At 71.9% G+C, this 57671-nt stretch carries 47 protein-coding genes and 1 other RNA gene (2 of these 48 running past the window's edge); 14 read left to right on the top strand and 34 right to left on the bottom strand.

Annotated features, from left to right (window positions below):
* The 9 genes from murJ to ftsE all read right to left on the bottom strand — a co-directional run.
* Positions 1–971: the 5' portion of a murein biosynthesis integral membrane protein MurJ gene (gene murJ, locus P696_RS49780; protein WP_051468464.1), read on the bottom strand. It extends 703 nt beyond the left edge of the window; the window shows 971 of its 1674 coding nt (coding positions 1–971); its start codon is at positions 969–971; the stop codon falls past the left edge of the window.
* On the bottom strand, positions 968–2350 hold the full coding sequence (locus P696_RS49775; protein ID WP_051468463.1) for an O-antigen ligase family protein: 1383 nt from the start codon (positions 2348–2350) through the stop codon (positions 968–970). Before P696_RS49775 ends, murJ begins: the two co-directional genes overlap by 4 nt.
* A gap of 55 nt (positions 2351–2405) precedes the next feature.
* Complete coding sequence (locus tag P696_RS49770; RefSeq protein ID WP_051468462.1) at positions 2406–3884, bottom strand: exopolysaccharide biosynthesis polyprenyl glycosylphosphotransferase; 1479 nt, start codon at positions 3882–3884, stop codon at positions 2406–2408.
* Between the two features lie 394 nt (positions 3885–4278).
* On the bottom strand, positions 4279–4596 hold the full coding sequence (locus P696_RS0133465) for a hypothetical protein (protein ID WP_084338604.1): 318 nt from the start codon (positions 4594–4596) through the stop codon (positions 4279–4281).
* Between the two features lie 707 nt (positions 4597–5303).
* Positions 5304–5676: a transfer-messenger RNA gene (gene ssrA / locus P696_RS53745) on the bottom strand.
* Between the two features lie 337 nt (positions 5677–6013).
* Entirely contained in the window at positions 6014–8062 is a 2049-nt protein-coding gene (locus P696_RS49765; RefSeq protein WP_064744177.1) for a penicillin-binding transpeptidase domain-containing protein, read from the bottom strand.
* Between the two features lie 9 nt (positions 8063–8071).
* A complete protein-coding gene (smpB, locus tag P696_RS0133455; protein ID WP_026415746.1) occupies positions 8072–8545 on the bottom strand; it encodes an SsrA-binding protein SmpB in 474 nt (157 codons plus the stop codon).
* A 153-nt stretch (positions 8546–8698) separates the two neighbouring features.
* The gene (gene ftsX, locus P696_RS0133450; RefSeq protein ID WP_026415745.1) at positions 8699–9604 is read right to left on the bottom strand and encodes a permease-like cell division protein FtsX; all 906 of its coding nucleotides are present in this window, start codon (positions 9602–9604) and stop codon (positions 8699–8701) included.
* Positions 9605–9760: 156 nt separating this feature from the next.
* The gene (gene ftsE / locus P696_RS0133445) at positions 9761–10450 is read right to left on the bottom strand and encodes a cell division ATP-binding protein FtsE (RefSeq protein WP_026415744.1); all 690 of its coding nucleotides are present in this window, start codon (positions 10448–10450) and stop codon (positions 9761–9763) included.
* Between the two features lie 374 nt (positions 10451–10824).
* Between ftsE and P696_RS0133440 the strand changes: the two genes are divergently transcribed.
* Complete coding sequence (locus P696_RS0133440) at positions 10825–11010, top strand: hypothetical protein (RefSeq protein ID WP_026415743.1); 186 nt, start codon at positions 10825–10827, stop codon at positions 11008–11010.
* A gap of 58 nt (positions 11011–11068) precedes the next feature.
* Here P696_RS0133440 and P696_RS49760 read toward each other — a convergent pair whose 3' ends face one another.
* Positions 11069–12142 carry a DUF8094 domain-containing protein gene (locus tag P696_RS49760; RefSeq protein ID WP_051468461.1) on the bottom strand — a complete coding sequence of 358 codons (1074 nt, stop codon included), beginning with the start codon at positions 12140–12142 and terminating at the stop codon, positions 11069–11071.
* 117 nt (positions 12143–12259) lie between these two features.
* Here P696_RS49760 and prfB point away from each other — a divergent pair, with 117 nt between their 5' ends.
* Positions 12260–13381, top strand: a complete 1122-nt coding sequence (gene prfB, locus P696_RS0133430; protein ID WP_026415742.1) for a peptide chain release factor 2 — start codon at positions 12260–12262, stop codon at positions 13379–13381.
* Positions 13382–13564: 183 nt separating this feature from the next.
* Positions 13565–14641, top strand: a complete 1077-nt coding sequence (locus P696_RS0133425; protein ID WP_245627910.1) for a DUF8094 domain-containing protein — start codon at positions 13565–13567, stop codon at positions 14639–14641.
* A gap of 70 nt (positions 14642–14711) precedes the next feature.
* On the opposite strand, the gene P696_RS0133420 is transcribed toward P696_RS0133425, so the two are convergent.
* Positions 14712–15389, bottom strand: a complete 678-nt coding sequence (locus P696_RS0133420) for a hypothetical protein (RefSeq protein ID WP_026415740.1) — start codon at positions 15387–15389, stop codon at positions 14712–14714.
* A 51-nt stretch (positions 15390–15440) separates the two neighbouring features.
* Positions 15441–16115: a hypothetical protein gene (locus P696_RS0133415; protein WP_157430078.1), complete on the bottom strand. Its 675-nt coding sequence runs from the start codon at positions 16113–16115 to the stop codon at positions 15441–15443.
* A gap of 89 nt (positions 16116–16204) precedes the next feature.
* On the opposite strand from P696_RS0133415, the gene P696_RS0133410 reads away from it, so the two are divergent.
* Positions 16205–16723, top strand: coding sequence for a GNAT family N-acetyltransferase (locus P696_RS0133410; RefSeq protein ID WP_034488256.1), 519 nt, complete (start codon positions 16205–16207; stop codon positions 16721–16723).
* Between the two features lie 9 nt (positions 16724–16732).
* Here the strand turns inward: P696_RS0133410 and P696_RS0133405 are convergent, their stop codons facing one another.
* From P696_RS0133405 to P696_RS57115, 3 genes are all read right to left on the bottom strand, one after another.
* On the bottom strand, positions 16733–17602 hold the full coding sequence (locus tag P696_RS0133405) for a methyltransferase domain-containing protein (RefSeq protein WP_245627909.1): 870 nt from the start codon (positions 17600–17602) through the stop codon (positions 16733–16735).
* Positions 17603–17742: 140 nt separating this feature from the next.
* Entirely contained in the window at positions 17743–18192 is a 450-nt protein-coding gene (locus tag P696_RS0133400) for an ATP-binding protein (RefSeq protein ID WP_051468460.1), read from the bottom strand.
* Positions 18189–18488: a hypothetical protein gene (locus P696_RS57115; RefSeq protein ID WP_026415735.1), complete on the bottom strand. Its 300-nt coding sequence runs from the start codon at positions 18486–18488 to the stop codon at positions 18189–18191. The genes P696_RS0133400 and P696_RS57115 overlap by 4 nt, the downstream gene beginning before the upstream one ends.
* A gap of 191 nt (positions 18489–18679) precedes the next feature.
* Between P696_RS57115 and P696_RS0133390 the strand changes: the two genes are divergently transcribed.
* Positions 18680–19543, top strand: coding sequence for a helix-turn-helix domain-containing protein (locus tag P696_RS0133390; RefSeq protein WP_034488254.1), 864 nt, complete (start codon positions 18680–18682; stop codon positions 19541–19543).
* Positions 19544–19552: 9 nt separating this feature from the next.
* The gene (locus tag P696_RS0133385) at positions 19553–19747 is read left to right on the top strand and encodes a DUF397 domain-containing protein (protein WP_026415733.1); all 195 of its coding nucleotides are present in this window, start codon (positions 19553–19555) and stop codon (positions 19745–19747) included.
* Positions 19748–19804: 57 nt separating this feature from the next.
* Here P696_RS0133385 and P696_RS0133380 read toward each other — a convergent pair whose 3' ends face one another.
* Both P696_RS0133380 and P696_RS53225 read right to left on the bottom strand, forming a co-directional pair.
* Positions 19805–24640, bottom strand: coding sequence for an NAD-glutamate dehydrogenase (locus P696_RS0133380; protein WP_026415732.1), 4836 nt, complete (start codon positions 24638–24640; stop codon positions 19805–19807).
* A 592-nt stretch (positions 24641–25232) separates the two neighbouring features.
* Positions 25233–26834 (bottom strand): serine/threonine-protein kinase, encoded by a 1602-nt coding sequence (locus P696_RS53225; protein WP_064744175.1) that lies wholly within the window; start codon positions 26832–26834, stop codon positions 25233–25235.
* Between the two features lie 397 nt (positions 26835–27231).
* On the opposite strand from P696_RS53225, the gene P696_RS58930 reads away from it, so the two are divergent.
* Positions 27232–28452 (top strand): C40 family peptidase, encoded by a 1221-nt coding sequence (locus P696_RS58930; RefSeq protein WP_051468459.1) that lies wholly within the window; start codon positions 27232–27234, stop codon positions 28450–28452.
* 96 nt (positions 28453–28548) lie between these two features.
* Complete coding sequence (locus tag P696_RS0133365) at positions 28549–29151, top strand: hypothetical protein (protein WP_026415731.1); 603 nt, start codon at positions 28549–28551, stop codon at positions 29149–29151.
* A 7-nt stretch (positions 29152–29158) separates the two neighbouring features.
* Here the strand turns inward: P696_RS0133365 and P696_RS0133360 are convergent, their stop codons facing one another.
* From P696_RS0133360 to P696_RS0133320, 9 genes are all read right to left on the bottom strand, one after another.
* Positions 29159–31117, bottom strand: coding sequence for an acetoacetate--CoA ligase (locus tag P696_RS0133360; protein WP_026415730.1), 1959 nt, complete (start codon positions 31115–31117; stop codon positions 29159–29161).
* Positions 31118–31331: 214 nt separating this feature from the next.
* The gene (locus tag P696_RS0133355) at positions 31332–32045 is read right to left on the bottom strand and encodes an HAD family hydrolase (protein WP_026415729.1); all 714 of its coding nucleotides are present in this window, start codon (positions 32043–32045) and stop codon (positions 31332–31334) included.
* Positions 32046–32055: 10 nt separating this feature from the next.
* Positions 32056–32589: a hypothetical protein gene (locus P696_RS0133350; protein WP_026415728.1), complete on the bottom strand. Its 534-nt coding sequence runs from the start codon at positions 32587–32589 to the stop codon at positions 32056–32058.
* Positions 32590–32639: 50 nt separating this feature from the next.
* Positions 32640–34268 carry an L-glutamate gamma-semialdehyde dehydrogenase gene (gene pruA, locus P696_RS0133345; protein ID WP_026415727.1) on the bottom strand — a complete coding sequence of 543 codons (1629 nt, stop codon included), beginning with the start codon at positions 34266–34268 and terminating at the stop codon, positions 32640–32642.
* A gap of 107 nt (positions 34269–34375) precedes the next feature.
* Positions 34376–34867, bottom strand: a complete 492-nt coding sequence (locus tag P696_RS0133340) for a DUF6912 family protein (RefSeq protein ID WP_026415726.1) — start codon at positions 34865–34867, stop codon at positions 34376–34378.
* Positions 34868–34894: 27 nt separating this feature from the next.
* The gene (locus P696_RS0133335) at positions 34895–35530 is read right to left on the bottom strand and encodes an HAD family hydrolase (protein ID WP_425394172.1); all 636 of its coding nucleotides are present in this window, start codon (positions 35528–35530) and stop codon (positions 34895–34897) included.
* The gene (locus P696_RS49745) at positions 35527–37002 is read right to left on the bottom strand and encodes a hypothetical protein (RefSeq protein ID WP_051468458.1); all 1476 of its coding nucleotides are present in this window, start codon (positions 37000–37002) and stop codon (positions 35527–35529) included. Before P696_RS49745 ends, P696_RS0133335 begins: the two co-directional genes overlap by 4 nt.
* A gap of 258 nt (positions 37003–37260) precedes the next feature.
* Positions 37261–38157, bottom strand: coding sequence for an N-acetylmuramic acid 6-phosphate etherase (locus P696_RS0133325; protein ID WP_026415724.1), 897 nt, complete (start codon positions 38155–38157; stop codon positions 37261–37263).
* Positions 38154–39119: a MurR/RpiR family transcriptional regulator gene (locus tag P696_RS0133320; RefSeq protein WP_084338600.1), complete on the bottom strand. Its 966-nt coding sequence runs from the start codon at positions 39117–39119 to the stop codon at positions 38154–38156. Before P696_RS0133320 ends, P696_RS0133325 begins: the two co-directional genes overlap by 4 nt.
* A gap of 61 nt (positions 39120–39180) precedes the next feature.
* Between P696_RS0133320 and P696_RS0133310 the strand changes: the two genes are divergently transcribed.
* The 3 genes from P696_RS0133310 (at position 39181) to P696_RS0133300 (ending at position 44714) form a co-directional block, all read left to right on the top strand.
* A complete protein-coding gene (locus P696_RS0133310; RefSeq protein WP_342669049.1) occupies positions 39181–40293 on the top strand; it encodes an N-acetylglucosamine kinase in 1113 nt (370 codons plus the stop codon).
* A gap of 613 nt (positions 40294–40906) precedes the next feature.
* On the top strand, positions 40907–42946 hold the full coding sequence (locus P696_RS49740) for a transglycosylase domain-containing protein (protein WP_157430076.1): 2040 nt from the start codon (positions 40907–40909) through the stop codon (positions 42944–42946).
* Positions 42947–43073: 127 nt separating this feature from the next.
* Positions 43074–44714 (top strand): glycoside hydrolase family 3 protein, encoded by a 1641-nt coding sequence (locus tag P696_RS0133300; protein WP_051468456.1) that lies wholly within the window; start codon positions 43074–43076, stop codon positions 44712–44714.
* A 76-nt stretch (positions 44715–44790) separates the two neighbouring features.
* Here P696_RS0133300 and ptsP read toward each other — a convergent pair whose 3' ends face one another.
* From ptsP to nagA, 7 genes are read right to left on the bottom strand one after another with little or no spacing between them, the layout of a single operon-like run.
* A complete protein-coding gene (gene ptsP, locus P696_RS0133295; protein ID WP_051468455.1) occupies positions 44791–46521 on the bottom strand; it encodes a phosphoenolpyruvate--protein phosphotransferase in 1731 nt (576 codons plus the stop codon).
* Positions 46514–46786 carry an HPr family phosphocarrier protein gene (locus tag P696_RS0133290; protein ID WP_026415720.1) on the bottom strand — a complete coding sequence of 91 codons (273 nt, stop codon included), beginning with the start codon at positions 46784–46786 and terminating at the stop codon, positions 46514–46516. The genes ptsP and P696_RS0133290 overlap by 8 nt, the downstream gene beginning before the upstream one ends.
* The gene (locus P696_RS49735; RefSeq protein ID WP_034488248.1) at positions 46783–47475 is read right to left on the bottom strand and encodes an HAD family hydrolase; all 693 of its coding nucleotides are present in this window, start codon (positions 47473–47475) and stop codon (positions 46783–46785) included. Before P696_RS49735 ends, P696_RS0133290 begins: the two co-directional genes overlap by 4 nt.
* Complete coding sequence (locus tag P696_RS0133280; RefSeq protein WP_026415719.1) at positions 47466–47915, bottom strand: PTS sugar transporter subunit IIA; 450 nt, start codon at positions 47913–47915, stop codon at positions 47466–47468. Before P696_RS0133280 ends, P696_RS49735 begins: the two co-directional genes overlap by 10 nt.
* A 17-nt stretch (positions 47916–47932) precedes the next feature.
* Complete coding sequence (locus tag P696_RS58925; protein ID WP_281175026.1) at positions 47933–48307, bottom strand: PTS sugar transporter subunit IIB; 375 nt, start codon at positions 48305–48307, stop codon at positions 47933–47935.
* A gap of 12 nt (positions 48308–48319) precedes the next feature.
* The gene (locus P696_RS0133270; protein WP_034488244.1) at positions 48320–49363 is read right to left on the bottom strand and encodes an SIS domain-containing protein; all 1044 of its coding nucleotides are present in this window, start codon (positions 49361–49363) and stop codon (positions 48320–48322) included.
* Positions 49360–50520, bottom strand: a complete 1161-nt coding sequence (gene nagA, locus P696_RS0133265) for an N-acetylglucosamine-6-phosphate deacetylase (RefSeq protein ID WP_026415716.1) — start codon at positions 50518–50520, stop codon at positions 49360–49362. The genes P696_RS0133270 and nagA overlap by 4 nt, the downstream gene beginning before the upstream one ends.
* A 144-nt stretch (positions 50521–50664) precedes the next feature.
* Between nagA and P696_RS49730 the strand changes: the two genes are divergently transcribed.
* The 3 genes from P696_RS49730 to P696_RS0133250 all read left to right on the top strand — a co-directional run bounded on the left by P696_RS49730 (position 50665) and on the right by P696_RS0133250 (position 54435).
* Positions 50665–51957 carry a PTS transporter subunit EIIC gene (locus P696_RS49730; RefSeq protein WP_034488242.1) on the top strand — a complete coding sequence of 431 codons (1293 nt, stop codon included), beginning with the start codon at positions 50665–50667 and terminating at the stop codon, positions 51955–51957.
* A gap of 325 nt (positions 51958–52282) precedes the next feature.
* A complete protein-coding gene (locus tag P696_RS0133255) occupies positions 52283–53023 on the top strand; it encodes a GntR family transcriptional regulator (RefSeq protein ID WP_026415715.1) in 741 nt (246 codons plus the stop codon).
* A 74-nt stretch (positions 53024–53097) separates the two neighbouring features.
* Complete coding sequence (locus tag P696_RS0133250) at positions 53098–54435, top strand: PTS transporter subunit EIIC (protein WP_034488239.1); 1338 nt, start codon at positions 53098–53100, stop codon at positions 54433–54435.
* A gap of 398 nt (positions 54436–54833) precedes the next feature.
* Here the strand turns inward: P696_RS0133250 and secA are convergent, their stop codons facing one another.
* A protein-coding gene (gene secA / locus P696_RS0133245; RefSeq protein ID WP_026415714.1) for a preprotein translocase subunit SecA crosses the window boundary here: on the bottom strand, positions 54834–57671 show its 3' portion. It continues 9 nt past the right edge of the window; only the last 2838 of its 2847 coding nucleotides appear in the window; its start codon lies beyond the right edge, outside the window; it ends in the stop codon at positions 54834–54836.

The following is a 57671-nucleotide window of genomic DNA, read 5'->3' as shown; positions in this document are numbered from 1 at the left end:
CGCCGCCGCAGCAGTCCGGCGTCGTCGTCCAGATGGGCCCGGACGAGCCGGGGGAAGGTGACGGTCGCGACCAGCAGCGCCAGCACCATCGGCACCTGGGCGACCTTCTGCGCGTAGTTCAGATGGGAGATCGTCCCCTCGGGCAGGCTCGAACCGAAGAACCGCTCGATCAGCACCTGCGCCTGCCGCGCGACCGTGTACACGATGACGGGCGCCGCCGCCGCGAGCCGCACCTGCCGCGTCGAGAGCCCCGGATCCAGGCCGCGCGCTCCGTCGAGATCGGCCGTGCCGGAAAGGCGTCCACGCCCGCGCAGCACCCGCACGAACGCGGGCATCTGGACGAGGACCATGAACAGGCTGCCGCACGCGACCCCGAGCGCCGCGCTGGTGATCCCCCACGCGTCCGCCAGCATGACCAGCATCGCGAGGATGCCGACGTTGTACGCCAGGTAGATCGCGGCGGGCGGCCCGAACCGGTGGTGCGGACGCAGGATCGCGCTCATGAGTCCCGCGACGCCGAACGTCAGGACGGTCACGGCCGTGAGCCGCAGGCACACGACCGCCTCGGACCGGTTCGCGACGCCGGGCGCGGCGATCCGCACCAGCCACGGCGCGAGCAGGGTCACGGCCACCGACAACACCGTCAGGACGAGGACCAGCCGCGGCGCGACCCTCCGCACCAGCCGCGGCACCCCGTCCGGCCGGACCATCGCGCGCGTGACGACCGGGACCATGACCAGCGCCATGGCGTCCTCGATGAGCAGCGGCGACACCGTCTCCGGAACCGTCCAGGACACCAGGAACGCGTCCGTGCTCGGCCCCGCCCCGAAGCGGTCGGCGAGCAGCAGGTCCCGGACGAACCCCATCCCCGTCCCGGCGCACACCAGCACCGCCGACAGCGCCGCCGCCCGTCCGACGGAAAGCGCGCGGACGCCCTTCGCGTCGGTCACGGGGACGTCGGCGGCGGTCACCGCGCGTCCTCCGCCCGGACGGTCCCGTCCGGCGAAGCCACAGGCCAGGTGTGCCGGGCGGCGAGCCCGAGCACGATCCCCACGAGGACGGTCGTGGGCCCGCCCACGTCCGAGTACAGGAAGTTGACCAGGATCAGGGTCGCGACGCCCACGGACAGCAGCCAGTGCCCGTCCGAGGCCTCGCCCCTCCGCCACAAACCGACCTGCAACGCGCCGAGGGCCAGCACGAACGCCGCGGCCCCGAGCATCCCCTGCTCCGACAGCACCAGCAGGTACTGGTTGTGCGGCGACAGCAGGGGCTCCCGGACGAACCCGGTCACCGAATCGGCCGTGTCACTGCCCCCGGACAGCCTCGGCGGCGCGTACGCGTCCCGGAAGGCCGGGAAGTTCTTGAGGCCGACGCCGGTCACGGGATGGTCCCGCCACATCCCCCCGGCGGTGCTCCACAGGCTGTACCGGTCCCCGACCGAGCGATCCGGGTCGCGGACGGACGCGAGGATCGACCGGGTGCGCGTCCCGAAGGTCCCCGCGCCGATCCCGAGGCCGCCCACGACCACGGTCAGCAGCGCCAGCGCGCACAGCCCGAGGCGGACGGCGAGCTTCACGTCGAACCGCACGAGGACGACCAGCACGCCGATCCCCGCCGCGATCCAGCTGCCGCGGCTCAGCGAGCACGCCAGCCCGGCGGCGAGGACGGCCGCGACGCCGAGGAACGCGGCGCGCCGCCACCCGTCCGGCGCGGTGAGCGCCAGCGAGACGGCCATGACCAGCGCCATCCCGCAGACGGCCGACATCGCCATCACGTCCAGCGCGCCGAACGTCCCGACCGCCCGGATCAGCTGCCCCGCGTACGAGGCGCCGTTGTGGGTGGCCGTCTGCCAGACGCCCACCAGCGCCTCGACCACACCGAGGGTCACGACCGAGCCCACGACGATCGACACGTCCAGGCGGTCGCGCAGCGAGACGATGACCGCCAGCGGCACCAGGACGAAGATCTGCGCCTGCCGCACCCAGCCCACCAGGCTGGTCGCGGGGTCGGGCGAGAACTCCGCCGAGAGCGCGGCCCCGAGGACGACCCCCGCGAACACGAGCGCGACGACCACCGGAACACGAACACACGAGCCCGCGCCGACACACCCACGCACCCACAGCGCGCCCGCCAGAACGACCATGACCAGACTGACCACGTCGCCCGGCGACACATGCGCCGTCCCGGACCCGACCGCGCCGCCCCCTCCGGGGATCGCCAAGCTCAGCACCGTCGCCGCGACCAGCCAGGACGGCCGCGCCCACAGGACCCGGTCCTGCCCCCACCGAGGCGGGCCGTCGATCCACGGGAGCCGGGGCCGCCCCGCGAGAGCCGACCGCGCGCCGGTCATGCGCTGCCGGGCCGGGAGTCGAAGCCGGAACGGACCCGCCGGTCCATGGCCCCCGTCACCGGCCCTCCCGGACGAGCACGGCCCGGACGGTCATCAGCAGGATCCGCAGGTCCGCGGCGAACGACCAGTGATCGATGTAGTAGTTGTCGTAGCGCACCCGGTCCTCGATCGAGGTGTCGCCGCGCAGCCCGTTGACCTGCGCCCATCCCGTCATCCCCACCGGCATGCGGTGCCGCAGCCCGTAGTTCGGGACGGACGCGCCGAACCTCCCGACGAAGTGCGGGCGCTCCGGACGCGGCCCGACCAGGCTCATGTCGCCGCGGACGACGTTCCACAGCTGGGGCAGCTCGTCCAGCGAGGTCTTCCGCAGGAACCGTCCCACCGGCCCCACGAGCCGCTCGTCGTCGACCGACCAGCTCGTGTCGGCGTGGTGCTCGCTGCTGGGGCGGACCGTCCGGAACTTCACCAGCGTGAACTCGCGTCCGAGCAGCCCCACCCGGCGCTGCCGGAAGATCACGCCCGGCCCGCCCTCGAGCCGCACCGCGACCGCGCACAGCACCATCAGCCAGCCCAGCAGCACCGCCGTCGCCGACGCCACGACGAAGTCGAACATCCGCTTGCCGCGCCGTCCGAGCGTGACCCGCGCGGCGTCCAGGACACGGACGACCGGGATCCCGTCCAGGTACTCGCGGCCCCGCGCCCCGGCGGGCAGCAGGCCCGGCGTGGTCACGACCGCCCAGACCTCCCCTGTCGTCCGCGCGGCGGCCCGCATCGCGGCGTCCAGCTGGCCGGGTTGGACGTCCTCGCAGGCCACCAGGGCGACCCGGGCCCGCATCGCGCGGAGCGTCCGCGTGAGGTGCGGCCAGTCCTCCGCCGCGGACGCCGGAAGCGGCCCCTCGAGATGCCGCAGGTCCAGCCGCGCCGTCACGGTCAGGCCCAGATCGGAACACCGGTCGAGGTGCTGGGCGACGCGGTCCGCGACCGTGCCGGACCCGATGACGACCGTCGCCCGAAGCCGCGACGGCCTGCGCCGGAATCGCCGCGCCGCCCTGAACACCGGCAGCCGTCCCACCAGTGCCAGCACCGACGCCGACAGGACGAACTCCAGCATCTGAAGCGCCGCGTGCGGCAGCGTCGCGGGCGTGGGCGGGAGCAGAACACGGTTGACGGCCAGGTCCGCCAGCAGCACGCGGGCCACGGTCGGCATGACCTCGTCGACGAGGCTGAGGCTCCGGCGCGGCCGGTATCCCCCGGCCACGGCCTGCAACGACGCGAGCACCGCCCCCGTGAGGACGGCCCGCGCCGGGACACCGGCCTGCACGAGGGAGAGCCCCGCGGCGGCGGTGAAGTCCAGCAGAGTGAGCGTCAGGCGGTACCCGGCCACGGGCAGCCGCGACGCGTACCGGCGGCGGGGAGTGCGCCGGTGGGACGGGCGCCGGCGGTCCGTCCCGGGCGCGCGGTCCTGGTCGACCGGCCGGAAAGGCGCGGTCTCCTCGGCCGTCGTGCCGAGGGCCGCGAGTCCCTGAGCTCCCAAATCGACGTCCTTCCGGGAACAGAAAGGCCAAGCCCGGCGATCCACCCGGAATCACCGTCGCGCCACCTGCGGATATCGACGGGAATGGGGCGTTCCCACGAAGTGCCGTCAAGCGGACTCGCGACGTCCGCCCCTCCGGGGGTTTCTGCGGTTCGCTCGGATTCGCGATCTGTTCGCGAGCATCACACGCCCCGGGACCCAGCGGGCCGTGTCACGGCTCCTTTGACGAACATCGAGGGGGACGATGGAACGTCTTTGACCCACGGGAGCCGAGGACAAAGGAACAAGAAAAGGGTCCCGACCAGACATCCGGACAATCCTCAGAAAAAGATCCCGGACAGAACGAACGGGCCGGGAGCAAGAGAACTCGCTCCCGGCCCGGCCAGAACTTGGATCAGTGGTGGTACCCGTAGTGACCCTCGTAGCCATAGCCACGGCCGTTCCGGCCCTCGACGGAACCGTTGTCGCAGTTGCCCGACTCGTCGTCCTGAGCGAGCACGTTGTGGAGGATGATGCCGATGACGGCACCGACCTCGACGGCGCGGCAGGTCTCGACACCGATGCCCTGCTGGTTGGACACCTTGTGGGAGTGGTAGGAGTGGTGCGAGCCAGCGCTCGGGTACGGCTCGTCCCAGGCCATAGCCGGGGAAGCGCTCGCCAGAACACCACCCGCCGTGAGGGCCATGAGCCCTGTCGCCACCAGTCGCTTCATTCCGAAGCCCCTTCTGTGCACAGTGGAATTTCGTCAAGTGCCTGCCCCTTGCGGGGCGGGCACCCACGGACACTCAACACGTTGAGCGCGCCAACTTCCACCTCTCCCCGAACGATTAGCGGGTAGCTCACCGATTCTTGACTTTCCAATGACGCACGACCCCGGCGCAAATATCCATTTCTCCCCATCAACCCACCCGACACGACAGTCCTCCGTTCCTGCCGCCGCCCGACACGCCACCCCAAGACAATCCCCCACAACTCATCCAAGGCACGAATTCACTCACCCACCCGGACACGTCTTCCATCGAGGACCGCACACGTGATCAATGCCGAGAAAGGCCACGTTCTCCCATTCACCCGGAAGACCGGAAAACGCGCGCTCCACCCCACACCCCCACCCGCCACACGACGTGCAGAGCACAGGACACAGGAGCGCAGAGCGCAGGGCCGCGGGCGCAGGAGGTCGGGCGCGGCGGTGTGAGGCACGGAGCACGACGGAGCGGGGCGGGGTGCGGGGTGCCCGAGGGCGGCGCAGAGCGCGGGGCTCAGAGCGGCGTAGAGCGCAGGGGCGCTGTGGAGCGCGGGGCAGGGCGCGCGGAGCGGGGTACAGGGTGCAGGTGCTGAGTGGGGCGGGGGGCTGGGGGTGCTGGAGACGCAAAAAGGCCCCGGGCGGTGGAAGCTTGCTTCCGACCGCACGGGGCCTGTTCGTGGAGGTGGCGGGAATCGAACCCGCGTCCTTCGGTGATGGGCCAGGGCTTCTCCGGGCGCAGCCTGCTTGACGCTTTCTCAGCCCCGGCGCTCTCGCAGGCGAGTCGCCGACGGGCTCAGTCGCTGTTAGGTGTTCTCTACTGCCCCGCGACCGGGCGGCAGAGTGGAGTCTCCTGATGATGCCGGATCCCGGGGCGGAGACGTACCCGGGCCGGCAGAGTCGCTACTCGCCTCAGGCGGCGAGAGCGAACTCGGACTGCTTCTTGTTGGCAGTTATAGGTTTGCTGTCACAGGATTTACGAGGTCACGACAGCAACCCTCGACCCGCTTCCCCTGGCTCGACCTACCGAAGTCGAGACCGGTCACCCCCATGTTGACTTGTCAAGAAGTCGGACGCCTGGGCGTCCACCACCAGACACTAGTAGGTCAACGTCGCGGATGCCAACGAGATTCCCCGGGGCCTGGGAAAAGTGACGCCCCGGTGGGCCGCGAACGTGTCGCGCCCACCGGGGCCGACCGGCAGGGTCGGGCCGGTCCGGACGGCAGAGCCTCCCCCGAGACGAGGCTCTGGTCTCATCACGGCGACTGAGTCCGCAACCCCCCGAGCGGTGTCTCAGTCACCTGTGAAGACGTGCCGGACGGCCCGGATGGTTGCTTCCATCGGGTCAAGAGATCGCCAAAAGGTGACGGAAGTCTCACCGGACATGTCAGGGGTTGCGGGTGGGGGACATCGACGGGTTCGTGCCCGTGGTGGGCGACTGGCGGCCCGGTGTCTGGCCGCCGGTGCCCTGGTTCGTCCCCGGACGCTGGCCCTGGCCGCCGGTGCCGGGAGTCGTCCCCTGGGGCGGCTTGGTGGTGGACGGCGGGCTCACCGTGGTGCCGTTCAGGAAGGACGAGGCGATCTTCGCCGCGTTCGCCCTGCCCTCGACCGCGATCGCGAACGCGATGTCGTCGCGGAACCCGACGAACCAGGAGACGGTCTTGGCCTTGCCGCCCTCCTGGTAGTTCACCACCGCGCTCACGCCGGAGACCTGGCCTCCGCTGCCCACGTTGGCGTCCTTCGCCGCGCCGCTCTGGACGGAGCGGCGCACCATCCGCTTCAGGTCGCCGACCGCGATCGGGTTGATCACGTTCACCTGCGCGGACGGGGTGTCCACCGGGTCCTTGGTGATGAAGGGCGGGCGCCACACGCCGGACGACACGGCCGCGGCGGCGGCGGCCATCGCCAGCGGCGAGGTGGTGACGCCGCCCTGCCCGGTGGCGATCAGCGCCTTCTGGCCGTCGTTGGCGGGGGTCGGGACCGTCCCGGCGTAGGACGGGAAGAGGCCGCCCCACTCCTTGCCGAGGCCGAACCTGGCCGCCGACTGGACCAGCGCCTGCGGCGGGAGCTTGGTGGCGAGCTGCGCCAGGGACGTGGCGCAGTTCAGCGAGAGGGCGCGCTCGAACGTGCTGGTGCGGGCCGCCTTCCCGGACGGGTTGGACACCGTCTGCCCGCCCACGTTCGTCGTGGCCGGGCACTCGGTCTGCGTGGTCTTCGGGACGCCGTTCTGGAGTAGCGCGTCCGCCGTGACGAAGGAGTACGCCATGCCCGGCGGGTAGTGGCCCTCCATGGCCTCGTCACGGCCGCCGGTGCGGTGGTTGGACACGGCCAGCACGTCACCGGTGCCGGGCCGCACCGCGACCAGGGACGCCGGGTACTTCACCTGCGACAGGGCCTGGTCGGCGCGGGGCTGGATCCTGCGGTCGAGGGTGGTGACGACGGGGGCCGGGTCGTGGCCGCTCCACGAGCGCAGCGGCGTGACGTCGTTGCCCTCGGGGTCCTGGGCGACGACCTCGATCGAGGGGGTGCCCGCCAGACGGCGCTGGAGCAGCAGCTGGAGGCCGCTCACGCCGATCGTGTCGCCCGGCTGGTAGGGGGCGCCGACCTGCTGCAGCCGGTCGGCGGTGGCCGCGCCGAGCTCGCCGACGACCTCGGGCGCGAACTGCGGCTGGATCGGGGCGTTGACGATCTTGAACTGGAGGCCGTCCACCTGCCTGAGGCGCTCGATCAGCTTGTCGCCGCTGGAGCGCTGCAGGGTCAGCAGGGGGAGGAACTTCTGCGGGGGCGCGGACCGGACGCGGCCGAGCAGCCGCTCGCCGTCCAGCCGCCGTCCGCCCTCGATCTTGGTGGTCTTCACCATCCGGTCGATGGTGGCCTTCGGGTCCTTCAGGTGCCCGGGGACGACCCCGACGAGGTCGGCGGGGACGGCCTTCAGCACCGTCTTGGAGTTCTGGTCCTGGATCGGGGAGCGCGGCGGGACCTGGGTGACCACCGCGAGCCGCTGGCCCTGCTTGAGGCTCGGGTGGATGATCGACGGCTCCCACTTGATCTTCCAGCCGGACCCCGCGCGCTGCAGGTTCATCGAGCTGTTGTAGGTCCAGGGCTCGCCGTTCTCACCCAGGTCGATCTTGACGGAGAACTGCGCGGTGGCGGTGTCGCCGCTCTTGACGACCTTCAGCATGCCGAGCTTCAGCGCGGCGGCGTCGAGCTGGCTGCGGACCCCTCCGAGGGCCGCGGCCACCTCCGCCTTGTCCGCGCCCATGGTGTGCCCCGCGGCGGCCGGGTAGTTGCCGACCTCCCAGGCGACCAGGAAGTCCCGGACGGCGGGCATCGCCGACTGCTCGGCGAAGCACGCCGACGCCGAGCCGCCGACGAGGAGAACGGCGGCCCCCGCCGAGATCGTCCGGCGCGCCGTGCTGCGGCCTCGGAGGTTCATCGACACCCTTCACCGTCTCCTGAGCCGGGCCGCGGCCGCCTTCTGCATCTCGCGGTCGGCCTCGCGCTTGGCGATCGCCTGGCGCTTGTCGTACGCCTTCTTACCACGGCCCAGCCCGATCTCGATTTTCGCTCGGCCGTCCTTGAAGTAGAGCGCCAGCGGGACCAGCGTCCAGCCGGGCTCGTCGGTCTTCTGCTCGATCTTCGCGATCTCCCGGCGGTTCAGCAGCAGCTTGCGCCGGCGCCTCGGGGCGTGGTTGGTCCAGGTGCCCTCGGTGTACTCCGGGATGTGGACGTTCTCCAGCCAGACCTCGTGGTCCATGACGTGCGCGTAGCCGTCGGCCAGCGAGGCCCGTCCGGCGCGCAGGGCCTTGACCTCGGTGCCCATGAGCACCAGGCCGGCCTCCCAGGTGTCGACGATCTCGTAGTCGTACCGGGCGCGCTTGTTCTGGGCGATCATCTTTCGCCCCTGCTCACGTGGCACGGGAATCAGCCTCGGTTCTGGTCGGGTCACCCCGGCCCGGCGCCGGTCGGGGGCGCCGGAACGGGAACGTCGGCCCAACGCGGAGCCGCCCGCGTCCGGAGGTGGACGGGGCGGCATCGGCACGCCGGACCTCGGCCCAGTGTAGGCGGGTGATCAGATGCGCAGGTATCGGCGCAGGGTGAGGAAGGACGCCACCGCGCAGAGCAGCACGCCGAAACAGATCGCCACGATGATGACCAGCGACACCGAGCCCCAGCCCAGTTTGGACGCCATCTGGATGTTGCTCGCGAGCCGGTCGACCAGCAGCATCTTGGAGAACACCAGCAGCACCGCGGCGAGGATGCCGCCGATCAGGCCGGCGATCGCGCCCTCCAGGATGAACGGCAGCTGGATATAGGTGTTGGACGCGCCGACCAGCCGCATGATCCCGGTCTCACGGCGCCGGTTGAACGCCGACAGCCGGACCGTGTTGCCGACCAGCAGCACCGCCGCGATCACCTGGATGCCCGCGATGATCAGCGCGGCGCTCTGCAGGCCGCCGAGGATCCGGAAGAACTTCTTCAGGATCTCCTGCTCGTTGATCACCTGGTCCACGCCGGCCTGGCCGAGGACGGACTGCGAGACGGCCTTGTACTGCTTGGGGTCCTTCAGCCGGACGCGGAAGGAGTCCGGGATGTCGCCGGGCTTGGTGCTCTGGACGAAGCCGGGGGTGGACGCGAAGCGGTCCTTGAACCGCGCGTACGCGTCCTCCTTGCTCTCGTACTCGACCTTGGAGACCTGCGGAAGCCCCTGGAGCTTGGCCTTCAGCGCGTCCTTCTCGCCCTGCTGCGCGTCCTTGCCCGCGCACTGCGGGTTGGAGGAGGTCTTGGCGCACAGGAAGATCGAGACCTCGATCTTGTCGTACCAGTAGTTCTTCGAGGAGTTGGCCTGGTTGTGCAGCAGCAGACCGGTGCCGAAGAGCGCCATGGCGATGGCGACGGTGATGACGAGGGAGATCGTCATCGTCAGGTTCCGGCGGAGACCGATCCAGATCTCCTGGAGAACGAACTGTGCGCGCATGCCTCGCTGTCCTTGATCGCCTGTGCCCCGGTGGGAGCTTCGAGTGCCGGTGCAGGCTATCGCTCTGCGACCGCTGGGCCGCGCGGGCGACGGGCCCCGGGGAGTTCACCCCGGATCCGCGCCGTCCCGGCGTCGGGTTCGGTGGCCGTGGGGCGCCTAGTACGCCTGACCGTAGACGCCGCGCGACTGGTCGCGGACGACGCGGCCGTCCTCGAGTTCGACGACGCGCTTGCGGAAGGCGTCGACGATGGCGGCGTCGTGCGTCGCCATGACGACGGTGGTGCCCGTCCGGTTGATCCGGTCGAGCACCTTCATGATGCCGATGGACGTGGCGGGGTCGATGTTGCCGGTCGGCTCGTCCGCCAGCAGGATCATCGGCCGGTTCACGAACGCGCGGGCGATCGCGACACGCTGCTGCTCACCGCCGGACAGCTCGTCCGGCATGCGGTGGGCCTTGCCCTCCAGGCCGACGAGGTCGATGACCTCGGGGACGACCTTGTTGATGAACCGGCGGGGCTTGCCGATGACCTCGAGGGCGAACGCGACGTTCTCGAACACGTTCTTGTTGGGCAGGAGCCGGAAGTCCTGGAACACGCAGCCGATGCGGCGGCGCAGGTGCGGGACCTTCCAGTTGCTCAGCTTGTTCAGGTCCTTCCCGGCCACGTGGACGTGACCCTGGGACGGCCGCTCCTCCTTGAGGATCAACCGGAGGAAGGTCGACTTGCCGGAACCGGAGGGACCGACCAGGAACAGGAACTCGCCCTTCTCGATGGCGACGTTCACGTGCTGGAGGGCGGGCCGGTTCTGGTTCTTGTAGCCCTTGGTGACGTTGTCGAAGTGAATCACGGCTGCATCACGGCGGTTCAGCACCATTCTTGCGAAGGACCCGCGCGGTCCCAGGGGACGGACCACTCAGCGTAGCCCTCGGACTTACATCGGGCTCGGAACACTCGACCTTAGGGGCTGAGTCCGAGGAACCGGTAACCGGACGCCCTCAGACCCCGTCCCACCTGGGACGAGTCCGGCCGCACGCCCCGCGCGAACCGGACCGGCTCGACGGGCCGCGTGGCCCCGTGCAGTGTAGAGGCGGGACCGGGCCGGCTCGACCATGCGGACCCCCGGCAGGCACCAGGACTTTACAGCCGGGACGCGACGAATGCCGGGGAATCGCGCCTAAAGTTCTCAGTGACAGAAAGTTCCCGATCGAGAGGGGCAGCCGGATGAGCTGCGAACATCTGGTCTGCGCGAACTGCTCGGGGCCGGTCGTCGAGGGCCGGTGCCCGACCTGCCGGGCCGCCCGCGCCGAGGTGCACCGGCACGGCCCGTCCGTCCCGCCCGCCCTCGTCCTCGCCGGGCTCGTGGCGCTGCTGTTCGTCGCACTGCTGCTCCAGCGCCTCTACGGCTGACCGGGCCTGTACGGGCCGACCGGCTTCCGCGGCTGGAAGGGCCCGGCGGCCCCGCCTCTCAGTTGGCCTTCGGGAGGGGCGCGTCGGCCTTGCTGATCGTCCCGAAGAAGCCGATGACATCGGCCTTCGGCGGATTGGCGTCGCCCTTCCCGGGATTCGCCGGATCGGACGCGGCCAGCTGGAGCGTCTCGGTGTAATCGATCTCATAACCGGGCACGGTGCCGTCCAGCAGATGGGCGGTCTCCGGGGGGATCGGCGGCTTGCGCTTCGGCCGGTCCTTCCCCTTCACATAGAGATCGTTGTTGCGGAACAGGGAGTACAGCACCAGCGCGCCGCCATGCTCGGCGCGCAGGGCGAAGATCGGGTAGGGCGTGGCGACGACCACGCTGGAGAACCCGAGCCCCTGGTGGCGGGCCTTCTTGCGGGCCGCCTGGATGTCGGCGTTCATCCCCGTCGTGACCGGCCCGGACGCCATCACCTTGGACGCCACGCTGGACGGCCCCTCGGCGGCGATCGTCGCCTGGATGCCCGGCAGGTCACGCGGCCGGATCAGCACCGAGGTGTCACCGGTCGCCAGCGCGGTCGCGTAGCCCTGCGCGTCCAGGACGACCTTGGGCTGCTTGGCCTTCGGGTCGAGATCGGTCTCGACGCTCAGCTTCCACCGGTCGCCCGGCGAGCGCAGGATGAACGCCATGAGCGCCGTCCGGGTGCTCTTGGGCTTGCCCAGCTCGGTGCGCGGGACGGACGCGACGAACCATTGCGGGTACGTCTTGACCTCCTGGAACCGCGGCACGTAGAAGGTCGGCTTGCCGAAGGTGAAGCGTGGGACGGGATCGCCGTCGTGGGAGGCCTTGCGGAACTCGGCGGCGGTCAGCGAGTACTGACCGTCCACGACCCAGCTCAGGGCGAGCCGCTCGTCGCCGGACGCGCGCGCGACGTCGTCGTTGACCGTCCAGGAGCGGAACCGGTCGGCCGCCAGCTGCGGCGTCAGGGCCACGGGCGTCGCGGTCGGACGCGGCGGGGCCGGGGTCACCTTCGTGCCGGCCTTGGAGCCGCCACCGCACGCGGACACGGCCACCGACAGCGCGAGCAGCGCTGGGACGGCCGTCGCCCCCCGGTACTTCCTCGGCACCGCGCCCCCTTGCCACCGCACTCAGGCCCCCATGGCCGACCCCATCGTGATTGTGCCATTCACTAGGGTATTGGGCGATCGCTCGGGCACTGGCCGGACGGCGATAAGCTCTAATACGTGGCTGCCATCGATCCTCAGGATCAGCTCAAGGAGCTCGACGCGACACTGTCCGGCATCGAGCAGGTGCTGGACATCCCCGCCATGGAGCGGGACATCGCCGGGCTGCGCGAGCAGTCGGCCGATCCCGAGCTCTGGAACGACCAGGAACGGGCCCAGGTGGTGACGCGCAAGCTGTCCCACCTCGAGGCCGAGCACAACCGGGTCACCGCCCTGCGCCAGCGCCTCGAGGACGTCGTGACCCTCTACGAGCTGGCCGGCGAGATGGACGACGCCGACACCCGGGACGAGGCCGACACCGAGCTCGCCGCCGTGCACAAGGCGATCCAGCAGCTCGAGGTCCGCACCCTGATGTCCGGCGAGTACGACGCGCGTGAGGCCCTGGTCACCATCAACGCCCAGGCGGGCGGGGTGGACGCGGCCGACTGGGCGCAGCAGCTCCAGCGCATGTACATGCGCTGGGCCGAGCGCCACAACTACCCGACCGAGATCTACGAGACGTCCTTCGCCGAAGAGGCGGGCATCAAGTCCACCACCTTCGTGGTGAAGGCCCCCTACGCGTACGGCACCCTGCGCGGCGAGCACGGCACGCACCGGCTCGTCCGCATCTCCCCCTTCGACAACCAGGGCCGTCGCCAGACCTCGTTCGCGGGGCTGGACGTCGTCCCGGTCGTGGAGCAGAGCGACCACGTCGACATCGACGAGAGCGACCTGCGCATCGACGTGTACCGGTCGTCCGGGCCGGGCGGCCAGGGCGTGAACACCACCGACTCGGCGGTCCGGATCACCCACCTGCCGAGCGGCATCGTGGTGTCCTGCCAGAACGAGCGGTCGCAGCTGCAGAACAAGGCGACCGCGATGAACGTCCTGCAGGCCAAGCTGCTGGAGCGCAAGCGCCAGGAGGAGGCCGAGAAGATGGCCTCGCTGCGCGGCGAGGGCACCAGCTCGTGGGGCACCCAGATCCGCAACTACGTCCTGCACCCGTACCAGATCGTGAAGGACCTGCGCACCGGCGTCGAGGTCGGCAACCCGACGGCTGTGCTGGACGGCGACATCGACGAGTTCATCGAGGCCGAGATCCGCTGGATGCGGCAGCAGGAGTCCGAGGCCGCCGCCTCCTGACCCCTGCGCCGCCGCCTCCGGCGTGCCGCGCTGAGGCCTTTCGGCCCCGTCCCCTGAGGGGGCGGGGCCTTTTTTCACCCCACGAAGCGGGCATCCGTCTCATAGCGCATTCGGAGCGTGACGTTGTCGTGACTCTGCGATGATGTTGGGTAGAAGGTTTCTCCACTCCCCTCGGGGGCCGCCATGCTCGCTGGCCAGTACCGTCCCGTCGCCTCCCGGCGCCGCCACGCCGCGTCGTCTCCCGGCCAGGTGGCCGAAACCTCCGTAGCCGCCGGGGTTGTCGCCCGTGCCTTCGTCGCGCGTGGACGCGTCGGGGCGCTGGCGGTGTCGCTGCTGGTCGGAGTGCCTCTCGCGGCGGGATGCGGAGGTCCGGACGCCGGTGCGAGCGGAGCTCCCTCGCTGACGCGGGAGCAGGCCCGCGAGACCGTGGCGACCTACGCGACCACCGTTGGGCAGGCAGGGGACACGCTGGACGCGTCGCTCCTGCCGAAGGCGGAGGCCGACCCCCAGCTCGCCATGGACACGGCCGCCGTGAAGCTGCGCCGCGTCACGAAGGCCAGGACAGGGGTGCTGAAGCTGTCGCACGTCCGCGTCGCCGTTCCGCGCCTGGCCGCGTATCCGCACTGGTTCGCGGCCGAGGCGGTCAGCGGGTCCGGGAAGGACGCCCTGCGGCACGCCATGGTGTTCACCCAGGAGAAGGCGGGCGCGCCCTGGCTGCTGGCAGCCGATCCGTTCCCCACCGACACCCTGTTCTCCCGCGTCGCCCTGGACGGCCACGGCTACGCGAAGGCCGTCGCGGTGTCCGGCGGCGGGCTCGTGATCGCCCCGGACAGGATGGCCGAAGTCCACTCCGCCCTGCTCAACGACGGCCCGAGGGCCGCCGGGGCGGACCGGCTGGCCCCCGGCCCGAAGACCACCGAGGCGTTCACCGCGCTGCGGAAGGCCGAGGCGGGCCTCCGGCAGGACGGCATCACCCTGGAGTCGCGGTTCTCGCCCGCTCCCGCCCAGGTCTTCGCGCTGCGCACCCAGGACGGCGGGGCGCTGGTCTGGTACGTCCTCAAGCAGAACGAGGCGTATTCCGCGACGAAGAAGGGGAAGCTCACCGTTACGGGCGACCTTGTCGGGCTCGCCCCGCCGTCGTCCGTCTCGACCCGCATGACCACCACCGTGCTGATCCAGTACCTCGCGTCCGTCCCGGCCAAGGGCACGGCGAGCGTGACCGGGATGTACCGGAAGGCCGTGGCCGCAACCGGCCATTGAGACCCCGTCGGGGCCGGTGCGCTCCGCTCTTCCTGACCGCTGCAGCGGTCCCGCACCGGCCCCCGACGGTCTACGACTGGGGCGCGATCCTGGTCGTCGCGACGATCTCGCCGAGGCGTTCCAGCGTGGCGACGTGGCCGTCGAGGTACTCGGCGCGCGTCCTACCTGGCAGGACGGCCGTGATCTCGCCGTCGCGGACGCTCCAGGCCGGGATCTCGCTGTCCAGATGGGCCTGGACGGCCGTCTCCCGGAGCCGTCCGCGCGCCTCGGGCGGCTCCACCTCGAACCTCGCGTCGAAGGCGTCCGCGTCGGTGGCGTTGCGGGCGAGCGACCCCATCAGCTTCGCGCCGAGGCCCCGCTCCCGGACCTCCATGTCGGGCGTGCCGTCCTCGGCCTGGACGGTCAGCACGGTCAGGTGGTAGGTGGCGGTCTCGCCGCGTTCGGCCCCGTCGGCGGCGGCGACCGTCCTGCGGACGTCGTAGGAGCCGCAGGCGATCGTGGCGTCCCGCTCGCCGACCCGGCCCCCGAGCAGGAGGCCGAGTCTCAGGTTCTCGTGGGGAGGACGGCCCCGCCAGGGGGGCCGGAGGTTCTCGTCGGCGAACGCCCAGCCGTGCGCGTCCGCCCATTCCCGCACTCCGCGCAGCCGGGCCTTCTCGCCCCGGCTCTGCGCGTACGCCATGCCGCCCGCCGCCGCGAAGATCACGATCGCCGCCACGGCCGCCGCGAGGACCAGTTGGGTACCAGACACGCGTCCTCCCCTTTACCTTGTCGGACGAGGGGCGGCCGAATCCAGTTCCGGTCAGAACCGGTGCCCGAGCAACTCGGCGAGCCTGCGAACGGTGCCGAGATGTTCGTCCAGGTCGCAGGGGTGGAGCGCAGTGTGCCGGACGACCATCAGCTCCCCCTGCCGCAGGCTCCAGAGCGGCAGGTCGTCGTCGAGGTGGGCGCGGATGAGGTCGGACGAGAGGTAGTCGCGGGCGGTCTCCGGGGCGTCCGACTCGACCTGGAAGCGCGCGTCGAACCGTCCGTCGCCGCTCTCCACGGCCGTCCCGTGCCCGAACGCGCGCATCAGGCGTGATCCCACGCCGCGCGGCTTGACCTCCATGTCGGGCCGTCCGCCGTCCATCCGGACGACGAGGACGGTGAGGTGGTTCGTCATGGTCTCGGTGCGCTTGTCGCCGTTGGCGTCCGTGACGACGCGCCGGGTCGGGTACGTGCCGTGGCCGAGGGACACGGGCAGCCCGCCGACGTCCCCGGTGAGCAGCTCGCGGACGCGGAATCCGTCGCGTCCGACCTGCCCGCGCCAGGGAACCCTCAGATCACCCTCGGCGAAGTTCCAGCGGTGCTCGGCCGCCCAGTCGCGCAGGGCCCGGAGGCGCTCGTCCTCGTCGGCACGCTTCTCGCGGGAGGCGCCGACCGCGACCAGCACGATCGCGGCGACGAGCACGATCCCGAGTACCACCATCCCCGCCACGCGGCTCCTTCCCGTCCCCCGTCGGACGCGACGTCCGGGACGCCGGTTCCGCTTGACCAGTTTTGCCCCGATCCAGCACCCTCAACACCATGATCACCATTCGGCCCGGAGACTCCGGGGACATCACGGCCGTCCTCGGCCTGTTCGACCGCGCGGTGGAGTGGCTCGTCGCGCGCGGCCAGATCGGTCAGTGGGGGGACGAGCCCTGGACGGGAAACCCGCAGCGCGAGGGCCTTGTCGAACGGCTGGCCGCGTCCGGCGGCCTGCGTGTCGCCATGTTGGACGGGGCGGCCGTGGGCGCCGTCAATCTGGGCTCGGCACCGGGATACGTCTCCCCCGCGACCGTTTCCGAGCTCTATATCGAGGCCCTGGTCACCGACCGTCGCCACAAGGGCGCGGGCATCGGCACCGCCCTTCTGGAACGTGCCAGGGAGGAGGGCGTCGCCCAGGGCGTCACCCAGCTTCGCGTGGACTGCTGGGCGGGCGCCGATGGTGAACTCGTCCGTTATTACGAAAGCCAGGGATTCGTCCGGGACGCCGAATTCGTCGTCGCCGACCATCCCCGTGGGCCGTGGCATGGGCAGGTTCTCGTCCAGCCACTTCAATGACCGGGGGCCTCAGGGCCTTTCGGTACTGGCGATCACGTTGTCCGGGACGTCGAGCCAGATGGTCTGCTCCTCCGCGGTCACGGTGATGCCGTAACGGGTGAAGTCGGGAGCGCCGGATCTGATCCAGCGCTCCACGGCGTCGAACCCGGCGCGCGGGAGAACGCGCTGGTCGCGGAGGGGCATGAAGAACGCCTGGGCGATGAAGCGTCCCTCGGCGGTGCCGTCCGCCTTCACGACGAACCGGGCGAGCCGTCCGTCCGGGTGGACGGTCTCGGCCCACGGCACGAGGATCACACCGCCCGGACGCGTCTGCTCGACCCACGCGTACGGGACGGTGTGCGCCGCCGCCGTGACGATGACGGCGTCGTAGGGGGCCGCGGGCGCGTAGCCGTCCTTCCCGCTCCCGGTGATCACCCGGACCGGGTACCCGGCCCGCTCCAGGGCGGACCGGGCGTGGGCGGCGAGCTCCTCGTCGATCTCGACGCTGACGACGTTGTCGCTGCCCAGCAGGTACGCGAGCAGGGCGGCGTTGTAGCCGGTCCCCGTCCCGATCTCCAGCGCCCTCATCCCGCGCTCGAGGCCCAGCATCCCGATCATCTCGACCATGAGCGACGGCTGGCTGCTGGAGCTGGTGGACTCCATGCCCTGCCCGGTGGCCGGATCGCACAGGTCGGGCGGAAGCGTGGGGTCGGGCCGGACCTGGACGACGACCGGCTCGTCCAGCTGGACCTGCTCCTGCCACAGCTCGGGGGCGTCCTTCCTGTTCAGCGGCACCAGGTGGCCGTGCTCGCCGCGCACGAAGATCTCGTCGGGGATGAACTCCTCCCGCCGGACCGCCATGATCGCGTCGCCGGGATCCACCGTTCGCCCAGGACGCATGGCCTCCACATCCCGTCGCCGCCGTCCGGATTCCGGGCCGGTCCCGCCGATCGCCGCCAGGAACGGCCCCTTCTTTCTTCCTACCCATTCCCACCTCCTTTCGTGACCGAGCGTGAGCGGCGATCGGGCGGCCCTTTCCGCTATTCCTTCCGCAGGAGTTCGAACCAGACCGTCGTCCTGGAACGTTCCGCCGACCAGCCCCAGTCGGCGGCCAGCACGGCGACCATGAGAAGGCCCCGGCCGGACTCCTGCCAGTCGGACGACTCGACCAGATGTGGGACGGTCCGCGCTCCCCCGTCGTCGGTCACCTCGACCCGCAGGCAGTCGTCCCGGACGAGCAGGCGCACGTCGACGCCCCCGCCGCGACGCCCCGACGCGGTGTACCGGACGGCGTTCGTCAGCACCTCGGACGCGAGCAGTTCGAGATCGTCCAGGTCGACGCCCCAGTCATGCGACTCCGCGACCCCCCGTAGAGCGCGCCTGGCCTCGCCGATGTCCAGCCGCCGGCCCGTCCCGCCGACCAGCCGGAGCGCCGGGCAGCCACCGTCCGGACCGCCCACCGGTCCGGGCGCGAGGTGGCCGCCGGTCACCGCCGCACCGCCGCGATTCGCTCCGCAGCGCAGGACGCGTCGCCCTCGATGGCCGCGGCCTGCTGATCGCCATCCCATCGAAACAGCCACTGCCCCGCTCCGTCCTCCATGGCGAGCACCGCCACCCGCCGTCCACTCACCCTCGCCCGGACGAACAGGACGGGCTCACCGTCCCCGGGAAACGCCAGCCACGACCCGCATCCGAGGCCCCGCAGATCCACCATGAGCCCGCTCAGCAGCACCCACCGCTGCATCGTCCGGGAACGCTCCCGAATCGCATGCACCCCGTCGGCCATCCCCGATCACGCCTTTCCCCCCGACATTCGGACTCTTCGCGTTCGCCTGCGCACCATCGGTGACCAATGGCACGCTATGCAAAGACTGCTTATACGGAGCGCAACATGCAAGTAATGCAAAGGCATTGACCGCACTCGGTGATCAGAGTGTCACCGGCAGGTCACCCTCCGTGCGGCCGGAAGGAGCGAACATGCCGAGTCGCAAACCCGTCCTCACCATCCGCCTCCGCCGCCTCGCCGCCGAGTTGCGCCGGCTGCGGAAGGACGCCGGCCTCACCAGGGACGAGGTCACCCGGCACACGGCGCTGAACCCGGCCACGCTCTGGCGCATCGAGACCGCCAAGACCCGTCCTCAGGCACGTACCCTCAAAACCCTGCTCGATCTCTACGGCGCCCCCGAGGACCAGCGTGACGAGCTGACCGTCCTGCTCAGGGAGTCGGCCCAACGCGGCTGGGCCCATACCATCGGCTCCGAACTCCCCGAGCGTTACGCCGCCTACATCGAGTTCGAGTGCTCGGCCAGCCGGATCTCCAACTTCGAGTGCGCCTTCGTCCCCGGACTCCTCCAGACCGAGGAGTACGCCCGCGCGACGATCGGGGGCTGCCGTCCGGGGATGACGGAGGACGAGGTCGATCACCGGGTCGAGGCGCGGATCCGGCGTCAGGAGCTCCTCACGGCGGACGGCCCGCTGGAGCTGCGGGCCATCCTCGACGAGGCCGCCCTCCGCCGCCGGGTCGGCGGAACCGGGACGATGGCCCGGCAGGCGGAACACCTCCTCCTGGCCGCCGAACTACACAACGTCACCCTTCAAGTCGTGCCGTTCGACGCCGGGGCGCACCCGGGCATGATGGGCTCCTTCGTCGTCATGGACTTCCCCGCGGACGTCGGCGTGCGCGTCGCCTACCTCGACGGCCAGGTCGGCGACTTCTTCCTCGAGGAGGAGGCCGACGTCCAACGCTATAGCCTGGCGTTCGAGCACCTCCGCACGGCGGCGCTCAGCCCTCGCGCGTCGACCGCGCTGATCGCGGAGGTCGCCAGGGATTCCCGAGTCTGAAGGGAAGTCATGGACACCCCCCACCCCCCGTCCGCCCTCCACTGGCGAAAGTCCCGCCACAGCAGCCCGGAGGGCCAGTGCGTCGAGGTCGCCGGGACGATCCGGGGACTCGCGATCCGCGACAGCAAGGACCCGAACGGCCCCCGCCTCGTTCTCGCGCGTGAGTTCTGGGACGCCCTGAGCATGGCGATCAAGTCCCGATAGCCGCAAAACGCCGAGGCCCCCGTCCGAAGAGGGACGGGGGCCTCGGTGGGCGCCTGGTTAGAGGGCGCTGGTGCTGGCCAGGGTGCGGATGGCGCCCAGGGCGACCGACAGGGTCGCCAGGTCGAAGCTGTCGCTCTCCCAGATCTCGGTCAGCGTCTGCTGGGCCCGGGTGACGGCCGTGCGGTTCTTCTCGGCCCAGGCGGCGAGGCGCTCCTCCGGACGGGTGCCGGAGGCCGAGGTGACCAGGACGTCACGGGTGAGCGCGGCGTGCGCGGAGTACAGGTCGTCCCGCAGGGCGGACCGGGCCATGGAGCGCCAGCGGTCGTCGCGCGGGAGGGCGATGATGCGCTCGCGCAGCCGGGTGATGTCGAGGCGGTCGGCCAGGTCGAAGTAGACCTCGGCGACCTCCTCGACCTGACGGCCGGTGTCCTTGGCGATCGTGACCAGGTCGAACGTGGAGAAGGCCGGGACGAACATGGCGGCCTTCTCGGCGAGCTCGTCCGGGACGCCGCGCTCGGCGAACGAGTCGCGGCGCTGCTCGAAGGCGGTGAGGTCGGGGCCCGCGAGCAGCTTGGGGAACTGCGCCGACAGGGCGACCGCGCCGCCGCCGAAGTAGTCGATCGTCTCCTGGATGTCGAACGGGGGACGCCGGTTGTGCAGCAGCCAGCGGGCGCCGCGCTCGGTGAGCTTGCGCGCCTCCAGCAGCATCGCGATCTGCGTCGACTCGTCCACCTGGTAGTCGAGCGCGTCGACCGACTCCCAGAAGCGCGGCATGTCGAAGACCTCGCGGGCGACCAGGTAGGCGCGGGCGATGTCGGAGGACGACGCGCCGGTCTCCTCGTTCAGCCGGAACACGAACGTGGTGCCCGAGTTGTTGATCACGTCGTTCACCACGGCGGTGGTGATGATCTCGCGGCGCAGCGGGTGCCGGTCCATGTGCTCGCGGAACCGCTCGCGCAGCGGGGTCGGGAAGTAGTCGACCAGCCAGGACGCCAGGTAGGGGTCGTCCGGCAGGCCGTTGGCGATCAGCTCGCCGTCCAGGGTGAGCTTGGCGTAGGCGAGCAGCACCGAGAACTCCGGGCCGGTCAGGCCGAGCCCGGCCTGGCGGCGCTCGGCCAGCGCCTTGTCGTCCGGCAGGAACTCAAGGCGCCGCTTGAGCTTGCCGTCCCGCTCCAGTTTCCGCAGGTAGCGGGCGTGGACGTGGAGCATGGACGGGGCCTGCGCGCGGGACGCGGCCAGCACCACGTTCTGCGCGTAGTTGTCGCGCAGCACCAGCGAGCCGACCTCGTCGGTCATCTCGTAGAGCAGGGTGTCGCGCTGCTTACGGGTGAGCTCGCCGTCCCGCACGACCTGGTCGAGCAGGATCTTGATGTTGACCTCGTGGTCGGAGGTGTCCACACCGGCCGAGTTGTCGATGAAGTCGGTGTTGACCAGGCCGCCCGCGCGGGCGAACTCGATCCGGCCGAGCTGGGTCAGGCCGAGGTTGCCGCCCTCGCCGACGACCTTGCAGCGCAGGTCGGCGCCGTCCACCCGGACGAGGTCGTTGGCCTTGTCGCCGACGTCGGCGTTGTTCTCGGTGGACGCCTTGACGTAGGTCCCGATGCCGCCGTTCCAGAGCAGGTCGACCGGCGCGCACAGGGCGGCGTGGATCAGCTCGTACGGGGTCATCGACAGCACGCCCTCGGCGATGCCGAGCGCCCGCCGCATCTCCGGTGTGATCTTGATGGACTTGGCGGTGCGCGGGAACACGCCGCCGCCCTTGGAGATCAGGGACGCGTCGTAGTCGGCCCACGAGCTGCGCGGCAGCGCGAACAGCCGGTGCCGCTCGGCGAACGAGCGGGCGGCGTCCGGGTCGGGGTCGATGAAGATGTGCCGGTGGTCGAACGCCGCGACCAGGCGCGTGTGCTCGCTCAGCAGCATGCCGTTGCCGAACACGTCGCCGGACATGTCGCCGATGCCGACGGCCGTGAAGTCCTCGTTCTGGACGTCCTTGCCCAGCGAGCGGAAGTGGTACTTGACCGACTCCCACGCGCCGCGCGCGGTGATGCCCATCGCCTTGTGGTCGTAGCCGATCGAGCCGCCGGACGCGAACGCGTCGCCGAGCCAGAAGTCGTACTCGGCGGCGACGCCGTTGGCGATGTCGGAGAACGTCGCGGTGCCCTTGTCGGCCGCGACGACCAGGTAGGTGTCGTCGCCGTCGTGCCGGACGACGTCCGCCGGCGGAACGACCTTGCCGTCCACCAGGTTGTCGGTGAGGTCGAGCAGGCCGGAGATGAACTCCTTGTAGCAGGCGATGCCGGCCTTCATGAACGCCTCGCGGTCGGAGGAGCCCGGCAGCTGCTTGCCGACGAACCCGCCCTTCGCCCCGGCCGGGACGATCACGGTGTTCTTCACCGCCTGCGCCTTGACCAGCCCGAGGATCTCGGTGCGGAAGTCCTCGCGCCGGTCGGACCAGCGCAGGCCACCACGCGCGACGGACCCGAACCGCAGGTGGACGCCCTCGACCCGCGGCGAGTACACGAAGATCTCGAACTTGGGCCGCGGGAGCGGCAGGTCCGGGATGCCCTCGGGGTCGAACTTCAGCGCCAGGTACGGCTTGCGCTGGTAGTGGTTGGTGCGCAGGGTCGCCTGGACCATCGCGAGGTAGGCGCGCAGGATGCGGTCCTCGTCGAGGCTGGCGACCTCGTCCAGGCGGCCGGTGAGCTCCTCGGTGATGCCCTCGGAGCGCTCGGCCTCGCCGCCGGCCAGGGCCGGGTCGAGCCGCGACTCCCACAGCCGGACGAGCAGCCGGGTGATGCCGGGGTTCCGCAGCAGCACGCCCTCGATGTAGCGCTTGGAGAAGGACGTCCCGGTCTGCCGCAGGTACATCGCGTAGGCGCGCAGGATCATCGCCTGCCGCCAGTTCAGCCCGGTGTGCAGGACGAGGGCGTTGAACCCGTCGTTCTCGATGTCGCCGCGCCACAGCGCCTCGAAGGCGTCCTGGAACAGCGCCCTGACGTCGTCCTCGGCGACGTCGGCGGCGGGCTCGTAGCGCAGGCCGAGGTCGTAGATCCAGTACCGGCGGCCCTCGGGGGTGTTGATCTCGTACGGCCGCTCGTCCACCACCTCGACGCCCATGTTGGACAGCAGCGGCAGCACCCGGGTCAGCGAGATCGGCTCGCCCAGGCGGTAGATCTTCAGGCGGCGCTCGCCCGGCTCGGCCCGGTACGGCTCGTACAGGTTGATCGAGGTGCCGTCGGCCACGTCCGGGTCGGCGCCGAGCGCGTCCAGGCGGCGCAGGTCGTGCACCGCGGTGCGGGCCGGGAAGTCGGCCTTGTAGCCCTCGGGGAACGCGTCGCCGTAGCGGCGGGTGAGCTCGCCCGCCTTCTCCTCGCCGCACTGCTCGACGATCGCGTCGGACAGGTCGTCGGCCCAGGAGCGGGTGGCGGCGGCGAGCCGGGACTCCAGCTCGTCGACGTCCACGTCCGGCAGCGGACGGCCGCGCTCGCCGCGCACGACCACGTGCAGGCGGGCGAGCAGCGACTCGGTGACGTTGGCGCTGTAGTCGACCGCGACACCGTCGAAGGCGCCGCGCAGGATCTCCTGGATGCGCAGCCGGATCTTGGTGGTGTAGCGGTCCCGGGGGAGGTACACCATGCAGGACATGAAGCGCCCGTAGGCGTCCTTGCGCAGGAACAGCTTGAGCTGGCGGCGCTCGCGCAGCCGCAGCACGCCGAGCGCGATCGGGAGCAGCTCGTCGGCGGAGATCTGGAACAGCTCGTCGCGCGGGTAGGTCTCCAGGATCTCGACGAGGTCCTGGCCGTCGTAGCTGCCGGGGGTGAAGCCGCCGAGCTCGAGGACCTGGTCGAGCTTGCGCTTCAGCACCGGGATGTGCGCGATGGACTCGCTGTAGGCGACGTGCGTGAACAGGCCGAGGAACCGGCGCTCGCCGATGACCTCGCCGTTCTCGTCGAACTTCTTGACGCCGATGTAGTCCAGGTACAGCGGGCGGTGGACGGTCGAGCGCGAGTTCGCCTTGGTGACGATCAGCAGCTTCTTCTCGGTGGCCTTCGCGCGCACCTCGGGGGGCAGCGCGGCGAAGCCGCCGGACTCGGGCTTGTCGCTGCGCAGGATGCCGAGGCCGGTGCCCGGGACGGGCCGCAGCGCGGTGCCGTCGTCGGTCAGCGTGTAGTCGCGGTAGCCGAGGAAGGTGAAGTGGCCGTCGGCGAGCCAGTCGAGCAGCTCGACGGTCTCGGCGCGCTCGCCCTCGGGGACGGGCGGCGGCGTGTGCCCGGTCAGCTCGGCGATCTCGTTGGCCCGGGCCCGCATCTTCGGCTCGTCCTCGACCGAGACGCGCACATCCTGCAGGACGCGCTGGAGGTCGTCCTCGAGCTCCTCCAGCCGGGCGCGGTCGGCGGTCCGGTCGATCTCGATGTGGATCCAGGACTCGTCGACGTCGGTGGGGCTCTCCAGGACGGAGCGGAACCCGTGCAGGTGCCCGGCGACGTCCCGGTCCACCCCGAGCTGCGGGTGGACGATCATGTGGGTGGCGTAGTGGTGCCGGTTCAGCTCCATCGTCACCGAGTCCACCAGGAACGGCATGTCGTCGGTGACCACCTGCACGACGGTGTGCCCGGGGTCCCAGCCCTGCTCGTCCAGCGTGGGGGTGAAGACGCGGACCTTGGCCCGGCCCTGCGGCCGCTCCTCGCCGAGGACCCGGTGCGCCATCGCCGGACCGCAGATGTCGGAGGGATCGCGGTCGAGCAGGTCCTCCGGCGCCACGTGGCGGTAGTACAGCCGGAGGTAGGCGACCGCGTCGTCGAGATCATCCCCCCGCGAACCCGAGCCTTGGAGACAGGTCTCCGCCGCCCTCCTCAACAGGTCGTCCTTGGCCTGGTCGAGCTTGCCGCCCATCAAACAACTCCCGAAGAAGAGACCTCGCCACTCCGTTGTGGCGCTGCTCACTTGCGTCAGCGTAGCCAGGAATGACCAAAAAGCCGACTTGGGCAGCGCCGTTCCGACGCGCCGTTCACCTGGCGGTTCCATGGCGGAGGTCACGGTGGTTTCCGGCCGCGTTCGGCCGGCTGTGAGCGCGTCCGCGAGGTCGTCGCGAACGCCGTCTCCAGCGGCTTCCAGCCTACGGCGCGGCGTCCCGGCGCGCCGTGGACACACGCAACACGCCGGTGCCGGGCGACCTCCCGGCGACCGCCCCGAACAAGATCGTCGCAGCGCATGGCCGGGTCCGGCCGCCCCGAACGTGGCGAAGATCACGTTTGGGGCGCCCCGAAGCACGTTTCGGGAACCGGCGGCGGTACGACCGGTCGCCTTTGACCACGACCGACCAACGGGTCGTCGCGAGATCAGCCGATCGGGGGCGGCGGTCAGCCGGTCAGCGCAGCCTCAGCCGCTCAGCCGGGCCGGACGGCCGAGGCAGACGGTCGGCCAGCCGGAGGCGGCGGGCAGCCGGTCGGGACGGCGGGCGGCCGGACGGGCAGGCGGGCGGGGGTCAGCTGGTGGGGGCGGGCTGGGCCTGGGAGCCGGTGCCGGACGGCGAGTCGGACGGCTTGGCCGGTGGCTCCGTGGTCGTCGGAGGCGGCGACTCCGGCTTCGTCGGCGTGCCGGAGTGCGTCGGAGCGCTGGTCGGTGTGTCCGTGGGCGTCGTCGGCGGCGGGCTGGACGGCCCGGTCGACGGCGGCGTCGAGGGCCCGGTGGGGCCGTCGGTCGGGGTCTCGGTCTCCGAGGACGTCGGGGTGGGGCTGTGCCTGCTCGGCAGCCTGTTCGGCAGGGACGGGCCGGTTCCGCTGGTGTCGGTCGTGACCGGCTGCTGGTCGTTGTCGCCGACCTTCTGCGTGGCCTGGCCCTTGTCGCCCGGAGCCAGCGCGAGGACGGCCGAGACGATGACCACGGCGATCAGCGCGGCGGCGGCGCCCGCGAGCGCGGCGGTGCGGCCGGTGCCCAACCGCTTGGCGAAGGGGGGCCGCCGGAGCGTTCCGCCCTTCGGCTGCGTGATGTGTGCGTCGGACGCCCCGACGCCCTGCGTCCGCTCGGCCTCGGCGGCGGCGCGCTCCCGGGCGGCGAACTCGGCCGGGCTCGGAAGGCGGTCCGGGCCGTCCTGGGGCGGGATCTGCTCCGCGGCGGCGGCACGCACCGGGTTCGGGCCCGTGCGGCGGCGGCCGAAGCGGCGGCGGCTGCGCTCGTTCTCCTCGGCGAAGTCGGCGGCGACGACGCTGCCCGCGGCGAGGATCGAGGTCTCGTCGGACGGCTCGGGCACGGCCGGGACGGGCGTGGCCTGGGTGCTGTGGTCCTCGTGGCCGAGCAGGCGCATGAGGACCTGGCGGGCGTGCGGACGGGCCGCCGGGTCCTTGGCGAGGCAGTCGGTGACCAGGTCGCGCAGCGGGCCCTCGAGGTCGCCGAGCTCCGGCTCCTCGTGCAGGATCCGGTTGATCACGGCGGGAATGGTGTCCTGCCCGAAGGGCGGCGCGCCGGTCGCGGCGAACGCCACGGTCGCGGCCCAGCAGAACACGTCGGCGGGCGTGCCCGCGCCCTCGGCCCGGATCTGCTCGGGCGCCATGTAGGACGGGGTGCCGATCACCTTGCTGGTGAGGGTGGTGGAGCCGCTGATCGCGCGGGCGACGCCGAAGTCGATGACGCGCGGGCCGTCCGGGCCGATCAGCACGTTGTGCGGCTTGAAGTCGCGGTGGACGATGTCGCCCTGGTGGATGGCGGCGAGCGCGGTCGCGGTGCCGACCGCCAGGCGCTCCAGCGGCGCGCCCCCCAGCGGGCCCTCGTCCAGGACGAGCTGGTTCAGGGACGGGCCGGGCACGTACTCGCTGACGATGTAGGGCCGGTCGCCGGTCGCGTCGGCGTCGATGACCTGCGCGGTGCAGAACGGGGCGACCCGCTTGGCGACGTCGAGCTCGCGCAGGAACCGGGCGCGGGCCCGGTCGTCGGAGGTGAGGTCGGAGTGCAGCAGCTTGACCGCGACACGGCGTCCGTCCTCGGCGGTGGCCAGGAAGACCGTGCCCTGCCCGCCCTCCCCGATCCGGCCGATCAGGGCGTACTGTCCCAGCCGCTCCGGGTCTCCGGACCGCAGCGCCCCAACCTCCATGTCGCGAGACCGTCCCTCTCGTGTTGTCGTCGGACCGAACCGTCCTGGAGCCGCGCGGCGTTCCCCGTCAGCCGCCGCCCGGAACCCGGCCCCCACCGGCCGACGATCACGGGCCGCGACCGCGCGGTGAGCCACCGGTGACAGTGGGACGCCCAGGTGCGCGGGGAGGTTCACCCGTCCCTGCGACCTTACGACGCGATCTGACCCGACACGCCGCATCGGACGGGTTCGGTCGCCTCAAGCCTAGTGGGAAGGGGCGCGTCGCGATACCACACAATCCCGGCGGCGACCCACATACCCCCTGGTGAGAACCCTGTTTTCGAAGAAATTCGCGAGTGTGAGCGACACGGCCGGGGTATCGGAACGCCTGACGATCTTGCAAGGAGGTACGACAGGTATGTCCATCCCCTTAAAGGCCGTGACCGGCGCGGTCCCGCTCACCGTGTCCCTGACGCTCGCGCTCGGGACCGGAGTGGCCGAGGCCAGGCCCGTCCCGGCAGGGAACGGCGAGGCGACCGCGAGTCCGGAGCAGTCGGCGCCGATGCGACCCGCTCCACGGCGGCCGGCCGACCGGCCGGGCCAGGAACGATCGACATCGGGGCAATCCGCACTGCAACCATCTCTTCCGGGGCAGTTCGCGCGTGTCGTGAACCCCGCGCTCGTCGCGGACCCCGCGCTCGTCGCGGACCCGGGCACCGACCCGGCACGGGCCGATGAGCCAGAGCTCCTGCCCGGAGCGGAGGCGGCGTTCAGCGCCGCCCGCACCCGGCAGATCGCGAGCACGGGAAAGGCCGTGCAATCCGACCAGGCCGCGGCCCCAGAACAGGCCGCGAGCCCAGAACAGGCCGCGGGCCCGGCACAGGGCGCGAGCCCGGCACAGGCTGCGGGCCCGGAACAAGGCGCGGCCCCGGAACAGGCCGCAGGCCCGGCACAGGGCGCGAGCCCGGAGCAGGGTGCGCAGGCCGTTCAGACCGTACAGATCGTGCGTGGCGACCAGGCCGTGCGCCCCGGAGAGGCCGTGCGGACGGATCAGGCCGCGCGGACTCAGGAGAGTGCGCGAGGGGTTCAGGCCGCGCAGAAGGGACAGGCCGGGCAGGCCGTCCAGGCCGGGCAGGGACGGTCCCTGCACAGCCGGGTGGGACGAGCCGAGCTCGGAGCGCGCAGGGTGGCCGTGCAGCGGCGGGCGGCTCTCAGGCAGCGCGCCAGGATGGCGCGGCGCTGGGAGGCGCGCGCGGCGCGGGCCGTGGACTACGCGACGCGGCAGCTCGGACGTCCCTACGTGTGGGGCGGTAGCGGGCGTGGCGGGTTCGACTGCTCGGGGCTGACCCAGCAGGCGTGGAAGCACGCCGGGGTCCGGATCCCGCGCATCGCGTCGGAGCAGTTCCGGCGCGTCCGGCCGCACGTGTCGGCCGACCGGCTCAAGCCCGGGGACCTGGTGTTCTTCCACGGGCTCGGGCACGTCGGGATCTACGCGGGCCGCGGGTGGTTCATCCACTCGCCGCACTCCGGGAAGGTCGTGACGTTCCAGCGGCTGCGCGGCTGGTACCGGGCGCAGTTCGCCGGGGCGGCGCGTCCCGGCTGGAAGGCTCTGCCGCCACTGCCGGCGACCCTTCCGTGATCATTCGTCCCTGACCGTTCGTCATCGTCCGGTCCGCGGCGCGCCCTGGGAGAGTCCCGGCGGCGCGCCGCGGCCGGTGATCCGATAATCGAGCCCATGACCTTCCTGGACGGACGGCGCGTCTACACCCGCGCGGACCTGATGGCCGAGCACGGCATCGGGCGCAGCACGCTGGAGAAGTGGTACCGGGAGCGCGCCGCCAACGGCCATCCGGAGCCCGTCGGGACGGTCGGCTCGCAGAAGGCGTGGGACGCCGAGGCGTGGGACGCGTGGCACGCGTCGCGGACGTCCGAGGACATCCCGGACGGCCTGATCACCCGCGACGAGCTCGGCGCGAGGCACGGCCTGAGCAGGCACCGGCTGAAGCAGCTGTGGAGCGAGCGGGTCGACAACGGCCATCCCGCCCCGGCGCGTCAGGTCGGCAAGGCGCTGTACTGGGACGACGCCGAATGGTCCGCCTGGTACGCCGAGTACTCGGCGAAGGCGGCGCGGCCGGAGGAGAGCCCGGACGACCTGGTGACGCTCGCCGAGGCGGCCCGGATCCTCGGGCTGGCCCAGTCGAGCGCCACCGTCTATGCGAAGCGTCCTCCGGCGGGCTGGCCCACACCCGCGCGCGAGGAGCGGCTGGGCGGCGGACGCGTCCGCCGCCTCTACAGGCGTTCCGACGTCCTCGCCTACGGCGAGGGACGTCAGAAGTGAGCCGGCGTCAGCTGTCCTGGGTGTAGTACTTCAGGACCTCTGGGTTCGCCATGGCGCCCACGTTGGCGGCCTGCTCGACCGGCGTCCCCTGGAGGATCTTGCGGACCGGCACCTCGAGCTTCTTCCCGGACAGCGTGCGCGGGACGCCCGGGACGACGTGGAACTCGTCCGGGACGTGCCGGGGCGACAGCGCGGACCGGATCTCGCGCTTCAGCCGGGCGGCCAGCTCGTCGGTGAACTCCTGTCCCTCGGCCATCTGGACGTACAGCAGGAGGCGGCCCTCCTGGCCGAGGCGTCCGGTGTCGATGACGAGGCTGTCGGCGATCTCGTCGAACGCCTCGACGACCCGGTAGAAGTCGGCGGTGCCCATCCGGATCCCGCCGCGGTTCAGCGTGGAGTCGGAGCGTCCGTAGATCACGCAGCCGCCGTCCGGGCGGACCTTGAGCCAGTCGCCGTGCCGCCACACGCCCGGGAACATGTCGAAGTAGGACTCGCGGTAGCGGTGCCCGTCCTCGTCGTTCCAGAAGAACACCGGCATGCACGGCATCGGCTCGGTCAGGACGAGCTCGCCGACCTCGTCGATGACGGGCTCGCCCTTCTCGCTGAACGCCTCGATCTTCGCGCCGAGGCCGCGGCACTGGAGCACCCCGGCGTACAGCGGCAGGACCGGGGACGGGCCGATGAAGCCGGTGCAGACGTCCGTCCCGCCGGAGAAGGAGCCGACGAGCAGGTCCTCGCCGACCGACTCGTACACCCAGGCGAAGCCCTCGGGCGGCAGCGGCGAGCCGGTCGAGCCGATGCCGCGCAGCCGCGACAGGTCGTACCTCTCGCCCGGCTTCCGGTTCAGCTTCATCGACGCGGTGATGTAGGGCGCGCCGACGCCCATGTAGGTCACGCCGTTGTCGGCGGCGAGCTTCCACAGGTCGCCGGGCGCGCCGTCGTACATCACCACCGTGGCGCCGACCAGCAGGCCGCCGACCAGGTAGTTCCACATCATCCAGCCGGTGGTGGTGTACCAGAAGAAGACGTCGCCGGGGCCGAGGTCCTGGTGGAAGGACAGCGCCTTGAGGTGCTCCAGGACGATCCCGCCGTGCCCGTGGACGATCGGCTTCGGCAGCCCGGTCGTGCCGGACGAGTAGACGACCCACAGCGGGTGGTCGAACGGGACGTCCTCGAACTCCAGCTCCGCGCCCGCCTTGGGCAGGTCGGCGTAGGACATCCCGGCGCGCAGGCCGTCCGGGGCGGACGCAGGGTCCAGGTACGGGATGAGGATGGTCGAGGTGACCGTGGGCAGCGCGGCCTCGATGTCGCGGATGACGTCGCGGCGGTCGAAGCGGCGGTCGTTGTAGGCGTACCCGTCCACCGCGATCAGGACCTTCGGCTCGATCTGCGCGAACCGGTCGATCACCGAGGAGGCCCCGAAGTCCGGCGAGCAGGACGACCAGACCGCGCCCAGCGAGGCCGCGGCCAGGAAGCAGACCAGCGCCTCGGGGATGTTCGGGACGTACGCCGCGACGCGGTCGCCGCGTCCGACGCCGAGCTCGGCCAGGCCCGCGCGGACCTGGGCCACGTGCTCGGCCAGGGCGCGGCGGCTGATCACCCGGTGGCCGCCCGCCTCGGACCGGAAGATCACGGCGGCGTCCTCCGGGTCTCCCGGAGCGAGCTGGAGGACGTTCCGCGCGTAGTTCAGGGTCGCGCCGGGGTACCAGCGCAGGCCGTCCACCGGCATCGGCCCGCCGGAGCGGACCGGGCCCTCACCACGCTCGCCGAGGACGCCGAAGTACTCCCAGATCGAGTCCCAGAAGGCGTCGATCTCGGCCGTGGACCACTTCCAGAGATCCGCGTAGGACTCGGTCGCGACGCCCCTGTCCCTCAGCCAGTTCCGGTAGTGGGTCACACGCGCGTCGGCCACCACCCCTTCGGACGGCCGCCAGAGCGGAAGACCCTCGGGCACCTGCTGGGACATGCGAAAACTCCCCTCCAGCCCCGCCACCTGGCGGGGGCGTACCCCAGGATCGGACCCCGGAACCGTCCGGCGCAACCCTCACGACCTCGGACGATTCCCCTGCGAGGGTGTGGACGGCCCACATATCCGGGGCTCAGGTGCGTCGGCCGACCCCATGACGCCACATCAGCGGAGGTTCAGGCGGATTCTGGACGGCGAGGCGGATTCTGGAGGGTCAGGCGGATCCGGTGAGCTCCACGACGGCGCGGATGACCGCGTCGGTGTCGGTCAGATCGGACAGGACGGCGTCGGCCCCCGCAGAGCGCAGCTCGGCAGCCGTGGCGCTGCCGGTGGCGACGGCGATGATCGGGGACCGGGCGATGTGCGCGGCCTGGATGTCGCGGGGGTGGTCGGCGAGGTAGACCGTCTGCTTCTCACCGAACGTCGCGTCATGCCGATCCCCCGCGCGCGTGCGCGCGAGCTCCAGCAGAGCCGCCTTGGAGTAGACGCCGTTCTCGTAGCCGCCCGCTACGAGATCCAGGAAGCCGGCCAGGCCCAGCTCGCTCAGCTTCAGCTCCGCGTTCGGCTGGATCGCCCCCGTGAGGACGGACTGGACGGTGCCCGGCAGCCGGGACAGCGCGGTCACGGCCTCGTGCGCGCCCGGGAGGACGCGTCCGTGCGTGGTGAGGTCGGCGCGGCGGGCCGCGAACGCCTCGGTCAGGGCGGCGACGAACGCGGGGAGATGATCGTCGGTCGTGACGATGTCGTTGAACGCCAGCGTCTCGAAGATGATCTCCGACTCGGTGCGTCCGGGGGTGGGAGCGAGCCGGACCAGGGGACGGCCCGTGGTGCGCCGGAACGCCTCGGCGTAGGCGTCCCGGGTGACCCGCCCGACATCCACGAGAGTGTGGTCCACGTTCCAGAGCACCAGGCGGTTCGTCGTACGCATGGGCGCGAGGTTAGCCGAACGTGGTCACCGTGGACACCGGGCTTCCGAGCACGTCGTAGGACACCTGGCCGCGCGCTCCGGGCGCGAACGTCGCCAGGTAGGTGTTGATGCGCAGGACGTCCCCGGGACGGCGGCTCCCCGACGTCGTGCCGACCACCTCGACGGTGCGCCGCTCCCCCGCCTCCAGCGTCGGGAAGCTGCAGATCACCCGCTCGACCCGGTGGCAGGACGGATCGCTCACCGACTCGACGCGCATGGCCGTCCCGGCGCGTCCGCCGACGATCTTCTCGCTGCGCGCGACCAGGCCCCGGACGGGACGGTCACCGGCGTTGGCGACGGTGAAGGCGTAGCTGTACCGGCCGCCCGCCGTCAGCCGGTCGGCGCCGACGGCGCGCGCCGCCGGATCGGCGGACACCCTCAGGTGCGAGGCGGCCTGCGCGGCGTCCACCGGGCCCTGCCCGCGCTCGTCCCAGGGGGTGGTGAGGACGGCCGCCAGCCCCGCGACCGCCAGCCCGGCGAGCGCCGCCCCCGCAGCTCGCCGCACAACACCCCCTGGATCCGCGTTTTACCAGCTCAATGGCTATATCTTACCCGTCAGCCCATGTGCGGATAACGGTGGTCGACGGGCGGGACGAGGGTCTCCTTGAGCGCCCGCGCGCTCACCCAGCGGGTCAGGTTGAGGATCGATCCGGCCTTGTCGTCGGTGCCGCTCGCGCGCGCCCCGCCGAACGGCTGCTGCCCGACCACGGCCCCGGTCGGCTTGTCGTTGATGTAGAAGTTGCCCGCCGCGAACCTGAGCCGCTCCGTCGCCGCCGCGATGGCCGCGCGGTCCTGCGCGACGATCGCCCCGGTGAGCCCGTACGGCGCGACGCCCTCCATCTGCCGCAGCATCGCGTCGTAGTCGCCGTCCTCGTACACGTGGACGCCGAGGATCGGGCCGAAGTACTCGGTCGTGAAGATCTCGTCGTCGGGATCGGCGCAGGTCAGGATGGTCGGCTGGACGAACCAGCCCTCCGAGTCGTCCGCGCGTCCCCCGGTCACGACCTCGATCGCGCCGGACGCGCGGGCCCGGTCGAGCGCGGCGGTGTGCTTGGCGAACGCCCGCTCGTCGATCACCGCGCCCATGAACAGGTTCAGGTCCTCGGCGACGTTCCCCATGGTCAGCGACTCGACCTGGGCGACGAAGTCGTCCCTCATCCGGGTCCAGAGCGACCGCGGGACGTAGGCGCGCGAGGCCGCCGAGCACTTCTGCCCCTGGTACTCGAACGCGCCCCTGACCAGGGCGGTCTTCAGGACGTCCACATCGCCGGACGGGTGCGCGACCACGAAGTCCTTGCCGCCCGTCTCGCCGACCAGGCGCGGGTAGGCGCGGTAGTCGGCGATGTTCTGCCCGACCGTCCGCCACAGGTGCTGGAACGTGCGGGTGCTGCCGGTGAAGTGGATCCCGGCGAGGTCCGGATGGTCGAGCGCGACCTCCGAGACGGCCGCGCCGTCCCCGGTGACCAGGTTGATCACCCCCGGCGGCAGCCCGGCCGCCTCCAGCAGCCGCAGGGTGTGGTGCGCGGCGAGCTGCTGTGTCGGCGACGGCTTCCACACCACCGTGTTGCCCATCAGCGCGGGCGAGGTCGGCAGGTTCCCCGCGATCGCGGTGAAGTTGAACGGCGTGATCGCGAGGACGAACCCCTCCAGCGGCCGGTACTCCATCCGGTTCCACACGCCCGGCGAGCTGATCGGCTGGGTCGCCAGCAGCTCCCGCGCGAACGCCACGTTGAACCGCCAGAAGTCGATCAGCTCGACGGCCGAGTCGATCTCCGCCTGCTGCACCGACTTGGACTGGCCGAGCATCGTCGCCGCGTTCAGCGTCGCCCGCCACGGCCCGGACAGCAGGTCCGCCGCCTTCAGGAAGACCGCCGCGCGGTCCTCGAACGCCAGCGCCCGCCACGCGGGGGCCGCCTCGCGGGCGGCGTCCACGGCGGCGCGCACGTCGGCGGGCGTCGCGTTGCCCATCGTGCCGAGGACGTGTGCCCGGCGGTGCGGTTCCACGACCGGGATCGGCTCACCGCCGCCGAGCCGCCGCTCACCGCCGATCGTCATGGTCAGCTCGGCGTGCTCGCCGCCGAGCTCCTTGATCCGCGCCTCCAGCGCGGCCCGCTCCGGACTCCCCGGCGCGTGCCCCTTCACCGGCTCGTTCACCGGGACCGGCACGTTCGTGACGGCGTCCATGGAAAACTCCCTGATCTCCGACATCGTCGTCAGTGGCCGGAGATCTACCCGTCCCGCCGGGGCCCTACGCGGTTTCGCCGCCTTCCGCGCGGCGCCGCCGGGACGCGTCAGAGCAGGTCGCGGAGTTCCTGGGTGGCGTACCAGAGGAGTTCGTGGCCCTCGGCGCCGTCCACGGTGAAGGACGCGTCGTCGTCGCCCGCGTCGGCGGCGGGCACGGCCCGGGCGGCGGCGCGCACGTCGGCCTCGGCCTCCGCGTCGTCGACGTGGCCGGACGCGATCTTCTTCCAGGGGACGGCGGCGGTGATCTCGACCCGGGCGGGTTCGTCCTCGTCGCCGAGCGGGCGGACCGACGCGTCCGGGACCTCGGCGGCCAGCACCACGCGGCGCGGGGCGCCCTCCGGATCGACGGAGAGCAGCCGCAGCGAGGCGCGCGCCGCGGCCGTCATCGCCGCGTACTCCAGCTCCTCGATGTCAGCGGCGGAGTACCACTCGCGGAGCGCCGGCGTGACCGCGTAGCCGATCATCGGAGCGGGGCCGGCCTCACGGTCCCTGTGGACCCGCGCGAGGTCGGCGAGCGTGGACGGCAGATAGACGCGCATGACCCCGTCAGTGTGCCACACCGCAGGTCAGGGGAGCAGTCCGAGGGACGCCAGGGCCGCGCGGGTGTCGTCCGCGCCGGTGTGGTGGACGCCGTGCATGCCGAGCGCCTCGGCGGCCCGGGTGTTGTGGACGATGTCGTCGATGAAGACGCACTCGCCCGGGGCGAGGCCGAGCCGTCCGACCGCGTGCCGGAAGATCGCCTCGTCGGGCTTGCGCAGGCCGACCTCGCAGGAGATCACCACGGCGTCGAAGAGCCCGGACCAGCGGTCGCGCGGGTAGGCGTTCCCCCACGAGTTGGACAGCAGGGCCGTCCGGACGCCGCTCTCGCGGACCTCCCGGAGCAGCGCGTACATCTCCTCGACCGGGGCGAATCCTGCGAACATCCGCTCGATGAGGCCGGGCGCGGCGACCGGGCCGCCGTCGACCGTGCGGAGCTCGGCGGCGAGAAGGCGCTCGAACTCGGCGGGGTCGAGCGAGCCGTCCTCCAGGCCGTGGATGGGGTTGAGGCCCGCGCCGTCGTACGCCTGCTTCACCCAGGCCCGCATGACGGTCCGGTAGCCGTCCGCGTCGATGCGGTCGGCGGCCAGCCAGGCGTCCACGGCCTGGTCGAGCGGGGAGGTCAGCACCCCGCCCCAGTCGATGATCACAGCTCGGGGGGTCACACCTTCGATGCTAGGAGACGTCTGATTCGTCCGGGAAGTCGCATCGGCTCCACGGTCTCCCCGGGCGCCGCCGGACGGACGGCCAGCACGAAGGCCAGGCACATCAGCGGGACGGCGGGAAGGACGTACCGGTAGTCGAACTGCGCGGTCAGCGACGGGACGACGATCAGGGTCGTCCCGATCAGCCAGGGCAGCAGGGCGTCCCAGCGGCGGCGACGGACCATGAGGACCAGGCCGCCGAGCGTGATCACGCCCACCAGGGTGCCGGGCAGGTAGGCGACCTTCTGGTAGCCGCCCAGAAAGGACGCGTACGGGCCGGTCGCCCTGGTCGGCGTGTAGCCGGGATCGTAGGCGCGCACGTACGGCTCGGCCGTCGGGTCGGGGTTGAAGGTCTTCGGGCCGAACAGGTAGTGCTCGTAGGTCGTCCGGTCCGGGAAGGCGGGGTGGTCCCAGCGGAACGTCCGGCCGAGGTCGGTCAGGGCGACCTGGGCGTAGTCGCCCGGCTGGTGGGTGATCGCGCGGACGGCGAAGTCGAACGCCAGCCGCTCGCCCTCGGGCGTGAAGCCGGTGGCCTCGACGCGGTAGCGCGGCGCGCGCGGCCCCCAGATGTAGGACTCGCGGACGGACCGGTGCTTCGGGTCGCTCGACAGGCACAGCGCCATCTGCTCGACCGGCACGTCCATCTTCTTGCAGTCGGCGAACGGCGCGACGCGTCCGTACAGGAAGACGCCGGTGCTGCGGGTCATCGTGAAGTCCCCGCGGTCGGCGGCGAACCAGGACGAGTAGGCCACGATCGGGATCACGCCCGCGACCGCCATGGCCACCAGGGTCCGCCAGCCCGTCCGCCGGACGACCATCACGAACGCCGCGACCACGAGCAGCGGCAGGCCCGCCGACCGGGTGATCGTCGCGAGGCCGAGCAGCAGCCCGCCCGCCGCCGCGAGGACGAGCGTCCGGCGTCCGGTCGCGCGCAGGAGCAGGACCGTGACGGCCGCCATGACCAGGAAGCCGAACAGCGTGTCCGACATGAGCATGTGCTCGAGCTGCACCTGGTTGCCGTCCAGCAGGACGGGGACGGTCGCCAGGGCCGCCAGCCACCGGGGCGCGCGCGCCCTGCGGGCGAGGACGTAGACCATGACCGCGACGGCGAGCCCCATGAGATGCTGGAGCAGCGACACCGCGGCCAGGCTCTGCAGCGGCTTGACCAGCCACAGGAACAGCGAGTACCCGCTCGGCCGAACCAGGTTCGGGTTGAGGTTGACGGCCCCCGACAGGTAGTCGTTGGAGTCCGGGAACCACATCACCCAGCGGTAACCGAGCATCGCCGTGCCGCGCAGCAGGACGCCCGCTCCCAGCAGCGACAGGAAGATCCAGTGCGTCCGGGCGAACGCGCGCGACCGCGCCGCGCGTGTCTTCGGCGGCCCGGCGGTCCCGGCGCCCGGGACGTCCTCCCGGACCGTCAGCTCGGTCATATCCGCCTCAGTCTAGGCAGGAACCCCCTCTGACCCGGTCGGCTTCCCCCCTGAACCGGCCCGGGCGGGCCCAACCCCCGCGCGCCTTCGAGCAGCCTGGGGCATCTGGCTGAGCTGTCGGGGAGCCTCCGGCTCGGAGCAGGCCGGGAGCCTCCGGCTCCGCGTCCGTTCGGGCGGGGACGCGGAGCCGGAGGCCCGGCCGGCCGGGGGCCGCAGCGGGTGCGGGGGCTGCTGCGAACCCCCGCCGGCCGGTGCCGGCTAGGCCGACTGGAGGCGCTGGAGGGCCTCGCGGACGCCGCCGTCGCTCTCCTCCAGGAGGACGGTGGCGCGGTCGGCGGGAACCTCGCCGAGCAGGCTGACCAGGGCCACGCGGGTGTTGCCGCCGGCCTCGGCCAGCGCCGCGGCGCAGGATGCGGAGTCCATTCCGGTCGCCTCGGTGAGGATGCGGACGAGGCGGGCCCGGAGCTTGGCGTTGAGGGCGTTCACGCTGACCATCAGGTTGGAGTAGGTCCGGCCCAGCCTGATCATGAGCGTGGTGGAGAACGAGTTGAGCACCAGCTTGGTGGCGGTGCCCGCCTTCATCCTCGTCGAGCCGCTGATCACCTCGGGTCCGGTGGCCAGCGGGATGTGGACGGCGACCTCGTCGCCGAACGGAGCCTTGGGGTTGCAGGAGATGAGGGCGGTGTGCGCCCCGGCGGCCGCGGCCGCGCGCAGGGCGCCGATCACGTAGGGGGTGCGTCCGGACGCGGCGACGCCGATCGCGACGTCGCCGGGCTGGACCGCGGCGGCGTCGGACGCGCCGAGGTCCACGTCGTCCTCGACCTCGGAGACGGCCTGGGTGAACGCGCCCGGGCCGCCCGCGTGGTGGGCGACGACCCGGTTCCACATGCCGAACGTCGGCGGCAGTTCCGCCGCGTCCAGCACGGCCAGGCGTCCCGAGGTGCCCGCGCCGAAGTAGTGCACCCGGCCGCCGCGCCGCAACGACTCCACGGCGAGGTCGACCAGGACGGCGAGCTCGGGCAGGACGGCCGCGACGACGGCGGGGACGGTGGCGTCCTCGGCGTTGATGCGGCGCAGCACCTCCAGGGTGGGGAGGGTGTCGACGTCGAGGGTCCGCGGGTTGCGGCCCTCGGTGGGCAGGTCAACCTCGATCACCGACGCCTCCGGTCGGGTCGCACGGTCCGGCCGCGGACCGCCTCGAACGTGGCCTCAAGGGCCTTTCGGGTAGAGCCGAAGGTGCGCTGCGCGACCCCGACGAACACGCAGTCGACCACCGTCAGCTGCGCCAGCCGGCTGGCCGTCGCCCCCGATCGGAACGTGGTCTCCCGCGCGGCCGTCGTCAGGATGAGGTCGGCGACGTCGGCGATGGGCGATTTGGGGAAGTTGGTCAGAGCTACCGTGGTGACCCCCTTGCTCTTGGCGACCTCCAGCGCGTCGATGGTCTCCACCGTCGCGCCCGTGTGCGAGATCCCGACCGCGACGTCCCCCGGGCCCAGCAGCGCGGCGCTGGTGAGCATGATGTGGGCGTCGGACCAGGCGTAGCAGTTCCTCCCGATGCGGTGGAGCTTCTGCTGGAAGTCCAGGGCGACGAAGGCGCTGGCGCCCACCCCGTAGACGTCCACGCGGTCGGCGGCCACGATGACGTCGACGACCTGCTCGAGCATCTTGATGTCGAGCTGGGACGCCGTCTCCTCGACGGCGCGGGCGTCGGCGAAGGTGACCTTCTCCACGATCTGCTCAAGGGAGTCGTCCGGACTGATGTCGCTGCCGATGACCCGTCCGCCGGTGGCGCTCTGGGCCCTCCCCGCCTCCGTCGCGAGGGTCAACCGCAGCTCTGGATAACCATGGAACCCGATCGCCCGGCAGAACCTGATGACCGTGGTCTCGGAGGTGCCGCAGTTCTGGGCGAGTTCGGTGATGGTCGAGTTCGCGACCCCCTCGGGATCGTCGATGACGCGTTGCGCGACTCTGCGCTCCGCCGGTGGAAGCGAGGGCAGCAGCGACCGCACCCGCACCACGGTGCTCAGCGGCGTCTGCGACGTCGCCTCGTCCCGTGCTGTCTCCCGGGTCGCCCCACCCCCACTACTCCCCGACTCTGAGCCGGTGGGTTTCCTCATGTAAGGAATTTTCTTACCCCCGCGATGTTCCGTCAACGGTAGAAACGGCTACGGTCGCCATGTGTTGACCCATTTGGCCGGTCCTTACGTGATCGGCATAGACGCGGGTGGCACGAAGACCCGCTGTGTACTGCTGACTCTCGGGGGAGCGCCGGCCGGGACCGGAACCGGCCCCGGCGCGAACCCGAATTCCGGAGGCGACACCGCGGGTGCCCTCACCACGGCCCTGAGTGAGGCCCTCGGCGACGTGGACCGATCTCTCGTCCTCACGGGCGTGTTCGGGATCGCGGGCGCCGGCTCGGCCGGACGTCCCGCGGCGGTCTCGGCCGCCCGGCGCGCCTGGCAGTCCTGCGGCCTGCGCGGATCCCCCGCCGTCGTGACCGACATCGCCGTGGCGTTCGCGGCCGGCACCAGCGCCCCCAAGGGCATCGTGGTGTTCTCCGGCACCGGCGCGGGCGCCGCGGTCATCAGCGACGGCACGATCGTGCGCCGCGCAGACGGCTACGGCTGGCTCGTCGGGGACGAGGGGTCGGCGGTGTGGCTCGGACGCGAGGCGGTGCGCGCAGCGCTCGCCGCGCTGGACGGCCGCAGCCGCCCGACCCTGCTCACCGAGTCGGTGCCGCGGGCACTGCTCGGCCAGGCCGTGCTGGCAGAACTGGGCGCCGTGACCCCCCGCCATCAGCGCACCCAACACCGTCCCGCCGCGACCCCCGCGCCCGCCCTGGCCTTCGCCGGGGCGGCCGTCAACGGGGCGTCGGCCGTCGCGGGCGGCACCACGACGCTGGCCCGCGGGCCGGCGCCGCGCCTCCCCCAGAACCCCGCCCTCGCGCAGGCCATCATCAAGGAGGTCTACGGCCGCCCGCCCGCGGCCCTCGGCAGGCTGGGCCCGGTCGTCGCCGCCGCGGCCGCCGCGGGGGACGCGGTGGCGCGCCGGATCACCGAGGAGGCCGCCGAGTGGCTGCTGCGCGACGTGGACGCCGTCCGCGCCGCGCTGACCGACCCGGCCGCCCCGGTCGTCATGCACGGCTCGGTGCTGCGGGACGGCCCGGTCGCCGACGCCGTCCGCACGGGACTGCGGCTCCGCTTCGGCGCCGACCCGCGGCGCGCGGGCGACGGCGCCGTCGGGGCCGCGTCCCTGGCGATGCGGCGGCTGGGATTCCCACCTCCGGAGTAGCCCCTCCGCCCCGCGCCGACGCCCCCTTCTCCGCTGGAACGTGCCATTTTCGCCACTCCAGGTGAGTGAGCGCTCACTCACCTGGAGCTTCGGTCCCGTTTGCGCGTCCCCGGATGATCATGCTTAGACTGGGGGCCTCGGCGACGGTCCCGGCTGACCGCGCCGGCCACGAACGTGGCGACCTCCGCATGGCTGCGCAGTTTCCTGTGCAGCGCCGTCCGGCCCCACGCGTCCTTCTCGAGGACGAAGGGGGCGTCCCCTCAGGCCCGGTGAGATCTCTCCTCGCCTCCTGAAACGGGATCGTCTCCCCCTGCCCGCAGTCTCTCCTCCGGGCACACCGCGCCAGGCCTCGGACGGCGGCGAACTCCGGTTCCGACGATCGAGGTCCCCTGACGTGCGCCGTCAGCCGAACCCCCCTGTCCAGCGTGTGCCGTCGGGCAGGGCGGACAGGCCCGCCCCGAGCACACCCCCCGATCCGCCGAATCCCCCAGGCGCGACCACGGCTCCGGCCCAGCCGGACGGCGCGGCCCAGGCCACGGCCCCGCCGGGTGTGCCGGGCAAGTCCGGGCGTCGCAGGCGGGCCAAGCGGAGAGGACGCGTCGCCGGGCGGCTGGTGCCCCGGAGGCGGTGGGCGCAGGTCTGCCTGGGGGTGGTGGCGGCCCTGCTCGTCCTGGTCGTCGGCGGGGTCACCGGGCTCTATGTGACGACGCCCCTGCCGACCGAGCCCCAGCGCGGGGTGACCGACGAGGGGTCGACGGTGTACTTCGACGACGGCCGGAGGCCGATCCTCCGGTTCGGGGCCAACCGGGAGACGGTCCGGCACGACCAGATCCCGGACCGGGTGCGGTGGGCGGTGCTGTCCGCCGAGGACCGGGGGTTCTACACCGGGCACGGGGTGTCGATGACCGGAACGTTCCGGGCGCTGTGGAACAACGCGTCCGGCGGGGACACGCAGGGCGGGTCGACGATCACCCAGCAGCTCGCCCGGAACTACTACAAGGGCCTGAGCCGGCGGCGGACGATGGGACGCAAGGTCAAGGAGATCCTGATCTCCGTCAAGCTCGCCCGGCAGCGGAACCGGGACCGGATCCTCGACCTCTACCTCAACACCATCTACTTCGGGCGGCAGACGTCCGGCGTGCAGGCGGCGGCGCGGGCCTACTTCGGCAAGGACGTGTGGCAGCTGTCGGTCGCCGAGGCGGCGCTGCTGGCGGCGATGATCCAGCGCCCGGCGTACTTCCGGACGCAGGGGAACGACGCCCCGGCCCGGGCGCTGCGCTACCGCTGGCGCTACGTCCTGGACGGCATGGTCGCGATGGGCAGGCTCAGCCGGAGCCAGGCGGACGCCCAGCGGTTCCCCCGGACCGTCCGGGAATGGCAGGGCGTCGGGGTCAGCGGGCAGGCGACGTTCGTCCGGCAGCGGGTCCTGGAGGAGCTGGAGGCCGCCGGGATCCCCGCGCAGAGCGTGGTCAACGGCCGGATGCGCATCCACACCGCCCTGAACGACGGCTGGATGCGGGCCGCCGGGGACGCCGTGCGCGGCGCGGGCGAGTCGCGCTGGGCCGCGTCGGTGCGCGGCGGGCTGGTGGCGGTCGATCCGAAGGACGGCGCCGTCCGGGCGTTCTACGGCGGGGATCCGGCGCGGAGCCAGTACGACTCCGTGTTCAACCCGGTCGCGCAGGTGGGGTCGACGTTCAAGCCGTTCGTCCTGGCGGCGGCGGTGCGGCGCGGCACCGCCGTCCGGTCGCGGGTGTACGGAACCTCGCCGCTGAACTTCGCCCCCGACGGGGAGCTGACACCGATGACGGCGCCCGGCATGAAGATCAAGAACGACGAGCACATCGGGTCGCTCGGCCCGGTGGACCTCGGCCGCGCGACGGCCCTGTCGGTGAACACCGGTTATATGAAACTGGCCTTCGAGACAGGGATCGGGAACGTCGTCCGGATGGCCGAGGACCTCGGCGTCCCCGAGCAGGCCCTGCGGCCGTACAGGGCGCAGGCGGGCGTGACGCTCGGCATCCCCACGATCCCGGCGGTGCGGCAGGCCGCCGCCTACGCGGCGTTCGCCAACGGCGGCATCGCGATCACCCCGCACCTGGTCACGCGCGTCGTGGACGCGTCCGGCCACGACGTCCCGCTGCCCTGGACGCGGACGGGCGCGCGGGTCCTGAGCCGCGAGCAGTCCGCGCAGGTCAACTGGGCGATGCGCCGGACGGTCACCGAGGGCACCGGACGCCGCGCCGCGCTGCCCGGACGGGTGAGCGCGGGCAAGACCGGCACCACCGACCACAATCGCGCCGCCTGGTACGTCGGGTACGTCCCGAACCTGTCGACGGCGGTGATGATGGCCGACACCCGCGGCCGGACGCTGCGGGACGCCGCGCGCCGCCCGATCTCCGGCGAGGACGCCCCCACGGTGATCTGGCACGCGTTCATGGCGAGGGTCTCCGGTTCGCTGCCCGTCCAGGCGTTCGACGAGCCCGCGTTCACCGGGACCGTCCGCGACTGGACCGACAGCCGCGTCCCGGTCCACCTCGCGCCGCCGCCGTCCGGCCGTCCGGGAGCGGCCGGTGCACCCGGGCGGGGACCGGGCAGGACGCCGCCGCCGTCCGTCGATCCGAGACCGAAGGGGGCCGGGAGGGCCCGGCGGTAGCCCCGGGGCCCTGAGGCCGGGCCTGTGACGCGGGCCCCGTGACCCACCGTGGTCTTGGACAGCGCGCCACGCTCCGGCTACCGTCGCCGGAGTCAGATCACGGACTGGTCACGGCTTCGGGAGTACTGTGCGCGCTTCACAACCCTCCTTCCCCGGCGGGGTCGCGCTGGTCGCGGCCCTGTCCGCCACGCTGGCCGCCACGCTGGCCGGATGCGGTGGAGACGCAGAGGCCGGAAAGAGCGGCACGGAGTCCGCCCCGAAGGCGTCCCCGGCGGCGAAGCCGGACTGGATCCCCGGGTACGTCGCCAGGCTGACCCCCGCCGAGAAGGTCGGCCAGCTGTTCGTCCCCACGGTGGGCGACGCGGCCCAGGGCCGGGAGATGGTCCGCCGGTACCACGTGGGCGGCGTCATCTACTTCCCGGAGAACCTGCGGACGCCGCGGTCCACCGCCAAGCTGTCCAACGCGCTGCAGAAGGCGTCCAAGATCCCGCTGACGATCGGGGTGGACGAGGAGCAGGGCATCGTGTCGCGGACGCCGTTCGTGACCCGCTTCCCCGGGAACATGACGCTCGGCGCGTCCCACCGTCCGGCGGACGCCCAGGCCGCGGCGCAGGCGACCGGGGCCGAGCTGCGCGCGGTCGGCATCAACCAGAACTACGCCCCGGACGCCGACGTCAACGTCAACCCGGCGAACCCGGTGATCGGCATCCGCTCGTTCGGCGCCGATCCCGCGCTCGTCGCGCGGATGACGCGCGCGGCCGTCGCCGGATACCAGCAGGCCGGGGTCGCCGCCACGGCCAAGCACTTCCCCGGGCACGGCGACACCGCCACCGACAGCCACACCGGACTGCCGGTGATCAGGCACGACAGGGCCACCTGGGAACGCCTGGACGCGCCGCCGTTCGAGTCCGCGGGCGCGGACGCCGTGATGTCCGCGCACATCGTGGTGCCCAAGCTGGACGACAGCGGCGACCCCGCGACGCTGTCCAGGAACGTCCTGACCGGGCTGCTGCGGGAGAAGCTGGGCTTCCAGGGCGTGATCGTGACCGACTCGCTCCAGATGGAGGGCGTCCGGGAGAAGTACAGCGACCGGTCGGTGCCGGTCCGCGCGATCAACGCGGGCGCCGACCAGCTGCTGATGCCGCCGAGCCTGCCCGTCGCGTACAAGGCGGTGCTGAAGGCGGCCAAGTCCGGCAAGATCCCCCAGGCCCGGCTGGACGACGCGGTGGCGCGGATCCTGCGGCTGAAGGAGCGCCGCGGCCTGTTCCGGGGCACGCAGGTCGACCCGGCCAAGGCGGAGGGCCAGGTGAACACCTCCGAGCACCACGCGCTCGCGCGCAGCGTCGCCGAGCACGGGGTGACGGTCGTCCGCAACGACGGGAACACCCTGCCGCTGAAGGGCCGCACGGTCTTCGTCACCGGCCCGAAGAGCGGCCAGATCGGCGCCGCGCTGCGAGCGGCGGGCGCGAAGACGGCCGACTCGCTCGGGCAGGCGGACGTCGCGGTGCTCACGACGCTGAACCGGGGCGCGGCCAGCACCGCCGCGAGCGCCCGCTCCCTGGCGTCCAAGCCGACCGTCGTCGCCGCGCTCGGCTCGCCCTACGACCTGGACAGGGCCCGCACGGCGAAGGCGCTGGTCGCGACCTACTCGTCCACCGGGCCCGCGATCACCGCGCTCGCACGCGTCCTGTCCGGGCAGGTCAAGCCGACGGCGAAGCTCCCCGTCCCGGTCGCCGGGCAGCCCGTCGGCGCGGGCGTCTCCTACTGAACCCGACCGGGCGGGGCCGGGCATGACGAAGGCGGGGGCACCGTTCGGATGAGCGGTGCCCCCGCCTTTTGACCGGTCAGAGACCGAGGTCCGCCAAAGCGGGCAGTGCCCCGCGGGCGGCCTGCCTCGCCTCCCCTGCGGAGCGGGAACCGCGCGCGGCCTCGGCGGCCTCGCGGCATTCGTCCAGCGTGTGGTGGGCGAGGGCCGCGCGGACGAGCGGCAGCGACGGCGCGCTCATCGACAGCGACGTGACGCCCAGGCCGACCAGGACGCACGCCAGCACGGGGTCGCCCGCCGCCTCGCCGCACACGCCGCAGGGGATCCCAGCGGACGCGGCGGACGCGACCAGGTCCAGGACGGCGGGCTGCCACGCGTCCTGGAGGTGGGCGAGGCCGCCGATCTGCCGGTCGGCGGCGCAGGCGTACTGGGTGAGGTCGTTGGTGCCGAGGCTGAAGAACTCCACCTCGGACGCCAGGTCGCCGGCGCGCAGCGCCGCCGCCGGGACCTCGATCATGACGCCCGGGTGCTCGATCCCGGCGTCCCGGCAGGCGGCGGCGAAGAACGCGGCCTCCTCGGCGTCGGTCACCATCGGGGCCATGACCTGCAGCTTCGCTGCCTGCCCGGACGCGGCGCGGGCCAGCGCGGACAGCTGGGCCGCCAGGACGTCCGGGTGGCGGCGCAGCATGCGCAGGCCGCGCTCGCCGAGCGCCGGGTTCGGCTCCGCGCCGGGCGGCGGGAGGAACGCCAGCGGCTTGTCGGCCCCGGCGTCCAGGGCGCGCACGACGACACGCCCGCCGGGGAACGCCTCCAGGACCTCGCGGTACGCGCGCTCCTGCTCCTCGTCGGACGGCGGGGTCGCGCGGTCGAGGAAGAGGAACTCGGTGCGGTAGAGGCCGACGCCCTCGGCGCCGTTCTCGACCGCCGCCGGGACGTCCTTGGGCCCGCCGATGTTCGCCAGCAACGGCACCGGATGGCCGTCCTTGGTCCGCCCCGGGCCGGTCGCGCGCGCGAGCACGGTGGCCCGGGCGGCGGCGGCGTAGCGCGCGGCGGACACGGCCGCACGCGGCGGGTTCACCACGACCGTCCCGGCCTGGCCGTCCACCAGGACGAGCGTCCCGTCGGCGAGGTCGGTGGCGCCGGGCAGCGCGACGACCGCGGGCACGCCCATGGTGCGGGCGAGGATCGCGGTGTGGCTGGTCGGGCCGCCCTCCTCGGTGACGAACGCGACGACCTTGGCCGGGTCGAGCACGGCGGTGTCGGCGGGCGCGAGGTCCCGCGCGACCAGCACGAACGGCTCGTCCGACTCGGGCACGCCGGGCATCGGCAGGCCGAGCAGGCGGGCGACCGTGCGGTCCCGGATGTCGTCGAGGTCGGTGACGCGGGCGGCGAGGTACTCCCCCGCGCCCGCGAGCAGCTCGCGATACACGCCGAACGACTCGAACACCGCGCGGGCCGCCGCGCGGCCCTCGCCCGCCTTGGCCCTGACGCCGTCGGCGAGGCCGGGGTCGCGGGCCATGAGCGCCTGCGCGTTCAGGACGTCCTGGCCGTCCTTGTTCCCGACCTCGGCGGCGACGACGCCGCGCGCCTCCAGGTCATCGGCGACGGCGGCGAGCGCGGCGAGCGCCGCGGCCGTCTCGGCCTCGGCGTCACCGGCGGGCAGGACGTCGGCGGACGGCTCGGGGACGGCCCCGGCGATCCCGCGCACCGGGCCGAACCCGACGCCCGGGCTCACCCCCGCCCCGCTCAGTTCCACGGAGTCGCCGGAGGTCCCGGCGCCTGACTCGGCGGCGTTCCCCCGCTCAGGCATTCTCGGGCTCGGGCGTGGACAGCAGCGCCTCCAGCGTGCCCAGGAGCTCGTCCGCGCCGTCGAAGTCGGCGGAGATCACGATCTCCTCGCCGTGCCTGGCGTCCAGACCGAGCACGGCCAGGATGCTCTTGGCGTTCACCGGCGTGCCGCCGGTCTTGGCCACGGTGACGTCGCCCGGCGCCTTGGCCGCGGTCTGCACGAACAGCGCGGCCGGGCGCGCGTGCAGCCCCACCTTGGACTCGATCTTGACCTTGCGCTCGCTCACTGGTCCTTCTTCTCCTCGGTGTCCCGGATCCGCAGTTCGGGTCCGGGAGTCACGGTCACTTGCCGCAGATCGGCCACCACGTGCTGCGCGGCGCGCAGCGCGGCGGACGGCTGCGTCGTGGTGATCCCCACGACGGTCATACCCGCGTCCCGCGCGGCGGCCACGCCCGCGGGCGCGTCCTCGAACGCCACGGCCTCGTCCGGCGGGACGCCCAGGCCGCGCGCGGCGGCCAGGTAGCCCTCGGGATCGGGCTTGCCGACGACGACGTCGTCGGCGGTCACGATCAGGTCCATCAGCTCCAGGACGCCCAGCACGTCCAGCAGGTCGTGGGCGTAGCCGCTGATCCCGGACGTCACGACCGCGGTCGGGACGCCGAGCCCGCGCAGCGCCCGGACGAGCTCGACCGCGCCCGGGACGGGCTCGGGGACGGGCATGTCCGGGTCGGCGCCGTAGGCCATCACCTCGTGGAACAGCTCCTCGACCGTCCGGCCGGGGAACAGGTGCAGGCGGTCGCCGAGGACCTCGCGCCCGCGCCGTCCCGCGAACGAGGCCAGCTCGGCCTCGTCGTGGGGGACGCCGTGCGCGTCGAAGAGCCGCGCCCACATCACGCGGTTGCGCGGCTCGGTGTCGATCAGCGTGCCGTCCAGGTCGAAGACGGCGGCGCGGACCGGCAGCCTGGTCAGCTCCATACGAACAGCTCGGCGCCCTGGTTGACGCCGCCGGACTCCACGACGTCCGACAGGGCCTCGGCGGGCGCGTCGAGCGCGACCACGGCGCAGATCGGCGAGCGTCCGCCCGCCTCCACCGCGGCCGGGTCCCAGGCGACCAGCGGCTGGCCCGCCGTCACCCGGTCGCCCTCGGCGGCCAGCAGTTCGAAACCCTCGCCCTTGAGCTGGACGGTGTCGATGCCGAGGTGCACCAGCACCCCGTGGCCCTCGTCGTCCACCACCACGTAGGCGTGCGGGTGCATCTTGACGATCTTCCCGGTGACCGGGGCGATGGCCTTGCCGGGCTCGCGGGCCGGGTCGACGGCGGTGCCGGGGCCCACCATGGCCTGCGCGAACACCGGGTCCGGCACGCCGGCGAGCCCGACGACCCGCCCGCCGACCGGGGACAGAACGCGTGTCATCGGTCCTCCTTGCGGGGTCAGTCGAGGATGTCTTCGATGTCGGTGGCGATCGTGTCGGCCTCGGGGCCCACGACCACCTGGACGACGGAGCCGGACCGCATGACGCCGAACGCGCCGGCGGCCTTCAGGCCAGCCTCGTTCACCAGGCCCCCGTCCTTGACCTCGGTGCGGAGCCGGGTCGCGCAGGGCTCGATCTCGATGATGTTGTCGGCGCCGCCCAGCGCCGCGATGATGTCCTCGGCCTTGGCCATGGCGGGTGTTCCTCTCGATCTCTTGTCCGGCCGCGACCGGCCGGGGGCCGGTCGGAGCGGTGTCGGTCCGTCGTGCCGGGCGGGCCGTACGGTGGCCCGCCCGCGTGTCGGTCGGTCTGTGTCAGTCGGTCTGCGCGTCAGTCGGTCTGCGCGTCAGTCGGTCTGGGTGACCTTGTTCAGCCCGCGCGGGACGTCCGGGTCGATGCCGAGCCGCCGGGCCAGGTTCTCGACCATGATCTGCCCGGGCACGATGAGGCCGAGCGGGGCGACCCATTCGGGCAGGTCGGGGCCGGGCAGCGCGGCCGTGGACGCCTGCGCGAGGCCGCTGCCGCCGCCGAACCCGAACGCCTCGGAGCCCGCGCCGCGCACACGCTCGGCGAGCGCGATCGTGCCGGACAGCGTGGGGCTGTTCTCGGCCGCGACGAGGAGCGCGGGGGTCTGGTCGTCCACAACGGCGATCGGGCCGTGCAGCAGGTCGGCGTAGGACAGGCCCATCGCGTGCAGGTAGCACGCCTCCTTGATCTTCAGGGCCAGCTCCAGCGCGGTGCCGAACGCGATGCCGCGTCCGGACACGACCGCGCCCGGCACCTGCGCGAGGGCCTCGACGATCCGCCCCAGCGCCGGTGACGCCTCGGTGGCCCGGATCAGGCCCTCCACCTCGTCCGGGACGCGGCGCAGGTCGGCCGGGTCCTGGCCGATGCCGAGACCGAGGCCGAGCACCGCGAGCGCGGCGAGCTGGGTGGTGTAGGTCTTGGTCGCCGGGACGGCCAGCTCGTCGCCCGCGAGGGTGATCAGCGCGACGTCGGCGGCCTCGGCGAGCGGCGAGCCCTGGCCGTTGGTGACCGCGACGGTGCGCGCGCCGCACTCCTTCGCCCAGGCCAGCGTCTCGACGATCTCCTCGGTCTTGCCGGACTGGCTGATCGCCACGGCCAGCACGCCGTCGAGGTCGAGCTTGCGGTTGTAGGCCGTCGCGATCGAGGGCGCGGCGAGCGTCGCGAGCCGCCCGGCGTGCGACTCGATCAGGTACCGGCCGTACACGGCGGCGTTGTCGGACGACCCCCGCGCGATGAACAGCACCTGCCGGGTCTCGGCGGCGAGCCGCTCGATCTCCGGGACGCGCGGAAGCAGCGCCTCGATCGTGCGCCGGAGCGCCTCGGGCTGCTCACCGATCTCGGCGCGCATGCGGCTGGTGGTCATGATCCCCCTCCGAAGAGTTCCTGCCCGTTGATCCACGTCGTACGCGCGCGATGGTCGGGACCGAGCCAGACCAGGTCGGCCTTCGCGCCGGGGGCGATGCGGCCGAGGTCGGGCCGTCCGACGAGGTCGGCGGGGACGCGGGTGGCGGCGTCCACGGCCGTCACCAGGTCGATGCCGATCGCCAGCGCGTTGCCGATGGCGTCGTCCAGCCGGAGCCCGGAGCCCGCGATGGTGCCGTCGGCGCGCAGCGGCGGCCCCTGCTCCGGCATGGTGATCGGTTCGCCGCCCAGCTCGTAGGTGCCCGGCGGCATCCCGGCGGCGGACGCGGCGTCGGTGACGAGCACGACGCGTCCGGCCGCGGCGTTGAAGACGACCCTGGCCACGGTCCCGGACACGTGGTGCAGGTCGAGGATGAGGCCGGGGCTCAGCCGGTCGTCGGCGAGCGCCTGCGCCGCCACGCCCGGGTCGCGGTGGTTCATCCCGGACTGGGCGTTGAAGATGTGGGTGACCTTGCGCGCGCCCGCACCGGCCGCGGCGGCGACCTGGCTCGCGGACGCGTCGCTGTGACCGACGCTGACCAGCACGCCGTTCTCCACGAGCGTGCGGATCGCGTCCAGCGCGCCGTCCCGCTCGGGGGCGAGCGTGACCAGCTTGACCAGCCCGGTCTCGAGCAGCGTCGCGATCTTCTCGGGCGTCGGGTCGGTCAGGTAGGCGGGGTTGTGCGCGCCCTTGCGCTTCTCCGACAGGAACGGCCCCTCGAGGTGCACACCCAGCACGCGCGTGCCCCGGCCGTCCAGCGTCGGCAGCAGGTCGCGGGTGCGGCGCAGCGCCGCGGCCTGGACCTCGACGGGCGCGGTGATGAACGTCGGCAGGAAGGAGGTCACGCCGGTCTCGGGGAGGCGCTCGACGACCGTCCGCCAGCCGGTCTCGTCGGCGTCCACCATGTCGTGCCCGAAGAAGCCGTTGACCTGCAGGTCGACCAGGCCGGGGGCGAGCACGCCGTCCTCGAGGTGGAGGTCCGCGCCGTCCGGGCGGCCCTCTCCCGCCTCGATGATCACGCCGTCCTCGAACCGGACGTATCCCGGCGAGACCACGCGGGTAGGACCCTCCGCGGGGGAAGTGATCATGCGGTTCGCGGTGATCAGACGTTGTGCCATCGGGACGCACTCTCCGTGACGCCGGGTTCGCCGGTCGTGTCTGCCACGACTGGTCTAGTCCGGTCTGGACCAGTACGCAACATACCCGACACACGCGGCAAAGCGATAGAGCGAGGGTGTTCGCTCGGGGGAGTCCATCGGCTCATGAGTTCCACGACCACGCAGGCAGACGGCGGGGGCGGCGCGCGGCACGCCTGGTCCGCCACGTTCGCGGTGCTGCAGCGGATCGGCCGCAGCCTGATGCTGCCCATCGCCGTCCTGCCCGCCGCCGGCATCCTGCTCCGCCTCGGCCAGGACGACCTGCTCGGCAAGGACGGCCTCGGCTGGGACCGGATCGCCGAGGTGTTCGCCGCGGCGGGCGGCGCGCTGCTCGACAACCTCGCGATCCTCTTCGCGGTCGGCGTCGCCATCGGCTTCGCCAGGAAGTCCGACGGCTCGACCGCCCTCTCCGCCGTCGTCGGCTACCTGGTCTTCGACCGGGTCTCGAAGACGATGTTCGCCCACTCGTCCACGCTCAAGGACTCGGTGGTCCAGAAGGTCGTGGAGGCCGGCGCGGTCAAGGACGTGATCGGGTACGGCCTGAAGAACCCGACCCAGGTGCTCGGCGGGATCGTCGTCGGGATCATCGTCGCCCTGCTCTACCAGCGCTTCTACCGGATCAAGCTGCCCTCGTGGCTGGCGTTCTTCGGCGGACGGCGGTTCGTGCCGATCGTCAGCGCCGCCGCCTGCCTGGTGCTCGGCGTCGCCTTCGGCCTGGTCTGGCCGACGCTCGGCCACTGGATCGACTCCTTCGGCGACTGGATCACCGGCCTCGGCGCGCCCGGCGCGGGCATCTACGGCATCGCGAACCGGCTGCTGCTGCCGTTCGGCCTGCACCACATCCTCAACTCGCTGATCTGGTTCGTCTTCGGCTCCTACAACGACCACGGGACGATCATCCACGGCGAGATCAACCGGTACCTGGCGGGCGACCCGCACGCCGGGACGTTCCTCGCGGGCTTCTTCCCCGTCCTGATGTTCGGCCTTCCCGGCGCCGCGATGGCCATCTGGCGCGCCGCCCCGCACGGCAGGAGGGGCGTCGTCGGCGGCCTGATGGTGTCGGCCGCGCTGACCGCCTTCGTCTGCGGCGTCACCGAGCCGATCGAGTTCTCGTTCATGTTCGTCGCGCCGCTGCTCTACGCCATCCACGTGCTGCTGACCGGCGTCTCGATGTACGTCCTCGCCGCCCTCGACGCCCAGCTCGGCTTCTCGTTCTCCGCGGGCCTCATCGACATGCTGCTGAACGCGACCAAGAGCAACACCCGGCACCTGCCCCTGATCATCGGGATGGGCGTCGTCTACTTCTTCCTCTACTACGCGATCTTCTACTTCGTCATCACCCGGCTGAACCTCCCCACCCCGGGCCGCGAACCCGAGGAGACCGCGAGCGACACCTGAGGAGCCGCGCACTACCCCGGTTCGGCCTCCCAGCGCAATGGATCCGGATTTCGCTGGCAGCGAACACGCCCTTCGCGCGCGGGACGCGAGCGGACATACACCCCTTCTCACGCGAACGACACGAAGCTTCGACGCCGCCGCATTCAACGCGCTGACCTGCGAAATCAAGTGATCTTCGGCGACCTCGGCGCGATCCGGACGTTACGCATCTGTGAGTTGACACACGTCGAAATCCTGTGGTCTAGTCCGGACTAGACCAGTACATACCGAGTCGATCCGGACTCCCGTCGGCCGGCCATCGGCCCGGGCTCCCCTGAGGATCCCCGTGACGACCATTGACCCGAACAGTCCCGTCCCGAAGTACTTCCAGCTCAGGGCCATCCTGCTGGACATGATCGAGAGCGCCGAGCTCCCGGTGGACGCCCCCATACCCTCCGAGCGCGAGCTGTGCGCGCGGTACGGGCTGTCGCGGATGACCGTCCGGCAGGGCGTCGACCAGCTCGTCTCCGAGGGCCGGCTGTACCGGGTGCCCGGCAAGGGCACCTTCGTCGCCCGTCCGAAGATCGAGATGCCGCTGCGGCTGGTCTCGTTCACCGAGGACATGCTCGCCCGCGGGATGCGTCCTGGCGCGATCGACCTCGACCGCCGCACCGTGCCCGCCGACGCCCGCCTCGCCCGCACCTTCGAGGTCGAACTCGGCACCCCGATCCACGTCGTCGAGCGGCTGCGCACCGCCGACGGCGAGCCCATGGCACTCGAAAGGGCGCATATCCTCGCATCGCTCGCGCCCGACCTGCTGGACCGGCGGCTCGCCGACCGGTCCCTGTACGGCGTCCTCGAGGCGGTGTACGGGCTGGTCTTCGACGCGGGCGACCAGACGATCGACGCCGGCCTGGCGGACGCGACCGACGCCCGCCACCTGCAGATCCCCCGGGGCAGCGCCGTGCTGCTGCTGCGCAGGCGCTCCTTCACCAACGGGACCTGCGCCGAGCTCGGCGTGTCCACCTACCGTGCCGACCGCTACCAGGTCCACACGGCGCTGGGCCACCCCCCGACCCGCTCCTGACCCCCGGCAGCTCCGGGCCGCTCCGCCCGCTGCTGGCACCACCCCGAAATGACCGTGGAGAGGAATCACCCCTGATGAGTTCCATCGCCGCGGCGGAGGGCTCGGCCGGGCGCAAGCCCTGGTCGGCCGCGTTCGCCGTCCTGCAGCGGATCGGCCGCAGCCTCATGCTGCCGATCGCCGTCCTGCCCGCCGCCGCCCTCCTGCTGCGCTTCGGCCAGCCGGACATGCTCGGCGCGGACGGGCTCGGCTGGGTCCGCGTCGCCGAGATCGTCGGCGAGGCCGGCAACGCCCTGTTCGCCAACCTGCCGCTGCTGTTCGCCGTCGGAGTGGCGATCGGCTTCGCGAAGAAGGCGGACGGCTCGACCGCCCTGGCCGCCGTCGTCGGCTACCTGGTCTTCGACCACGTCTCGAAGATCATGTTCTCGCACACCTCGCAGCTCAAGGCGAACGTGCTGATCGACAAGGTGGCGGACGGCAAGACCAGCGCGGTCATCGACTGGGGCGCCAAGAACCCCACCGACGTCCTCGGCGGCATCCTCATCGGCGTCGTCGCGGCCCTGCTCTACCAGCGCTTCTACCGGGTCAAGCTGCCCACCTACCTGGCCTTCTTCGGCGGTCGCCGGTTCGTCCCGATCATCACCGCCGTCGCCGCCCTGGTCCTCGGCGTCGTGATCGGCTTCGTCTGGCCGATGTTCGGCACCTGGCTGACCGACTTCGGCAACTGGATCACCGGCGCGGGCGCGCTCGGCGCGGGCGTCTACGGCGTCGTCAACCGCCTGCTGCTGCCGTTCGGCCTGCACCACATCCCGAACTCGCTGGTCTGGTTCGTCTTCGGCACCTACAACGACAACGGCACCGCCGTCCACGGCGAGATCAACCGCTACCTGGCGGGCGACCCGCACGCCGGCGGCTTCCTCGCGGGCTTCTTCCCCGTCCTGATGTTCGGCCTGCCCGGCGCGGCCCTCGCCATGTGGCGCGCCGCTCCCCCGCACCGCCGCAAGGCCGTCGGCGGCATCATGATCTCCGCCGCCCTCACCGCCTTCGTCACCGGCGTGACCGAGCCCATCGAGTTCGCCTTCATGTTCGTCGCGCCCGTCCTGTACGCCGTGCACGTCGTCCTGACCGGCATCTCGATGGCCCTCCTGGAGGCCCTCCACGCCCAGCTCGGCTTCGGCTTCTCCGCGGGCCTCATCGACCTGCTGCTGAACGCCAGCAAGAGCAACACCAAGGGCCTGGCGCTCATCCTCGGACTCGGCGTCCTCTACTTCTTCATCTACTACTTCCTCTTCAAGTTCCTGATCGAGAAGTTCAACTTCGCGACCCCCGGCCGCGAACCGGACCCCGACGAGGCCGTCGACGCCCCGTCCGAGAAGCCCGCCGCCTCCCGCAAGCGCGAGAAGGCGACCCAGTAACACCAGGCCGGACCCAGCCCGAAGTCCGGCCCTCCCCGAGGCCCTCCCACCCCCTAGGGAGCCGCCTCCCCCGACGGCGGGGCGCACCAGCGCCCCGCCGTCCCCTTTTCCCTCACCCCACGACCACCCCGCGAACCCACGCACGCCACCCACGACCCCATCGCGGTTACGTGACGCAACGTCTGCGTGGTGCAGAACGCAATATGTGCGTGGTGCGGGACGCGTGGCAACGTGTGCACGCCGACACGCATAAGCGCGGCCCCCTGGGCCCGGCACGGCGTGCCTGGCGGGGATGCGCACGACCCCGGCCCGGTCCATGTGGTGTGGCTGGGCTCGACGTCTGGTGGGGAAAAGGGAGCGGCCCCGGTCGGTGGACCGGGGCCGCTGGGGTGCTGGTGTCAGTTGTTGGTCGGGTCGCCGTGGCAGCGCTTGAACTTCTTGCCCGAGCCGCAGGGGCAGGGGTCGTTGCGTCCGACGCCCTCGTAGGGGTCGTCGGCCTCTTCGCTGTGGTGCTCGACGCCGCCCTCGCCGTCGACGGTGGGGGCGGTGTACTCCAGCTTCTTGGGACGCTGGGGCTCCGCGAGGCCCTTGGCCTTGACGACCGGGACCTCGTCCGCGGCCTCGATCTCCACCTCGTCCTCGGCGGGGACGGTGTCCTCGAGGGCGACGGGGTTGACGCCGACCTGCGGGGTCGCGGGCTGCTCCTCGACCTCGACCTCGAGGTTGAAGAGGTAGCCGACCGACTCCTCCTTGATGCCGTCCATCATGGCGTTGAACATGTCGTAGCCCTCGCGCTGGTACTCGACCAGCGGGTCGCGCTGCGCCATGGCCCGCAGGCCGATGCCCTCCTGGAGATAGTCCATCTCGTAGAGGTGCTCGCGCCACTTGCGGTCCATCACCGACAGGACGACGCGGCGCTCGAGCTCGCGGACGACCTCGGCGCCGAGGTCCTCCTCACGCTTGGCGTAGGCGGCCTGCGCGTCCTCGCGGATCTTCTCCGCCAGGGTCTCGGCGTCGAGGTTGGAGATGTCGCCGCCGACCTCCTCAGCCAGGCCGTCCACCGTGAGGCCGATCGGGTACAGCTGCTGGAAGGCCTTCCAGAGCTTCTCCAGGTCCCACTCCTCGGCGAAGCCCTCGCCGGTGGCGCCCGCGACGTAGCCGTTGACGACCTCGTCGATCATGCGCAGCACCTGCTCGTGCAGGTCCTCGCCCTCGAGCACCTTGCGGCGCTCGGCGTAGATGACGACGCGCTGGCGGTTCATCACCTCGTCGTACTTCAGGACGTTCTTGCGCATCTCGAAGTTCTGCTGCTCGACCTGCGACTGGGCCGACTTGATCGCGTTCGAGACGATCTTGGACTCGATCGGCACGTCGTCCGGGATGTTGAGGCGCGTCATGATCGCCTCGACCCGGGCCGAGTTGAACAGCCGCATCAGGTCGTCCTCGAGGGACAGGTAGAACCGGGACTCGCCCGGGTCGCCCTGACGTCCGGAACGTCCGCGCAGCTGGTTGTCGATGCGCCGGGACTCGTGCCGCTCGGTGCCGAGCACGTACAGGCCGCCCGCGTCGACGACCTCCTCGTGCTCGCCCTTGACGGCCTGCTTGGCCTTGTCGAGGGCCTCGGGCCAGGCGGACTCGTACTCCTCCGGAGTGTCCAGCGGGGACAGCCCGCGCTGGTGCAGCTCCAGGTCGGCGCGGAAGTCGGGGTTGCCACCGAGCATGATGTCGGTGCCTCGGCCGGCCATGTTCGTCGCGACCGTGACGGCGCCCTTGCGGCCCGCCTCGGCGACGATCGCCGACTCCTGCTCGTGGTTCTTGGCGTTCAGCACCTGGTGCCGGATGCCGCGCCGCTTGAGCATCTTGCTCAGCCGCTCGGACTTCTCGACCGAGGTGGTGCCGACCAGGACGGGCTGGCCGTTCTCGTGCCGCTCGGCGATGTCGTCGACGGCGGCCTCGAACTTGGCCTGCTCGGTCTTGTAGACCACGTCCGCCTTGTCCATGCGGACCATGGGCTTGTTGGTCGGGATCGGCACGACGCCGATCTTGTAGGTCTTGTTGAACTCCGCGGCCTCGGTGTCGGCGGTGCCGGTCATGCCGGACAGCCGGCCGTAGAGGCGGAAGTAGTTCTGGAGGGTGATCGTGGCGAGCGTCTGGTTCTCGTCCTTGATCGACACGCCCTCCTTGGCCTCGATGGCCTGGTGCATGCCCTCGTTGTACCGGCGGCCGTGCAGGATGCGGCCGGTGAACTCGTCCACGATCAGGACCTCGCCGTTCATGACGACGTAGTCCTTGTCGCGCTTGTACAGCTCCTTGGCCTTCAGGGCGTTGTTCAGGAAGCTGACGAGCTGGGTGTTCTCGGCGGAGTACAGGTTGTCGATGCCGAGCCAGTCCTCGACCTTCTCGACGCCCGCCTCGGTGATGCCGACCGTGCGCTTCTTCTCGTTGACCTCGTAGTCGCCGGGGCCGTACTCGTCCACCTGACCGGCGGTGCTGACCAGCTCGGCGCGCTTCAGCCGCGGGACGATCTTGGAGAACTCGCCGTACCACTTGGAGTTCTGCTCACCCGGGCCGGAGATGATCAGCGGCGTCCGGGCCTCGTCGATGAGGATCGAGTCGACCTCGTCCACGACCGCGAAGTTGTGGCCGCGCTGGACGAGCTCGTCCAGGCTCCAGGCCATGTTGTCGCGCAGGTAGTCGAACCCGAACTCGTTGTTGGTGCCGTAGGTGATGTCGGCGGCGTACGCTTCCCGGCGCTCCTCGGGGGTCATCTGCGGGAGGATGACACCGACCTCGAGGCCCAGGAACTGGTGGACGCGGCCCATCCACTCGGCGTCGCGCTTGGCCAGGTAGTCGTTCACGGTGACCACGTGGACGCCCTTGCCGGACAGCGCGTTCAGATAGGCGGGCAGCACACAGGTGAGGGTCTTGCCCTCACCGGTCTTCATCTCGGCGATGTTGCCGAGGTGCAGGGCCGCGCCGCCCATGATCTGGACGTCGTAGTGGCGCTGGCCCAGGACGCGTTTGGCCGCCTCGCGGGCGGTCGCGAAGGCCTCGGGGAGCAGGTCGTCCAGCGATTCGCCCTCTTCGAGGCGCTCGCGGTACTTCTCGGTGAGCTCGCGCAGTTCCGCGTCGCTCATGTCGACGAAGTCTTCCTCGATCGAGTTGACCTGATCCGCGAGCTTCTTGAGCTTGCGCAGGGTCTTGCCTTCGCCCGCGCGAAGGATCTTATCGATGAC

The organism is Actinomadura oligospora ATCC 43269 (genome assembly GCF_000518265.1).
In the GTDB taxonomy this organism is placed as follows: Bacteria; Actinomycetota; Actinomycetes; order Streptosporangiales; family Streptosporangiaceae; genus Spirillospora; species Spirillospora oligospora.
Note: the sequence above shows the minus strand (reverse complement) of the source record. Positions and strands in the feature narration are given on the sequence as shown.

Bases quoted from the DNA above. Each gene is read 5' to 3' on its own strand.
- nagA (WP_026415716.1), bottom strand. From the start codon at position 50,520: ATGGCACAACGTCTGATCACCGCGAACCGCATGATCACTTCCCCCGCG.
- P696_RS0133355 (WP_026415729.1), bottom strand. From the start codon at position 32,045: ATGCGTACGACGAACCGCCTGGTGCTCTGGAACGTGGACCACACTCTC.
- P696_RS49775 (WP_051468463.1), bottom strand. From the start codon at position 2,350: ATGACCGGCGCGCGGTCGGCTCTCGCGGGGCGGCCCCGGCTCCCGTGG.
- P696_RS0133340 (WP_026415726.1), bottom strand. From the start codon at position 34,867: ATGCGCGTCTATCTGCCGTCCACGCTCGCCGACCTCGCGCGGGTCCAC.
- P696_RS0133280 (WP_026415719.1), bottom strand. From the start codon at position 47,915: ATGACACGCGTTCTGTCCCCGGTCGGCGGGCGGGTCGTCGGGCTCGCC.
- P696_RS0133410 (WP_034488256.1), top strand. From the start codon at position 16,205: ATGATCACCATTCGGCCCGGAGACTCCGGGGACATCACGGCCGTCCTC.
- P696_RS49745 (WP_051468458.1), bottom strand. From the start codon at position 37,002: ATGACCGAGCTGACGGTCCGGGAGGACGTCCCGGGCGCCGGGACCGCC.
- P696_RS0133385 (WP_026415733.1), top strand. From the start codon at position 19,553: ATGGACACCCCCCACCCCCCGTCCGCCCTCCACTGGCGAAAGTCCCGC.
- P696_RS49730 (WP_034488242.1), top strand. From the start codon at position 50,665: ATGAGTTCCACGACCACGCAGGCAGACGGCGGGGGCGGCGCGCGGCAC.
- ptsP (WP_051468455.1), bottom strand. From the start codon at position 46,521: ATGCCTGAGCGGGGGAACGCCGCCGAGTCAGGCGCCGGGACCTCCGGC.
- P696_RS0133360 (WP_026415730.1), bottom strand. From the start codon at position 31,117: ATGTCCCAGCAGGTGCCCGAGGGTCTTCCGCTCTGGCGGCCGTCCGAA.
- pruA (WP_026415727.1), bottom strand. From the start codon at position 34,268: ATGGACGCCGTCACGAACGTGCCGGTCCCGGTGAACGAGCCGGTGAAG.
- P696_RS0133465 (WP_084338604.1), bottom strand. From the start codon at position 4,596: ATGAAGCGACTGGTGGCGACAGGGCTCATGGCCCTCACGGCGGGTGGT.
- ftsX (WP_026415745.1), bottom strand. From the start codon at position 9,604: ATGCGCGCACAGTTCGTTCTCCAGGAGATCTGGATCGGTCTCCGCCGG.
- P696_RS58930 (WP_051468459.1), top strand. From the start codon at position 27,232: ATGTCCATCCCCTTAAAGGCCGTGACCGGCGCGGTCCCGCTCACCGTG.
- P696_RS0133405 (WP_245627909.1), bottom strand. From the start codon at position 17,602: ATGCGTCCTGGGCGAACGGTGGATCCCGGCGACGCGATCATGGCGGTC.
- P696_RS49735 (WP_034488248.1), bottom strand. From the start codon at position 47,475: ATGGAGCTGACCAGGCTGCCGGTCCGCGCCGCCGTCTTCGACCTGGAC.
- P696_RS0133270 (WP_034488244.1), bottom strand. From the start codon at position 49,363: ATGACCACCAGCCGCATGCGCGCCGAGATCGGTGAGCAGCCCGAGGCG.
- P696_RS0133390 (WP_034488254.1), top strand. From the start codon at position 18,680: ATGCCGAGTCGCAAACCCGTCCTCACCATCCGCCTCCGCCGCCTCGCC.
- P696_RS0133380 (WP_026415732.1), bottom strand. From the start codon at position 24,640: ATGGGCGGCAAGCTCGACCAGGCCAAGGACGACCTGTTGAGGAGGGCG.
- P696_RS0133250 (WP_034488239.1), top strand. From the start codon at position 53,098: ATGAGTTCCATCGCCGCGGCGGAGGGCTCGGCCGGGCGCAAGCCCTGG.
- P696_RS0133440 (WP_026415743.1), top strand. From the start codon at position 10,825: ATGAGCTGCGAACATCTGGTCTGCGCGAACTGCTCGGGGCCGGTCGTC.
- P696_RS57115 (WP_026415735.1), bottom strand. From the start codon at position 18,488: ATGGCCGACGGGGTGCATGCGATTCGGGAGCGTTCCCGGACGATGCAG.
- P696_RS0133425 (WP_245627910.1), top strand. From the start codon at position 13,565: ATGCTCGCTGGCCAGTACCGTCCCGTCGCCTCCCGGCGCCGCCACGCC.
- P696_RS53225 (WP_064744175.1), bottom strand. From the start codon at position 26,834: ATGGAGGTTGGGGCGCTGCGGTCCGGAGACCCGGAGCGGCTGGGACAG.
- P696_RS0133365 (WP_026415731.1), top strand. From the start codon at position 28,549: ATGACCTTCCTGGACGGACGGCGCGTCTACACCCGCGCGGACCTGATG.
- P696_RS0133320 (WP_084338600.1), bottom strand. From the start codon at position 39,119: ATGAGGAAACCCACCGGCTCAGAGTCGGGGAGTAGTGGGGGTGGGGCG.
- P696_RS49765 (WP_064744177.1), bottom strand. From the start codon at position 8,062: ATGAACCTCCGAGGCCGCAGCACGGCGCGCCGGACGATCTCGGCGGGG.